The organism is Devosia ginsengisoli (assembly GCF_024707105.1).
Lineage (GTDB): Bacteria > Pseudomonadota > Alphaproteobacteria > Rhizobiales > Devosiaceae > Devosia > Devosia ginsengisoli_A.
The window spans coordinates 509,600-567,011 of sequence record NZ_JANQAJ010000011.1 but is presented as its reverse complement, the minus strand read 5'-3'; the positions used below and the strand labels follow the sequence as shown (position 1 = coordinate 567,011).

Genomic DNA, 57,412 nt, shown 5'->3' with positions numbered 1-57,412 from the left:
CGGGTTTCGCTCGAAGTTTCACAGCCACCGGACAGGCTTCCCTCCCCCTTGATGGGGAGGGAATGAGGGTGGGGGTGTTTGACTCCGATCTTACCCCCTGTCCAGCCAGGCCACCTGTTCCGGCGTCAGCTTGATCTCGAACGCCTTGAGGCTGTCATCCAGCTCGCCCAGCGTGCGCGGGCCGATGAGCGGGATGCTCGGAAAATCCTGCGTCAGCACGAAAGCCAAAGCCACATGGATCGGGTTGTGGCCGAGCTGCCTGGCCAGTTCGATGGCGCGGTCGCGGCGGGCGAAGTTCTTGTCATTGTACCAGCAGCGCACCAGTTCCTCATTGTCGGTCTTGTCGCGGCCGGCCCGGTCGGTAAAGAAGCCGCGGCCCTGGCTTGACCAGGAGAAATTGGTGACCTGCTTGTCCCTGAGCCACGCCTTCCATGCGTCGGTGGAGGAGGTAACGCAGCCATCCCAGATCGGCACCAGCATTTCGCTGAGGGCGAAGTTGTTGGAAAGCGCCATCGGCTTGGTCTTGCCCGTGCGTTCGGCATAGGCCACGGCTTCGTCGAACCGCTCCATGGTCCAGTTGGAGCCACCGAACGGCCCGCGAATGCGGCCCTTTTTCACCTCCGCATCCATGGCATCGACGAATTCGCCCACGGGCACATCGAGATTGTCGCGATGCATGAAATAGACGTCGACATAGTCGGTCTGCAGCCGGTCGAGCGACTGGGTGAGCTGTTTGGCGATGACATCGGGATAGCAGAGCGGGCTGTGCGCGCCCTTGCCGATCAGCACCGCGCTTTCGCGCGTGCCGCGATTGCGGTGCCATTCGCCGAACAGCTTTTCCGTATAGCCGGCGCCATAGACGAAGGCGGTGTCGAAGATATTGCCGCCTTTTTCCCAGAAGGCATCGAGCAGGATGGCGCCCGATGCAAAGGTGCGGAAGTCCTCGAAGCCCAGGGCCACAGCCGACGCGTGCTTGTCGAGGCCCGGAATGCTCCGCTTGGGAATGACGCCCTCGTTCGGACCGAGCTTGCGATTGGCGAGCGTATTGACCCGGTTCGCGGACTTTTCGACCGAGTATTCCACGCCCGCATCCTTGCGCCAGGCGTCGAGCACGCGGGCATTGCCCAGGCTGTCGGCCCAGCTCATGCCCGGCGCCGCCAGTTCCTGCCGCTTGGCGAAGATGGCTTCGGCCGCGGCATCGACCTCGAAGGAATAGACGTGGCGGGTCTCGTTGACGCTGACCGTCTCGGTCTTCCCGCCCTTGATGATGTCGATGCGACCCAGGCCCTGGTCGCGGTTGCCATTGGCGAACCAGAAGTCGGGCACTTCGATCCGGCCTTCTGAGCCGTGGATGCGCAGCACATTGTCGAGATTGGCCATGACGGCGCAGGACACCTGCGCGACAATGCCATTCTCGAAGGTCAGGATGGCGGCCGCCCAGTCGTCGGTGCCTTCGGCATTGAGCTTGGCCGTGCCGCGTACCTTGACCGGGTCGGCAAAGGGCTTGCCCATGGCCTGGCCGGCGATGAAGCGGACCATCGAGACCGGATAGCCGCCTACATCGAGAATGCCGCCACCGGCCAGCTTGGAAGCAAACAACCGATGCTCGGGCTGGAACTTGCCCATGGAGAAGCCGAAGCTCGACTGGATCATGCGCACCTCGCCGATAGCGCCGGAGCGGATCAGCTCGGCCAATTGGGCGGCCTGCGGATGCAGCCGGTACATGAAGGCCTCGCCGGCAAAGGTGCCGGCCTTGCGATGGGCATGGAATACCGCGTCGATCTCGAAGGCCGAGAGTGCGAAGGGCTTTTCCACCAGCACATGCTTGCCGGCTTCCGCCGCCTTGATGGCCCATTCGGCATGGCCGGTATGGGGCACGGCGATATAGACGGCGTCGATTTCCGGATCGGCCAGCAGGGCGTCGTAGCCATGGACCACCCGCACACCGGGAAAGTCCTCGGCCAGACCAGGCCTATTGGGATCGCGCGTGGCGATGGCGGCCAGCACGCCATGCTGGCTGCCGGCGACGCCGCCCCGGAAGGCCTTGGCGATGCTGCCCGGCCCGATAATGCCCCAGCGGATTTTGGAAGTCATTTTATGTCCTATCAGTAGACCTCATCCTGAGCTTGTCGAAGGACGAGGTCGTGGCACGATCTGTGATGGCGACCTCGTGGTTCGCCCTTCGGCAAGCTCAGGAGGCTCACCACGAGGTCTTCTTATGGTCTGGTTGGTTCGTCAGCGCAGGCGGTGGCCCTTGTCGTCGAAGATGTAGGTCCTGTCCGCGCTGATCGAGACGGTGATGCGTTCATTGCCGTTTTCGTGGCGCGATTCCTCGCGCTCGACCACCAGCGCCTCGCCGCCGGCGCTGGCATAGACATAGCTGGTCGAGCCCAGATGCTCGGCCACGTCCACATCGAGCGTGATGTCGATATCGCCCGCGCCACCCATGCCGAAATGCTCGGCGCGTATGCCGACCGTCACCGGATCGCCCACCACGCCGCTGGTGACCGGCAGGGTGAGGCGGGCCTTGTCGTGGTTGGTCAGTTCCACCGTGATCCTGCCGGTGGCCTTGTCCACGATGGTGGCGGGCAAAAAGTTCATCTTGGGCGAGCCGATGAAGCCGGCGACGAACTGGTTGGCGGGATCGTCATAAAGATCGAGCGGCCGCCCGGCCTGCTCGATAATGCCGTCGCGCAGCACCACGATCGTATCGGCCAGCGTCATCGCCTCGACCTGGTCATGGGTCACGTAGATGATGGTGGTCTGCAATTCCTTGTGCAGCCGCGCGATCTCGATGCGCATATGCACGCGCAATTCGGCATCGAGATTGCTGAGCGGCTCGTCGAACAGGAAGACCTGTGGATTGCGCACGATGGCGCGGCCGATGGCGACGCGCTGGCGTTGCCCGCCCGAAAGCTCCTTGGGGAAGCGGTCGAGCAGCGGCTCCATCGCCAGGATGCGCGCCGCATCCCCCACCTGCCGGGCGATCTGGTCCTTGGCGACGCCGGCAAAGCGCAGGGCGAAGCCCATATTCTCCCGCACCGTCATGTGCGGATACAGCGCATAGGTCTGGAACACCATGGCGATCCCGCGCTTGGAGGGCTCGACATCGTTCATGCGCGTGCCGCCGATGTCGAGCTCGCCTGATGTGATGTGCTCCAGCCCGGCGATCATCCGCAGCAGGGTGGATTTCCCGCAACCGGAGGGACCGACAAAGACCACGAATTCCTTGGACTTGATGTCCAGGTCCACCCCCTTGATGACTTCCAGCGATCCGTAGGACTTGCGAATACCCTTGAGGCTGAGGCTGCTCATTTCATGTCCCTCATTTGACGGCCCCCAGCATGCCCTGCACGAACTGGCGCTGCAGGACGAAGAAAATGACGAGGGTTGGAAGCGTTGCGAGCACGGTCGTCAGCAGGATGACGCCGTAATCGGGTGTGTAGGCGGCCGTGAGCGCCGAGATCACCAGCGTGATGGTCTTGTTTTCCGGCGTCTGCAGCACGATGAGCGGCCAGAGATAGTTGTTCCAGGCGTTCATGAACACGATGATCGTGGCGGCTGCATAGGTGGAGCGCATGGTCGGCATGTAGACGAAGAGAAAGATCTGCCATTCCTTGAGTCCGTCGACCCGCGCCGCATCGCGCAGCTCGCTCGGAAAGGCCTTCGTCGCCTGGCGGAAGTAGAACAGGATGAAGATCGAGGCGATGGTGGGCAGGATGACCGCGGTGAAGGTGTTGGTCAGTTGTGCCCGCGAGATCATGACGAAAAGCGGCACCATCAGCGCGGCAAACGGGATCGACAGGAACAGCAGCAGGAGCTGGAAGATTCTTTCGCGCACCCGCGAGCGGAAAATCTCGAAGCCGTAGCCGGCCAGCGATGAGACGGCGAGTGTCAGGATGGTCGACACGATGGCGATCAGGAACGAGTTCCCGAAGACGCGCCAGAGATCGACCTGCGACAGCAGGGTCTGGAAATTGACCACAAGATTGCTGCCCGGAGTCATCTTGCCGGTGATGATTTCGGTCGATTTGTTGGTGGCGCCGACCGCCATCCAGAAGAAGGGGAAAACCGACAGGAACGCGGCCAGCGACAGGAACAGATAGACCCCCGTCCGCCGCAGCATGTAAAGGCTCATGCCCCCCTCCTGCGGTCGCGGGCGATCATGAACTGGATGATGCTGAGCACGGCGACAATGGCGACGATGACCCAGGAGACCGTGGCCGAATAGCCGAAGCTGGGCATCATGCGGAAGGTGAGGTTGTAGATATACATCGACAGGGTCATCGTGCCGTTGCCCGGCCCGCCCTGCGTGATGTTGTTGATCTCGTCGAACAGTTGCAGCGTGCCGATGGTCGACAGGATCGTGGTGAACAGGATCACCGGCTTCAGCATCGGCACGGTGATGTTCCAGAACCGCGCCCAGCCGGGAATGCCGTCGATGCGGGCGGCTTCATAGATCGACTTGTCGACGTTCTGCAGCGCCGCCAGGTAGAAGATCATGTTGTAGCCGGTCCACCGCCAGGTGATGGCGGAGATGATGACCACCTTGGCCCAGAACGGATCGGTGAGCCACGGAATGGGTGCGCTGACCAGATGCAGCGACATGAGGGCCTGGTTGATGATGCCGTCGTTGGAAAACATCGACTTGAACAGGCTGGAATAGGCGATCAGCGAGGTCACGCAGGGCAGGAACAGGATGGTCCGGAACAGGCCGCGGAAGCGCAGTGTCGCATCGTTGAGCGCCACTGCGAACAGCAGCGCCAGAACGATCATGATCGGCACCTGGATGATGAAGAAGATGATGGTGTTGGTCAGCGCCTGCACCAGCAGGGCGTCATTGGCCAGCCGCTGGATATTGGCCAGGCCCCCGAAGGAGAAATTGTTGCCGCGCCCGACCTGAAAGCTCATCCAGAGCGACCACAGGATGGGATAGATCATGAAGATGCCCAGCAGTACCAGTGCCGGCATCACGAATGCCCAGCCGTTGATCTGCTCGTTACGGTCCAAACGGGTCTGCGCCATGCCCCCTCCGATCAAATGCAATGGTTCCAGCGGATCGGGGCGGGCCGGAGCCCGCCCCATTGTTGGAAATTACTGCATCTGCTGGCGCAACTGGGCGTCGATGGCCTGCAGGGCCTGGTCGATATCGCCGCCATTGGCGATATTGGGCAGTTGTGCCCGCACGGCCAGGCGTGCTTCGGGCGTGAAGGTGCCGTAGTCGACCGCTGGCACCTGGGCCAGCCAGTCCGAGAAGTTCTGCCAGACCGGCTCGTCGTTGAAGAACGGGTCGCTGGCCTTGTAGGCATCGCCGTCACGAGCGGCCAGGAGCGAGCCTACGGCGCCCTGGTTCACCAGGATGCCCTGGTAGAAATCGACATCCTCGGCCCAGACGGTCTTGAGGAAGTCGATGGCTTCGTCCTGATGCTCGGAGGAGGCCAGCACGTACCAGCTCGAGCCGCCATTGTTGGAATAGTGGGTCGCGCCATCGACGCCGTCGAGCGCGGGAAGTGGCGCCACACGCCACTTGCCGGCCTGGTCGGGCATGGACTTGATGGTGCCGGTGATCCAGACGCCCTGTGGCACCATGGCCACCTCGCCCGAGGTGAAGGCGCCGGTATAGCCCGTCCAGTCCGAAACCGGCTTGATGAGGCCCGACTGGGCCATTGCCTGGAAGGTTTCCAGCGAAGCCTTGAGCGCCGGATTGTCGATGATGTTCGGCTCGTTGCCGTCCTTGAGGTACCACTGGCCGGTGGACTGCATCATCATGATGATCTGGCCGTCATCATTGTAGTCCATGTCGATGAGCTGGTGCCCGGTCTTTTCCAGTACGTCCTTGCCGATCTCGATCAGGCGGTTCCAGGTGATGTCCTGGACGTCTTCGGGCTTGTAGCCGGCTTCTTCCAGATAGTCGGAGCGGTAGAACAGTCCGGTCACGCCGGAGTCGAAGGGCAGGGAATAGGATTTCCCCTCATAGGTCGCGGCCGCCACCTTGTAGTCGGCGAATTTCGACATGTCGATGGAATCGGAAAGCGGCACGAAGGAGCCGGGAAAGGACTGCAGGAAGCGCTGGATATTGTCGTCCTGGATCAGCACGATATCGGGCAGGCCATCGGAAACGCCGGCAAGCAGTTGGGTCTGCAGCTTCTGGTTGATCTCGTCCTGGCTGACATTGTTGATGTTGAAGGTCGTGTCCGGGTGCGCTGCGGTGTAGCGCGCGCCGGCATCTGCCATGGCCGGAATGTTGAAATTGGGGTCCCAGCACCAGACCGTCAGTTCGGCGGCGGCAGCGGCGACGCTGGCCATGCTGATACCGGTGAGGGCGATAGCGAGCGTGCGGGTCCACCGCATGACATTGCGAGTCATAGTCTTAGTCCTCCCTTTTCGTTTGCTCTTCCTCTGAGCGCTACCTAAGCTATCTGTCTGGCACGTGGCGTCCCTCACAATGGGCATGCGGAGTTGGCGGAAAGTAAGATGACTGAAAGGGCTTATTACGAACCGGGGACCAATGGCGTAGAGCGCCTGCCGACGGAAATGAACATGTTCCATACCTCGCCGCTCCTGATGCGGTCGGCGCATTGGCATGCTCAGGTCGAGGTCAACTACATCGTGCGCGGCTGGGCGCATTACCGCATGAGCGGCCATCAGGTTCGCTTCAATGCCGGAGACATGGCCCTGTTCTGGGGGGTCTGCCGCATTGCCTGGACGACGCTTCCGACGACCTCATCTATGCCGGCGGGCACCTGCCGCTGGTGCATTTCTTCCGCCTGCGCCTGCCGCAGAACGTGCAATCGCGGCTGATGCAGGGGGCGACGCTGATCACCCAGGCGACCGATGCTGCCGACCCCTACAATTTCGCCCGCTGGAACGAATATGCCCGCTCGGGCGACCCGATGAAGGCAGGCATGGCGGTGGACGAACTGCTGCTGCGCATCGAGCGCGTCCGTTTCGAGCCCTATGCGCTGCTGCCCGGCCCGGAAGCCGTGGTGAAGGCGGTGGACGGGCTGGACCACCATTCCTCGCCCATCGTGGTGCGCATCTGCGATTTCATCGCCGACAATTTCCGCGAGGAAATCGATTCGACCGACATTGCTCTGGCCGCCGACATCCATCCGAAATACGCGATGAACGTGTTCAAGAAGTCGACCGGCATGACGCTGAACGATTATGTGAACCTCATGCGGCTCAGTTACGCCCAGGCCTTGCTAATGCAAGACGATGCGAATGTGCTGCAGGTAGCGATGGATAGCGGCTTTGGTTCACTCAGTGCATTCAACAAGTCGTTCCGCAAGATCGCCGGCATGTCGCCGTCCGATTTCCGCCGCGACCTGCGCTGCCGGCCCAGCGTGCCCCTGGCCCGCGCCCTGTCCTCTGCACCGATGAACTGAGCCATGCTGACGCGGCGGCTGGCGGCACTGTTGTTTGGCGCCGCGGTCGTCATTGCGCTGATCCTGCTGCGCGCCGCCGATCCCTATGCCGTGCGCGTGGCGCGCGAAACCACCTTCGATGCCTTCCAGCAGATCAGGCCGCGCCCCGCGCCGGTGGACCTGCCGGTCCGCATCATCGATATCGATGAAGCCTCGCTGGCCGCCATCGGCCAATGGCCCTGGTCGCGGAACGACATGGCCACGATTGCCAGCCGGCTGACCGAGCTGGGCGCCGCCGCCATCGCCTTTGATATCCTGTTTTCCGAACCCGATCGGCTGTCGCCCTCGTCCATTACCGGCAGTGGCGAGGACTACGATGCCCAATTCGCCGATGCCTTGACGACAGGCCCCTCGATCCTGGTGATGAGCCGGGCCGTGGCCGGAAGCGCGGCGCCGGCGCCTAAGGCCGGCTTTGCCATGACTGGCGCGGATATACTGCCCAGCCTGCCGACGCTTGACGGCGTCGCCGCACCGCTGCCGGTCCTGGCCGAGGCGGCCACGGGACTGGGCGTAGCGAGCCTCGACCGCGAAGGGGCAGGGGTGGCGCGGCGCCTGCCGTTGCTCTGGTCCAACGGCACGGCGCCAGTGCCGACGCTGGCGGTGGAGGCTCTGCGCGTGGCGCAGGGTGCTTCGACCCTGGTCGTGCTGGGGGATTCCGCCGGGGCCGGGACGGTCACCGGCCTGCGCGTCGGCCAGTTCGAGGTGCCGACCGGCCCGAGCGGCGATATGTGGCTTTACTATCGGGACCTGCCGGCTTCGACCTATGTCCCGGCCGCGCAACTGCTGGGCGCGGATTATGCCGGACTGGCCCCACTGCTGTCGGGCCATATCGTGCTGGTCGGCGCCTCGGCGGCCGGTCTGCTCGATATACGCGCCGGTGCCTTGGGCGAAGCCGTGCCGGGGGTTTCCATCCACTTGCAGGCGCTGGAGCAGATGCTGACCGGCACTTTCCTGCACCGGGCCGACTGGGTCGGCGGGTTGGAACTGCTGATCATCGCTGTGAGCGGGCTGGCGGTGGTGCTGGTCCTGCTGCTGACCGGGCCTCTGGTGGGGCTGCTGTTTTCGCTGGCGATCGCGGCCGTGGCGACGGCCGGAAGCTGGCTGGCTTTCAGCCAGTTCGGCCTCCTGCTCGACCCGAGCTTTGCCTTGTTCGCCGCGCTGGTGACCTATGCCGCCATGGCCTTTTTCCGCTTCGCCGTGACCGACGCCGACAAGCGCCGCATCCGCCGGGCCTTCGCCCACTATGTCGAGCCGGCTTTGCTGACCCAGATCGAAGCCAATGCGGGCCTGCTCAAGCTGGGTGGCGACGTGCGTGAAATGACGGTGATGTTTTCCGATGTGCGCAATTTCACCGCGCTCAGCGAACGCACCGCGCCGGCCGAACTGGTCGCCATGCTGAACCGGCTGTTCGCCGGGCTCGGCGCGGCCATCGTGGCCCATCACGGCACGATCGACAAATTCATGGGCGACGCCATCATGGCCTTCTGGAACGCCCCAGTCGACGTGCCGCGCCATGCCCGCCATGCCTGCGAGGCAGCTTTGGACATGCGGACGGCCCTGCGCGTGCTCAACGCGCAGCAGGCCGAGCCCGTCGCCATCGGCATCGGCATTTCCACCGGCCCTGCTCTGGTGGGCAATATGGGTTTCGAAGCCCGCTTCGACTATTCCTGCATCGGCGATACGGTGAATGTGGCCAGCCGGCTGGAAGGCGCCTGCCGGCGTGTTGGCTACGACATTCTGGTCACCGCGGAAACCCGCGCCGCTGCGTCCGAACTGGCTTTTCTCGCCGCCGGTTCCGTCGTGCTCAAGGGCATCAGCCAGCCCGAGCCGATCCACCTGCTGGTGGGTGATGCGGATCTGGCGAATTCCGAAGCATTCCAGTCGCTCGCCGCCGCGCATGACGCCCTGTTGGCCGCCTGGGCCGATGGCGCGGATGCGGAGGCGCTGCTGACGCGCTGCCAGGACATGGCAGGGACCATCGATATCAGGCTTGTCGAATTCTACGAAGCCGGCCTCACACGCAGCGAAGACTTCCGCATAGCGCAGCCCGCCAACGCCTGACGCGTCGCAGTTCGGGAACTGCCATCGCCGATGGCCCGTTACTGTGGCGTCGCCCGTTCTCGGGCCCCAAGGCAAAAGCGTCCAATGACTTACACCCCGTCGCATATCTCGCCGAGCGCCAGTGATCTCACTGCCGCGATCGACAGAAACGCCCTCTGGTCCGTCGACCGGGCGGCCTCGCCGCTGATCGGTACCGCCATCCACAATGGCCATGCCCTGCGCGACGAAGTGGCCGCCATCATGGGCCTCGATGCCGCCGGACGCCTGCGTGAGGAAGACCCTTTCACCGCCTACGCCGTGCGCGACGTCCCCAACCGCATCATCTTTCATCGCTCGCGCTTCGAGATCGACCTCAACCGCGATGCCGAAGGCGCTGTCTATCTGCGCCCGGAGCAGGCCTGGGGCCTCGATATCTGGGCGCAGCGGCCCGAAGACGCGCTGGTCAAGCGCTCGCTGGACGTTCACGCGGCCTATTACGCGATGCTGCACCAGATGCTGTCCGCCATAGCGGCGGAGCACGGCCAATTCGTGCTGCTCGACATCCACAGCTACAACCATCGCCGCAATGGTCCCGACGGCGATCCGACGCCGGAAGCCGACGCGCCGCAGATCAATATCGGTACGATCTCCATGGATCGCGCCCGCTGGGCCCATGTCGTCGATCCCTTCATGGAAAGCCTGCGCGGCTTCTCCTTCCGCGGCCAACCGATGGATGTGCGCGAAAACATCGCCTTTGAGGGCAGGGGCGAGCAGACTCGCTTCGTCCATGCCAATTTCCCCGATAGCGGCTGCGCCATCGCCATCGAGTTCAAGAAATTCTTCATGGACGAGTGGACCGGCGAGCCGGATATCGAGGCGCTGGAAGCCATGCGCGCCATGATCACCGCGTCGCTGCCCGTGCTGCTGGACAGTCTCAAGGCGTCCGCATGACGACGGCCGATGACAAGCTGCTGGCCGAGTTCGCCAAGGCGCTGGAGGCTGGCGAGCCCATTCGCCGCGATTTCGGTCGGGGCGAGCGGCTGCATATCGACCGGCCTCTGCCATTCCTCGCCGTGCATGTCGGGCGCCGTCGCGAACCGGCCGCGCTGGATGTCGTCACTGCCAATTCGTCCTACCTGCTGGTCCGCAATCTCGGCACGGCCACTGATATCATCAAGCTGGTCGCCGAGGCGATGACGGCGCGGTTCGGCGCCTTTATCCTGCTCGATATCGGCGAGCTGGCGCGCGACCTGTTGGCCAGCGACGCCGACTATCTGCCGCCCTTCGAAATGAGCGTGTCGGCCTCGGGCAATGGCCCGATCAAGCAGGCATTGCTGGCCTTTTCGGCCGCGGCCGAACAGGCCGAGGCAAAATATCGGGCGCCCCAGATCGCCCGGCCAAAAATCGCCGACGATCCGGCCGCGAAGCTGGCCCGTCAATTGCCCGGCCTGGCCTCGTTGACGGTGCGTTTTGCGCCCATCTACCGGGTGCCGGAATCGGACGCGGTCTATCCCGAGCTGCTCGAGCGGCTGGTCGCCAATATCGTCGATGCCGGCCTGCGCGCGGTCGCCACCTTTGTCGATGCTACCGGGAGCCTGGCCCTCTCGTCCCACCGCGCCCTCGGGCGCCGGGCCTTCGTCGATGCGGTGACCCGCGCCGACCGTTCCATCGACGATGTAGCGCAATCCTTCGATTTCCTGCTCGCCGTGACGCCGATCAATGCCTTGGCGGTCCGGGCTGAATTCGCCGAAAATGGCGGCGAGCGCGCGCCCCGCTTTCTCTACCGCCCGCTCACCATCGATATATCTAGGCAGAAAAAGGCGCTGTTCTCCATCGCACTGGATCATTTCGAAGACCCGGTGCTGACCACACTCTATCGCGAGAAGCAACAGGAGCTCGACCTGCAATTGTCGCTGCTCGCCGCCCGCGAAACGCCGCGCTATGTCGAATTCGGCCGGGCGCTCTATGGGCCGGTCGAGGCCAGCCTGCTCAAGGCCGCGACCGACATTCTCGCCGAAACGAAACCCGGCCGCGGCAAGCGCCGGGGCGATGGCGACGATGCCGACGTGGCCTTCGTGGAGCGCCGCGCCCGCGCGATGATCAAGACCTATGCCGGCGATTATGGCGGCTTTTCCGCCAGTGTCGAACTGCGCGACGACCTGCCCTCGGGCCTGATGGTATCAGGCGGGCGGCTGCTGATTTCGCGCAATACGACCATGGCGCGCCAGCGCGTCGAAGCCCTGCTGAGCCACGAAGTCGGCGTGCATCTGCTGACCTATTTCAATGGCTCCGCCCAGGGTCTGCGCCTCTTCCGCTCGGGCCTCGCCGGTTATGAGGGCGTGCAGGAGGGGCTGGCCGTGCTGGCCGAATATCTCGTCGGCGGCATGACCATTGCCCGGCTGCGGCTCATCGGGGCGCGCGTCGTCGCCTGCGCCGACATGCTCGACGGCGCCAGCTTCGTCGAATGCTATCGCCGACTGGTGCGTGAGTTCGGCTTTTCGGATGCCACGGCGTTCAACCTGGCCCTGCGCGTCTATCGCGGCGGCGGCCTGCCCAAGGACGCGGTTTATCTCCGCGGCCTGCTCGAAGTGCTCGCCCATCTGCGGGCCGGCGGCTCGCTCGATCCATTCTGGATGGGCAAGATATCAGCCACCCATTTCGGCGTCATGCAGGAGCTCAATACCCGCGGCCTGCTCAAGGCGCCGCGCCTGCTGCCCCAGTTTCTCTCTCATCCCCAGGCCGATAAGCGGCTCAAGGCGGCTTATGCCGGCATTACCCCCCTGGAAATGTCGGCCAATTAGGAGCGTCACCCCATGCGCATTGCATTTCTCGTCAATTCGATCGACGGCGAAACAGCCAACTACTCCACCACCCACCTGGCCCTGGCCGCGCTCACCCGCGGCCATGACATCTGCTACCTGACCCCCGGCGACTTCGTGCTGCGGCCCGACGACAGCCTGTCGGTGCGCGCCCTGACCTTGCCGGCGAGCAATTACAAGAAGGCCGAAACCCTGTTCAAGGATTTGCAGGGCAAGGAAACCAAGGTCGAGACGCTTGATGTCTCCGAGATCGACATCCTGCTGCTGCGCAACGACCCCTCAGAGGATTCGGCCGACCGCCCCTGGGCAGCCCATGTCGGCGCCGTCTTCGGACGCCTGGCCGCCGCGCGCGGCGTCATCGTGCTCAACGATCCCGATGGTCTCGCCCGGGCGCAGAACAAGCTCTATTTCCAGGATTTTCCGGCCTCGGTGCGTCCCGAAACGCTGATCGCGAAAAGTCTCGATGAAATCCGCAGCTTCATCGAACAGCAGAAAAAGGGCGTCATCCTCAAGCCTCTGCAGGGTTCGGGCGGCAAGAATGTCTTCAAGATCGCCTCGCCCAAGGAATCCAACATCAAGCAGATTTTCGAGGCGGTGAGCGAGGAGGGCTATCTGATCGCCCAGAGCTTCATGCCCGAGGCATCGGAAGGCGACGTGCGCTTCTTCCTGATGAATGGCCAGCCCCTGCAGCGCGAGGGTAAATTCGCGGCCTTCCGCCGCGCGCCCGCCAAGGGCGAAATCCGCTCCAACATCCATGCCGGCGGCAGCGCCGAGGCCATCGAGGTCACAGACACCATGCTGACCATCGCCGAAACCGTGCGACCCAAGCTGATCCAGGACGGCATGTTCCTCGTCGGCCTAGACATCGTTGGCGACAAGCTGCTGGAGATCAACGTCTTCACCCCGGGCGGACTCAACAATCTCAGCCAGATGTACGAAGTCGATTTCCCCATGAGCGTCATCGAAGCGCTCGAGCGGAAACTGGAGATCAGGAACGGCTATCGCGGCGCCCTGAGCAACCGCGAACTGGCCACGCTGTAGCTATCGATTTCTTCCTCAGCGCCCGGGCTTCTTCCCCTTCTCCCCTTGAGGGAGAAGGTGCCCGAAGGGCGGATGAGGGGTGTCGAGCCATCCACGAGCACTGAAGCATGAGCGAGCGCGGCACCCCTCACCCGGTTCTTCCGCTGAACGCGGAAGAACCACCCTCTCCCTCAAGGGGAGAGGGGCGACGAAGCGAAATGACCTACTGCCGCGGCATGGTGGCGGGCGGCAGGCTGCGCTTCTGTGCGGCGATGCGGAAGGGCGCATTGACCGCGCCATAGCCGCGGTAGTCGCCCGCCCGCTGCACCACTTCGAAGAAAAAGCCTTCGCCCACATTGGTCGAATAGAGCTGGAAGAATTCCCCGCCGGCATCGCGGTCGTAGAGGATATTGGCCGCCCGCAGCCGCTCGATCAGCTCGGTCGCGAGGCCGTGACGCGCCTGTAGGTCGCTGTAGTAATTGGGCGAAATCTCCAGCGTCTTCATGCCATTGCTCCGCAAGGCATCGGCAGTGGCGAAAATATCGTCGCTGGCGAAAGCCAGGTGCTGGATGCTGGAACCGAAGGTTTCAGCGATGAAATGCCCCGCCAGCGTGCGGTGGCTCTCCGCGCCATTGAGCGTCAGCCGCAGCGAGCCCGCTGCGTTCTCGATGATCTGGCTGCGCACCAGCCCCGATGGGTCCACCACATCGACCATTGGGCTTTTCTCGGCCACGAAGATGGACCGATAGAATAGGATCCAGGTCAGCATCTCCTCGTAATTCATGGTCTGCGCCACATGATCGACTCGTCGCAATCCGGCCTCCCGGCCCGGATCGGGGTCGCTCACAGGCTCGAATTCGATATCCCAGACCCGCCCCAGCGGACTCTTCTCATCGAGAAAATAGATCACTCCGCCACCAATGCCGCGAATGGCCGGGATACTGAGCTGGTCCGGCCCGACGCGCTGGCTGAATAGCTGCGCCCCCAAAGCCCGCGCGCGATCCACCGTGGCCGCTGCGTCATCCACCATCAGCCCCAACGCATAGGCCGATGTGCCATGCATAAGATAGGCCGAATGGGCCAGCCCCTCGCGTTCGGTATTGACGACGATATTGATCTCGCCCTGCGTGAACCGTTCCACCGCCTTGCTCTTGTGCCGCCCGGTCAGCCGGAAGCCGAGCCGGCGCAGATGGCCCGCCAGCGCCTGCGCCTCGGCCTCGTCGGCCGCGAATTCGACAAAGGCCACGCCATGCACATCGACGCGCGGCGGCAGCACGGGCACATTGATGGCGATGTCCGGTTCGCTGTTGCGCACCTGATCCATCAGGTAGACCAGCGAGCGATGCCCGTCCGCCGCAATGGTGCGGGGCGAGCCGGAGCGGAACTGGTCGTTGAAGATTTCCAGCGAAATCGGGCCACTATAGCCCGTAGCGGCCACCGCCCGCATGAAGCCAGTCACATCGAGGTCCCCTTCGCCCGGCATATTGCGGAAATGGCGGCTCCAATAGAGCAGGTCCATGTCGATGCGCGGCGCATCGGCCAGTTGCACGATGAAAATCCTGTCGCCGGGGATGGAACGGATCGAATCGGCATCGATCCCGCGCGCCAGCGTGTGAAAACTGTCGAGGATGATGCCGATACTAGGATGATCCGCCCGCCGCACGATCTCCCAGGCGTCGCGATGGTCATTCACATGCCGCCCCCAGGCCAGCGCCTCATAGCCGACCCGCAGCTTGCGTCGGGCTGCGCGCTCGCCCAGTTCGCGCAGGTCGGCCGCCGCCCGATCGATGCCGCCCAAAGCCAGCGGCGACACGCTGGAACAGACCAGCATGAGCTCGGTCCCCAGTTCGCCCATCAGGTCGAACTTGCGCTCCGCCCGCTCGAAGGCCTGGCTCCGCTGCGGCTCAGGCAAGCCCTCGAAATCGCGGAACGGCTGGAACAGGGTGATATCAAGCCCGAGGTCCGCCACCATCGCTGCCACGTCGCGCGGCGAGCGGTCATAGGCCAGGAAGTCGTTCTCGAAAATCTCCACCCCATCGAAGCCTGCCGCCGCAATGGCCTCCAGCTTCTCCCGCAGATCGCCGCTGATCGACACGGTCGCAATCGAGGTTTTCAAGGCGCAGCCTCCCGTTTGCGACAAAGAGTACGAACTAGTTAGTACATTTGCAAGGGGGGTGACGGCTGGTGGAAGTGGCACTATCCCACCCCCCGATGTCACCCCGGCCTTGAGCCGGACCCATCCTGAGATCGCGCCACAGCCGCAAGGTGGATCGCATGTCCACCGAGTGCGCGTCAGTATCTCAGGATGGATCCCCGCTTTCGCGGGGATGACATGGTGGTTGGGGCACCATCCCACCCGCCCACCAGCCGGATTCCTCCCCCTTTCAGGGGGAGGTTAGGGAGGGGGTACTCTTCCCTTCCTTCCGGGGAGGCAAGCGCCTCGCCACCATCGCTCTATCCACGAGCGGCACCGAACCAACGAAAACCGCACCGCAGGCAGCGCTTCGGCGCGCCTCACACCCCGCCCAGCTTCTCCGCCTTCACCACGAACCGCAGCACCATCTCCACCGTCTGCCGGCGCAGCGATTCCTGATAGGCCGGGCTCCCCACATCCTTGCCAAAGATCTTGGAGAACGTCGCCCGGTTGGAGACGTTGAAGAAGCACAGCGCGCTGATCTGCCAGTGGATTTCCAGCGGATCGAGCCCGGCACGGAACAGGCCGTCCGCCAGCCCTTTGGCATAGATCGCCTCGATATTGCCGATGGCCGTGACATTGAGGTCGCGGATCACCCCGCTTCGCTCGAGGAATTCCCCATGGTGGATATTCTCGATCATCACCATGCGGATGAATTCCTCATGCTGGTGATGGTGGTCGAAGGTGAATTCCACCAGGCGCTTCAGCGCATCCAGCGGCGGCAGGCCCTCGATATCGAGCTTGGCCTCGCCCTCGCGCACCTGGCGGTAGGCGTTTTCGAGGGCGCTCACATAGAGCCCCTCCTTGCTGCCGAAATAATAGTAGATCATCCGCTTGCTGGAGCGAGTCTTGGCGGCAATTTCGTCGATACGGGCGCCTGAAAGGCCGTTGAGCGCAAATTCCTGCGCCGCCACTTCGATGATGTTCTGCCGCGTCCCTTCCGGGTCCTGAACGCGCGAAACTCCGTCCCGGGATTTGGTGCGGGATGTCGAAACTGGAGTGCTCATGCCGTCGTCGCCTTCCTCGGCGGCAATTGACTAAACTAACCAGTTCGTACATTTTGCCGCAAATCGCCTTGCAGCATTTATCCTTGTGCCGCGAGGGAAAGACAAGGCCGCCGCCGCTTTTCGCCGGCAGGCGGTCGCCAGGGAGACGCGTTTTGCCCATCGTCAGCAGCCAGTCCGCGCAGCCGCTTCGCGTCTCGGTCCTGCACAACCGTCTGCCGCGACCCACTGGCATCACGATCGGCCTGGTCGGAAGGGGCATCGCCGCCTCGCTCTCTCCGCTGATGCACGAACGGGAAGGCGCGCGGCAGGGGCTCGACTACCGCTACCACCTGATCGACTTCGATCGCCTTGGGCTGGACGATACCAGTCTGCCGGATATTCTGGCCGAAGCGCGCGACCTCGGCTTTGCCGGGCTCAACGTCACCTATCCCTTCAAGCAGGCGGTCCTGCTGCTGCTCGATGACCTGGCGCCTGACGCAGCCGCCATCGGCGCGGTCAATACCGTCGTGCTCGGCGGCGCGCGGACCGTAGGCCACAATACCGATTGCTGGGGTTTTGCCGAAAGCTTCCGGCGGGACTTGCCCGCTGTGGCGCGGGGCAGGGTGCTGCAACTCGGCTCCGGTGGCGCCGGCGCTGCCGTGTCCCAGGCCCTGTTGCAATGCGGTGTCAAACGGCTCGATATCTATGACACCGACGCACCGCGCGCCGAGGCCCTGGCCGAACGGCTGCGGCGCCTGCGCGGTGCCGACGTCCAGGCGGTGACGGAGGTGGCCGGTGCGGCAAAACAGGCCGACGGCATCGTCAACACCACCCCGGTCGGCATGATCCGGCATCCGGGCCTGCCCATTGATGACGCATTGATCGAAGCCCGGCACTGGGTGGCCGACGTGGTCTATTTCCCGCTGGAAACAGCCCTGATCCGTCACGCCCGCGCCCTCGGCTGCCCGGTACTGCCCGGCGGCGGCATGGCCGTCTATCAGGCGGTCCGGGCCTTCGAACTGTTCACCGGCCTCGCGCCGGACGCGGCGGCCATGGCCGAGACCTTCCGCGCGGCGGTGGCGGACTAGATCCGTCCCGTACTCAGCACGTAATCGACGCCGCTCCGGATATGGCTGGTCAGCTTGCCGACAATGCCCTCGGCATCGCGCCGCATGGCCAGGTCGAACAACGCGCGATGATCGTCCATCACTGCCGAGCCGCGGAAGCTGGCCGCCAGCATGTGGTAGCGGATGAAGCGGTCGAACACCGAGGCATGCAGGTCGAGCAGGGTGCGCGAGCCGCAGGCCGAGATCAGTGCATTGTGGAAGGCGAAGTCATAGTACACCCACTGCGCCGTGCGATCGATCTCGCCGGCCAGCAACTGCGCCTCGACCACCGACAGTTTGTGATGCGCCGCCACCACGCGCCCCTCCCAGTCGAGGTCGCCCGTTTCCAGCGACAGTCTTATGGCATGGCTTTCCAGCAGCAGGCGCAGGTCCGCCACCTCCCGCAGGTTCTCCGCCGTTGCCGGCGCCACCTCGAAACCACGCTGGCCCTCCGCCACGACGAAATTCTCGCTGGCCAGCCGGTTGAGGATTTCGCGCAGCGTGCTGACGCTGGCGCCATATTGCGTCTTGAGGGCGTCCAGCTTGAGTTTTATCCCCGGCCGCAAAACGCCCGCTACAATGTCGTCCCGAATGCGCCGGAAGGCGATATCGCCGATGCCTTCTTCCGCGAGCTGCTTGTCGTCTGCCAATGCCGCCTCCATTTCGGCCTTTCTACCCGGGAAGGCCGACAACGTCAAAGCGATGATAAAATCTCATATAAATTAAAAAACGCATGACAAATGAGGAAGGCGCAGCTAGTTTTCCACCGATCGGAAACGGCCATTGACTTGAACGAACTATTTCGTACATTGTGCATCGGGACGGAAACGACGGCGAAACAGCCGAGCGTCCGGTGAGGATGCCTGGATCACAGGCGACAAATGGGAGGATGACAATGCGTTTTGGATTCACGCGCCGCGCGGTGCTGCTTGGTGGCCTGATGCTGGCGGCCGCAATGCCCGCCATGGCTCAGGACAAGCCGGTGCTGCGGTTTTCGGCGGTGTTCTCGGCCGAGGATATCCGCGCCGAGATGATGGACCTGTTCGCCAGCCAGATCATCGAGGATTTCACCCTCGAGCCCTATTATGGCGGCAACCTGTTCAAGCAGGGCACCGAGCTGGTGGCCTTGCAGCGCGGGAACCTGGAAATGGGCAATATCGCCCCGCAGGACGTGTCCAACCAGATTCCGGCCTGGTCGGTGCTGACCTCGGCCTATCTGTTCCGTGACGCGGCCCACCTGCGCACCTTCTTCGACAGCGATGTCGGCGCCGAGTTCAAGCAGATGGCCGAAGACCAGCTCGGCATCCACATTCTGGGTCCGACCTATTTCGGCGCCCGCCAGGTTGGCCTGCGCGGCGACAAGAAGATCATGACGCCCGACGACATGACCGGCATCAAGCTGCGCATGCCCGGTGGCGATGCCTGGCAGTTCCTGGGCGAGGCGCTGGGCGCCAATCCCACGCCGATGGCCTATGCCGAGGTCTATACGGGCCTGCAGACGGGCGCCATCGATGGCCAGGACAATCCGCTGCCCAACGTCGAGAACATGAAGTTCTACGAAGTGATGAACCAGATCGTGCTGACCTCGCATCTGGTGGGCTATGACCTCCTGGTCATCTCGGGCGATGCCTGGAATGCCATGACGCCCGAACAGCAGGGCAAGGTACAGGCGGCCGCCACGGCAGCCATCGATTTCAGCCAGCAGGCTCACCTCGACCGCGAAGCCGAACTGCTCGAGCAATTCAAGACCGTGGGCCTCAACATCTATGAGCCGGACCTGGATGCCTTCCGCACTCATGCCCAGCAGATGTATCTGGAATCCGACCTAGCCAAGGACTGGCCGGAAGGCGTGATCGACCGCATCAACGCCCTCTAGACTTCCTCCGGACGGCGGCGGTAGCGGTTTTGCCGGTACCGCCGCATCCGGCGAGACCTCCGCCTCGGAGACTGCTGATGAATTCCCGACTTGCCGGCCTCGGCGCGTGGCTCTATGCGCGCGCTGAAAACATCCTCGCAGCCATGCTCGCCGTCATGTTTTCGGTGTTCATCCTGCAGATCGTCTTCCGCTACATCCTCAACCTGCCCATCGGTTGGACGCACGAAATCAGCGTCATCATGTGGCTGTGGATGGTCCTGTTCGGCACCGCCTTCGTGGTGCGCGACAGCGAGGAAATCCGCTTCGACATCGTCTATTCGGCGGTCAGCGACCGCTGGCGGCGGGCCATGGTGGTGGCGACGGCCATCACCCTCATCTTCTTCTTCGCCATCTCGCTGCCCGCGGTCATCGACTACGTGTTGTTTATGAAGGTCGAGAAGACCGCCTATCTCAAGATCCGGTTCGACTGGCTCTATTCCATCTACGCCATCTTCGCGGTGGCCACCATCGTCCGCCAGTTCTGGCTCGGTTGCCAGGCCATCTGGGGCAAGGGCCCCGAAGCGTTCGATCCGACCAAGGCGAGCTCCGGCATATGATCCTCTCCACCGCTTTCACCCTCGCCCTCGGGCTGATCATCGCGCTGTCGGTGTTCGGCCTGCCCATGGGCCTCTCCATGATCTGCGCTTCCGTGCTCTACCTGCTGATGCGCGGGCAGGACATGGGCATCGTCGCCGAGCAGTTCCTCAACGGCATGTATTCCAACTACATCATGCTGGCCGTGCCGCTCTTCATCCTCGCTGCCGAGATCATGAATTCGGGCACCCTGTCCGAGCGCCTGCTGCGCTGGTGCGACGCCGTTGTCGGCCGCTTCCGGGGCGGGCTGGCCCAGGTCAATATCCTGCAATCCATCGTCTTCGCCGGCATGTCCGGCTCGGCCATCGCCGATGCCGCCGGCTCGGGCAAGATGATGCAGCACATGATGACGCAGGATAACAAGTATACGCCCAGCTTCGCCGCCGCGCTGACCGCCGTCACCGCCGTCATCGGGCCGATCATCCCGCCCTCCATTCCCATGGTGCTCTATGCGCTGATAGCCGATGCCTCCATCGGCTACCTGTTCCTGGCCGGCGTCGTGCCGGGCCTGCTGATGGCCGGCGTCATGATGGTCCAGGTCGCGGTCACTGCCCGCACGCGCAACTTCCCCGTCGAAAAGCCGGTGCCGCTGCGCCAACTGCCGAAGATGACCTGGCATGCTTTGCCGGTGCTCTTCATGCCCATCGTCTTGATGTACGGCATCTATGGCGGCATCACCACGCCGACCGAGGCTGCTGCCGTCGCCGCCTTCTATGCGCTGGTCGTCTCCATCGTCGTCTATCGCAGCGTCAAGCTGCCCGATCTCTACGCGGCGCTGCTGACATCAGCCAAGACCACCGCCTCCATCGGCATGCTGATCGCCGGCGCGCTGGTGTTCAACTATGTCGTCACCATAGAGAACATCCCGCACAGCCTCAGCGCCATTCTGCTCTCCTGGGACCTCAACCCGATCACCTTCCTGATCGCGGTCAATATCCTGCTGCTGATCCTGGGCTGCGTGCTCGAAGGCACCACCATCCTGCTGGTCATCGTGCCGGTGCTGATCCCCACCGCCTCGGCGCTGGGCATCGACATGGTGCATTTCGGCGTGGTCGTGGTTGTCAATATCATGCTGGGCCTGGTGACGCCGCCCTATGGCCTGCTGCTCTTCATCATGACGCGCATATCCGGCGCGCCGATGAAGGCCATTGTCGGCGATGTCCTGCCCTTCCTCGGCGGGTTGGTGCTGGCGCTGATCCTCTTCACCTTCGTGCCCGAAACGGTGCTCTGGCTGCCCCGAATGTTCGGCTATGGCGGGGCAGGGCTGTGAAACCGATCTATGTCCTCAACGGCCCCAACCTCAATCGGTTGGGCAAGCGCGAACCGTCCATCTACGGCACCACCACATTGGCCGAGGTCGAGCAGATCTGCCGCGCCACCGCCGGCGACCGGCCTATCACCTTCCACCAGACCAACAGCGAGGAAAAGCTGATCGATCTTGTGCACGAGGCCATCGACGAGGGCGCCGGCATCATCATCAATCCCGCCGCCTTCACCTTCACCTCGCTGGCGCTCCTGGACGCCCTCAAGATGTTCGAGGGCCCCGTCATCGAGTTCCACATCTCCAACATCCACAAGCGCGAGCCGATCTACCACCGCTCCTACGTCTCCATGCGCGCCGATGCCGTCATGGCCGGCCTGGGCGCCCGCGGCTACGCCACCGCCGTCACGGCCATGCTGGCAATGTTGGCCGAGCGCATCTAGGGTGCGTTCGGCGTTGAATTTTCCGTTTGTGCCATTTCGGGCAAAATCGCCTCTTGCCTCTGATGCCCAGCTTGTCTATGTCACGGGCCAGTCGGGGCGTAGCGCAGCCTGGTAGCGCATTTGTCTGGGGGACAAAGGGTCGTCGGTTCAAATCCGGCCGCTCCGACCATTCTCACTTTCGCAGAGCTTGCGCCGCCCGGCATCGGCGCGGCGCTGCCGGTCTGGAGCCTTGCAGATGCCGCTGACGGCGCGCGAAATAGAGCCCGTACTGGCATGCTGGGATGAAGTCGAAGGCGCGGCAGCCCGACTCATCAACCACTCCGAAAACCACACCTTTCAGCTCGATACCCCGGCACGCGGCAGTTTCACCCTGCGCATCCATCGCGCCGGCTACCAGTCCCGCGGCTCGATCGAGAGCGAACTGGCCTGGCTGCAGGCCCTGCGGCAGGATACCTCGCTCCCCATTCCCGAGCCGGTTCCCGGCCGCGACGGCCAGGCGCTGCAGCTTTTCGACACGGGTGATGGCGAACGCCTGGCCGTGCTGTTCCGCCATATCCCCGGCAGCGAGCCGCAGCCCGAGGGCAAGCTGGACGACCTGTTCGTCACGCTCGGCACCTATGCCGCCACCATGCACAACCACGTCACGACCTGGCAGCGTCCGCCGGGCTTCGAGCGCCAGGTCTGGCAGGCCGCCACCATTCTGGATTCGGATGGCCTGTGGGGCGACTGGCGCATTGCGCCCGGCGTCAATCGCGACAACAGGCCCGTGCTCGACCGGCTGGATTCGGCGCTCTGGCTGCGCCTGGCCGCCTATGGCACCAGCCCCGACCGCTACGGGCTGATCCATGCCGATATGCGCCTGGGCAACCTGCTGGTCGACGGCGACAAGGTCACGCTGATCGATTTCGACGATTGCGGCTTCTGCTGGTTCGCCTACGACTTTGCCGCCGCCATCTCGTTCCACGAGACCAGCCCGGCCATTCCTGTCCTCAAGGCCGCCTGGCTCAATGGCTACCAGTCCGTGCGCCAGCTCGCTGCCGAAGACATTGCCGCCATCGACGCCATGGTCATGCTGCGTCGCATGGCGCTCCTGGCCTGGATCGGCTCGCATGCCGAAACGAACCTCGCCCAGCAGCATATGGAAGGCTTCGCCGACGGCACGGCGCGGCTCGCCGAACGCTACCTGCGCGGCGCCCTCTGGCCCTGAGCAACCCGTGGTCGCACAGTCGCCACGCTCGCCCGCTGTTTGGGGCGTGGGGCTGTTTCGCTCTGCTTTGCGTAAAAGCCGGGGTTGAACACGTTCAGGCCCCATACCAGACCATAGAACAGCCATGAGTGCCGCCAATGCTCGCCCTCATGCAGTGTCGAACAGAAGACGATGCCGACAAGTGAGATCAGCAGCGCGATGGTGATTTCGTTTTTCGTCCGCCGGTAGTTTCGGAACGACACGACAATGCTGCCGATGGCGAGCGTGACATAGCTCAGGCCGCCGCCCCAGCCATAGTTGACGAACGAACTCAGCCAGATGTTGTGGATCGGCTCGGGGAAGATTTTCTCCAACTGCAACACCCCCACGCCGATGGGGTTCTGCATGATCATCGGCAGCACCAGCAGATAGCGGTGATATCGCCCTTCCTCGCCAAGGTCGTAGGACTTGGCGAAGGTAAGCCGGTCCAGCAGCTTTTCGGTGAATTCAGCCGAGGTGAGGCTGGCAAAGGCGAACAGCAGGATGCCGGTCACCAGCAGGCCGCCGATGATCATCATCAGTCGGCGCGGGCTCCTGCGATTGTGGAAGAAGATATAGGCAAACATGCAGAACATCGACGCGACCACGGCGATGCGCGAGAACGACAGCAGGATGCCAAGCAGGACAATGGCCAGCGCGCCGCTGAGCAGTATCCGGCTGCCCTGGCCGCGGGACAGGAAATAGGCGCAGAACACCACGGCCGGAATCAGGAACGAGCCATACATGTTGGGATCGTCGATCAGGCCCTTGGCCCGCCCGTCCCATGTCAGCAGTTCCATCTGGGTCAGGAAGCCGATCGTGCCGAGGATCGAGGCGATGACGCAGGAGAAGATGTAGACCCGCATGAAGGTCTCGAAATGCTGCCGGCTCCAGCTCATCGACACGAAGGCGGCGATGATGCCGATCGAGATGGCGAAGGTCTTGGCCAGCAGCTCGAAGGTGACGAATTCCTCGTCCAGATGCGGCAGCGAAGCGATGAAATAGGACAGCGCCCATCCACCCAGCAGCAGCGCCAGGAACAGCGCCCGGCGCGTCACCTCCATCTTGGGAAAGAGTGTCATATAGACGAAGGTGATCAGGAAGGACGCGATATAGAGCATATCGACCGGCGAGGGCCGCATCAGCGTATAGTTCATGGCCACCACGGCGACCAGGAACATCAGGTTGCGCGTCGAAAACAGGGCAAATCTCAGGCCGGAGAGACTGACTCCCGTACTCTGCATGCCGCTGCCGGTGTTCACATCCGTGCTCATGGCGTCAGTCCGTATCCAAGCAGGAATTCCCTGGAGCCAAGGCCTTCGCAATCGTCCGCGCTCGAAGCGAAATGCGTTTGCGCCGCCTCATCGACGCAGCGATAGACCGGCACCGTTCCCGGTTGCGCCCCCGCATAGAGCCAGCCGGCGGTGCGCTCCCGCGCATAGCCCGCGGCCTGGCAGGTTCCGTCTTCGGCAAGCAGGTGGTCCAGGTGGCCGGGCAGGGTGCTGGCGCATTCGGCAAATTTGACGCTCGCCGCGCCTTCGGGCGCGCGGGTCAGCATATAGGCCACGATTTTGTCGCGGCGGTAGGACTGCCGGTCGCCGGTCAGCGGACCGCTGGAGGTCACATAGAGCCCCCGGTCCGGATCGGACCATCGGGTCAGCGCCATTCCGGCCTGGACCGCCACCGGTTCATCCTGCACCGTCAGCGACACGTCCTGAAAAACCAGGTAGCGGCTTTCGAAGCCCCGGCCTTGCGGCACATAGATATAGGTCAGCAGAAAGTGCGAATCGACGACATTGCTGCCGTCTTCGGGATTCATGATCGTCGCATAGGCAACGAGGTCGGTGTCCGCCGGACGGTTCCAGTCGGAGCCGTCAATGGTGAGCAGCGGCTCGGCCAGATCGGTGAATGTCAGCTTGTCCCGCGATAGCGACAGCCGCACCCCGCCGAACCACGGATCGGTTGCCACGGCCGCAACCAGGCCCTGTTCCCTGAGGTAACCCGCCCCGGTCCCGACGAAGCCGATATCGGTGGCCCTGCCGCCCAGGCCCGGTTCGCTCCAGCCGCCCTCGTAATATTTATGCCAGTCCGTCGGGGCGCTTGCCGGCGCCCGGGTCACGATGGTCTGCCAGTCGGAATTCCGCAGGCAATAGCCATAGAGATAGCCATCGAAGCCATCGACCATCGTGCAGTCGCCTTCGCCGGTAACGCCGTCCTGCCGGGCCAGGTCCGTCCCGGTGATGACGGTCCCCAGGTCCGTCCAGGTCAGGCCCTCGTCCGCAGAGCGCGCAATGGCCATCGACTTCTCGGTGCGTCCCTGGTCGTAGTCGCAGTCGCGTTCCTGGTGCACGAAGCCGAGAATGCTGCCTTCGGAACGCGTCAGCGAGGTCAGCCAGCGACCGCAGTCATTGACGCTTCCGGGTCCGCCCGCCTGCAGCACATCGCGCCGCTGGCCCCCCATATCCTGCAGCGTCGGACCATCCACGGCATAGGTCGATCCATTGGCGCTGAAGCCGCGAAATGTGCCGTCGGGCAGTTTCAGCGCCGTGAAGGTGGCGTCCAGCTCGTCGGGGAAGGGGCCTCGGATGACGATGGGCGTTCCGACCCGCACCTCGACGCAGTCGATGCAGATATCATCCATGGCGCGTGCCGGCCCACTGGCCGACATCCCCAGGACGGTCAGGGCGATGACGCCTGTAACACCGAGCGTGGCAGGTCCGGTCATGCGATCAATACGCGTTTTCAGTAGAGAACAGCCGGATCGGCGTCATGAACAGGATGTAGATATCGAACAGGATCGACCAGTGTTCGATATAGTAGAGGTCGTGGTTCACGCGCTGCATGATCTTGTCGATCGTGTCGGTTTCCCCGCGCCAGCCATTGATCTGGGCCCAGCCTGTCATGCCCGGTTTGACGCGATGGCGGGCGAAATAGCCTTCCACCGCCTCGTAATAGAGCAGGTTGTCGGCCTTGGCCTGCAGCGCATGCGGGCGCGGTCCGACAACGGAGAGCTCGCCCCTGAATACGTTGAACAGTTGCGGCAGCTCGTCGATCGAGGTCTTGCGGATAAAGCGTCCGACGCGAGTGACGCGCGGGTCACCCTTGGTGACCTGCTTGACCGCATCGTGGTCCAGCGTCTCGATCCGCATCGAGCGGAACTTGTAGATCTTGATCAGCTCATTGTTGAAGCCGTGCCGGGTCTGCATGAAGAACACCGGACCCTTGCTTTCGAGCTTGATGGCGATCGCCGTCGCGATCATCACCGGCGACAGCAGGATCAGCGCCGTCAGTGCCACCACCTTGTCGAACACCCATTTGAAGACGAGGTTCCAGTCCGAGATCGGCCGGTCGGCCATGTCGAACACGGCGATGTCGCCGACATAGGAATAGGCCTTGTTGGTGAATTTGAGCTTGCTCATATGCGCCGACAGGCGAATATCGACAGGCAGCACCCAGAGCTGGGTCAGCATGTCCAGCACGCGCTTTTCCGCCGACAGCGGCATCGACACCAGCACTAGGTCGACCGGTGTGCGCCGGGCGAATTCGATGAGGTCGGCCACCTTGCCCAGCTTGGCATAGCCCGCGACCACATCGGGCGAGCGGTCGTCGATCCGGTCGTCGAACAGCCCCAGCAGCAATATGTCATTGCTGGCACTGGCCCGGATCTGCTCGATCAACACTTCGGCATCCTTGCCGCCGCCGACGATCACGGTGCGGCGGCGCAGCCGTCCGGCCGCCGTCCAGTGCTGCACTAGCGCCCGCAGGCCCAGGCGGAACGCAATCAGCAGCGCCGCCCCGCCGACATACCAACTGATCAGCCAGACCCGCGAGAACAGGTCTCCCGCCTTGAAAAAGAAGATGCCGACCGTCAGCAGCGTCATTACCAGCGTCCAGCCGATCAGCATGCGGCCGATCTGGTTGAACACGGTGCGGTAAGCCGCGATGCGATGGGTACGCGCCGCGTTGAACAGCACATTGGCCAGCAGGCACGAGGCCAGGATCACCGGGACATAGAAGGTCGGCTGCCCCGGCTCCACGTAATATTCGTAGATGCCATAGCCCAGCACTGCCAGCAGCACGGCTTCCACGACCTGCGCCACCCCGACGACAACAGCACCGGAAATGCCGCGCTCTACCGGGGCCGCGATAATGGCCTCGGCCTGATCCGAAAGCCGGTGCCGCGCTTCGCCTGCGGCACTCTGTTTGGACACGTGCTCCAGCACAGCCTGCTTGGGATCAACTCGATACATGGGACGCTACCGGAACAGAACTCTCCCGGTATTGTCGGTCCAAGGGGTTTATATCAGGTGAAGTTGAAGCCTCAACCTCGCGCCAATACGGTCCGGTAGAGCGCCTCGATAGCGTCGGTCATCGTGGCCAGCGAAAACCGGCTTTCGATATGGGCGAGCCGCGTCAGCATCTCCACCTCCGCCGCGCCGGGATCGTCCAGCACCCGTTGCATCGCCGCACCCAGGGCAGCGGCATCGCCGGCCGGCACCAGGCTGGCCGCTGTCGGCCCGAAAATCTCGGGAATGCCGCCGACATTGGTGGTGATGACAGGCAGTCGCGCCGCCGCCGCTTCCAGCACCACATAGGGCAGGGATTCGGCCAGCGACGGCACCACGGCGATGCGCCCTTTGGCAAAGGTCGGCCGCGCCGGCTGCGCGCCCAGCAGCGAGATGCGCTCGCTCAGCCCCAGCCGGGCGATTTGTGCTTCGAACTCGCTCCGGCTAGGCCCGTCGCCCGCCATCACCAGATTGGCCGGCGTTCCGTCGGCCCGTTTCACATCGACCAGTGCTTCGGCCAGCACGTGAATGCCCTTGAGTTCCCGCAATTCGCCGACAAACACGAAATCCGCCGCATCCGGCTCCGGTGTCACCGGAACGAACTCGTCCGGCGCCAACCCGTTATGGATGACCTCGGTGGGGCAGGTGGGGGCGCCGATCAATGCCGAATACGTGGTCTGCGCATAAACGCTCTCGAACACGATCGCCCCGGTCCGCGCCATCAGCCCGCGCTCCAGCCAGTGGAACGCCCGGCCGGACAGCGATGACCTGGAAAAATGCAGCACCCCGCCATGCGGCGTATAGAGCGCCACCGCCTTGCCGCCCCCCAGCAGCGCCAGCCTGGCGTAGAACCCGCCCTTGGCCCCGTGTCCATGCATCACGTCGATATCGAGCGTCCGGGCCAGTTGCCGCACCGCGAACGGCGTCTTGAGATCACCCCTGCCCAGCACGCGCGGCATGGCGAAGCGGTGGATGCCCAGGCTCGCATGCGGCAGCAATTCGGCCAGCTTGCCTTCGGTCTGCGCGTCATTGGCGAGGCTGTCGACCACCAGGCCCACAGCGTGGCCATTGGCCGCCAGCACCCGCGTCAGGTCCGCCACATGGCGGAAAAGTCCTCCCACCGGCGCCCGCATGACCTGCAGGATACGCAGCGGCGCGGCCATCAGAACCAGCGTTCGAGAATGACGATCGTGTCACCCGGCGAGATGGGGAAATCGAGATCGACATCGCCCTTGACCATCTCGTTGCCCTGCCGGCGGTAGACCACGGCGCGGTTGCGGTCCGCCGTATCGGAAAAACCGCCCGACGTGCTGATCGCGGCCCGCACGGTCATGCCGTAGACATATTGGAACTGCCCGGCATTCTGGATTTCGCCCTGGATGAAGAAGGGCCGGTATTCCGCCACTTCCACCGCCACGTCGGGGTTGCGCATATAGCCATTGGCCAGCGCCGCGGCCAGCCGGCCGGCCGCCGTGGCCGTGGTGACGCCGCGTACCTGCACAGACCCAACCAGCGGAAAGGCGATCGCCCCGCTGTCGTCGACCCGGTAGGTATCGCTCAGTTCCGCGTCGCCATAGACGGTCACCCGCACCGTATCGCCGGTATCGAGCTGATAGGGCCCCTTGGTCTCGACCAGATAGGTCGCCGGCCGCGTGGTGGCGCAGGCGCTCAATGGCAGCATCAAGGCGATCGTGAGAATGGGCAGCCAGCGCATGAGAATCTCGGACAGGTCGATATGCGAGGCTTATGTCGCGCCATCGTGGTTAATAAATCCCTTCCCGTGGGCGGTATTCTCAATTCCGACGGTCGAAGGGATTTGCGATCTGCGAGTGGGTTAACGGATTGATTACCACGTCGAAGTCATAACTTCCGCGCATGAAAGCGAGGGTGCAATGACGTTTGAGTCTCAGATGGCGCAGGACGCGCGGATCGATGTAGGCGCCATCCTTCGCGCCATTCTCAAGCGCTTGCCGCGCATTGCCATCGTGACCGTCGCGCTGCTTGCTGCGGCTTTCGTCATCGTCATGTTCATGCCACGCCTCTACGAATCCTCGGCCTCCATCCTGGTCGAGCCGCGCAGCAACATCTATTTCCGCTCGACCAACGAGCAGGCGCCGACCTCGTCTGCCGGTGATGCCGGTGTCGTTTCCAGCCAGATCGAGCTGATCAAGTCGCGCGACACGCTGCTGGGCGTCGTCGACAGGCTCGACCTGCGCTCGGTGCCTGAATTCAATGGCGCCGGAGGCGAGGGTTTCTCGCCCCTTGCCATCGTCTCGCAACTGCTCGGGCGCCGGGCGGCTCAGGTCAGCATCGACGAACTGGTGCTCAATGCGCTCTATGAGCGCCTGTCGGTGACCCAGGAACGCGACTCGCGCCTCATTTCGGTAACGGTGAGTTCCACCAGCCCGCAGCTCGCCGCCGACATTGCCAATGCCGTCGCCGCTGCGCATGTCGCTCGCCGCAACCAGCTCTCGCTGTCGGACACCGCCGAGGCGTCGGGCTGGCTCGCCGATGAAATCGCCAAGCTGCGTGTCACGGTCACGGCGGCCGAAACGGCCGTGGCCAATTTCAAGGTCGCGAACGACCTTTTCCTCGGCAGCAACAATACCAGTCTGGCCGATCAGCAATTGTCCACCGTCGCCGCGCAGGTCACTGCCGCGCAGGAACGCAAGAATACCGCCTTGTCGCGCGCCGCCCTCATCCGCGGCCTGATCGAGCAGGGCCAGCCCATCGATGGCGTGGCCGATGTCCGCGATTCCGTGATCATCCAGCAGCTCAGCCAGGAAAAGGCGCGTTTGCAGGGCGAGAAGGCCCAGCGCTCGGCCACGCTGCTCAGCAATCACCCCACCATTCAGGCACTGACGGCGCAGATCGCCGAACTGAACAACCAGATTGCCCTTGAGGGGCGGCGCGTGGCCGACGCCCTGGAGGCCGAAGCGCGCGTCCAGGCCGATCTCGAAGCCTCCTTGCAGGCCGACATGGTGCGCGCCAAGTCCTCCGCTTCCACTGCGACGCAGGACATCGTGACCCTCGACGGCCTGGAACGCGAAGCCAAGGCGCAGCGCGATCTGCTGGAAAGCTACCTGCTGCGCTACAGCGAAGCCATGTCGCGTACCGAATCCAATTCGGCCTTGCCCGACGTTCGTGTTGTCAGCGAGGCTGCCCCGTCGGTGTCGCCCGCCTCGCCGAAGACCCAGCTCATCCTGGTCGCGGTCGCCATCGTGGCGGTAATGGTGCAGCTCGGCATCATCATCTTCGGTGAATTGATGTCCGGCCGCGCCCTCGTGCCGGTCGAGGGACGCGTCCCGCCGCAGGATGAACTGGACGAGGCGCCTTTCGTCGAAGCCGAACTGGAGCCCGACCAGCGCTGGGAATATCCCCCCGAGCCTGACCCGGCAGACCCCGAGATGCCGCAGGACGCACTTGTGGCCGTTGCGCCTGAACCCGAAATCGAGCCGGCGATGAGCCTTCCGCCGGAGCCTGAGCAGGAACCCGCTGCCGCGACCTTGCCTGACGTGCTGGCATTCTCCGCGCTGTCGACCGACCTCGTGCTGGGCCGCACCCACCTGCTGATCCTCGCCGCCCACAGGGACAATGCCGATTGCGAGGCCCTGGCCGAGGAACTGGTGGCCGACGCCCTGGGCCGCGGCCTCAGCATCGCTCTCATCGATGCCGGCAGCGCCCGCAGGGGCGATGAACCCGGCCTGGCCGATCTCAGCACCGGCACCGCCCGATTTGGCGATGTCGTGCAGAAGTCCGCCGATAACAGCTTTGCCGAAGTGGCCTGGGGGCAGGGGCGTATCATCGACCGCGAATCCACCAAGCCGCTGACCCTGGTCGAGGCGCTTGGTGATATCTACGAAGTTGTGGTGCTGATGACCGGACGCGTCGGCGGCGCTTCCACCCTCCCGATGTTCCAGGGTCTTGATGGCCGCCTCGTGCTGGTCGCCGGCGATGAGGACGATCTGGCAGCGGTCGCTCGCACGCGAGAGAATCTGCTCGATGCCGGTTTCGAGCGCTGCGAGGTCGCTACCGCCCGGGCTCGCGTCGCCGCCTGATCTGGAGGCCCTTGTGTCAGCCAAATATGCGGCCATTCGCGCCATGTTCGAGGCTCTGTGGCTGTCACGGCTGCCGGGCCTTGTCCGGGCGCTCTCATCCTCCCGTGGGGTGATCTTCACCCTGCATCGCGTCCTGCCTGAAGAGCCGGCCGATTTCTCGCCCAATGCCATCCTGCAGGTGCAGCCCGATTTCCTCGATTATGTCATCGAGCGCGTCCGTGATCTCGATCTCGATATTGTCAGCCTCGATGAAGCTCTGGAGCGCCTCGCCGCGCCCCAACCCGGCCGCCGCTTTGTCGTCCTGACCTTCGATGATGCCTATAAGGACAACCTGCGCCACGCGCTTCCCGTCCTGCGCCGGCACGATGCGCCCTTCACCCTCTACGTGCCCACCGCTTTGGTCGATGGCGTTGGCCAGCTCTGGTGGCAGGCCATCGAAGATATCATCGCCCGCCAGGACGCCATCGCCATGACGTCGGACGGGCAGACCGACTATGTCGATACCCGGACCACCGCGCAGAAGAATGCCGCTTTCAACACGCTCTACTGGCAGATGCGCAAGATGCCTGAACCCGATCGGGTCGAGCTGGTGCGCAGCTTTGCCACGGCCTATGGCTACGATCTCGATCAGCAGTGCCGCGACCTGATCATGGATTGGCAGGAACTGCGCCTGTTTGCCGGCGATCCGCTCTGCACCATCGGTGCGCACACCGTCCACCACTACGAACTGGCCAAGCTGCCCATCGAGCAGGCTCGCAGCGAGATGGCGCAGTCGGTCGATATCCTGCTGGCCCAGTTCGGCCAGCGTCCGACCCATTTCTCCTATCCGCTCGGCGGCCCGCTTTCCGCCGGTCAGCGCGAATTCGACCTCGCGCGCGAACTCGGCTTTCGCTCGGCGGTAACGACCCGGCCCGGTGGCCTCTACGCCCGCCACGTGGCCTCACCACACGCTTTGCCGCGCGTGTCCCTGAACGGATACTTTCAATCTCGCCGCTATGTCGATGTTTTCGCTACCGGAGCCATCTTCTCCGCCATGGGTAAGCTGACGGGGTAGGCAGTAGCCCTCATGGTGAGGTGCGAGTTCTTCACGAGCCTCGAACCACCCTCATCCTGAGCCTGTCGAAGGAGGGCGTGGCATTATGCGTCCGGCTTGGCCATCCAGCGAATGATCCACATGGCCGGGAACAGCCAGCCCATTCCCGCCACGATGAAATACGGCATCAGGATCCAGATCGGCAGGCCGGGCGGAAATGCCAGGTAGATCGAGGTGAACACCGACAGCCACGCCACGATTGAGCCGAGGATCAGCAGGATTCCGAGTGCCTTGCGGCTGCGCTGGGTCATGTGCGGCATCGCGCCTGTTGCGGTAAGGTCCGCTCGGGCATACCACTCCGGCACGCCCATCGACACCGGGAATTTGCCGTGACCACCATCCAAAATGCCGCACTGAGCCAGATCACCATTGCCGGGGACCGGCTGCGTCCCGTGCGCATCTGGCTCTACGTCATGGCGCTCATGGTGCTGTGCATGGTCATGGTCGGCGGCATGACGCGGCTGACCGGCTCGGGCCTCTCCATCACCACCTGGCGCCCGATTTCCGGCATCATTCCGCCCCTCAACGAAGCCGATTGGCTGGCCGAATTCGCCGGCTACAAGCTGATCCCGCAATATGACGTCTACAACCACTGGATGACGCTTGAAGACTTCAAGGGCATTTTCTGGTGGGAGTGGATTCACCGCTTCCTCGGCCGCATGATCGGCTTTGCCTTCGCCATTCCCTTCGTGGTCTTCCTGGTGCAGAAGCGCCTGACTCGCGACATGGCGGTGCCGCTGGCCTGCCTGTTCCTGCTCGGCGGCTTCCAGGGTTTTCTGGGCTGGTGGATGGTCTCCTCGGGCCTCACCGAACTGACCTCGGTGTCGCAATACCGCCTCGCCACGCACTTGACCGCCGCCGCCTTGTTGCTGCTGGCTCTAATCTGGGTCGCGCGGCGCATGCGGCCGCAGCCGACCGAGGGAGTGGTCACCCGCTTCAACGTGGTCTCCATCGCCTTGCTGCTCGTCCTGCTGGTGATCCAGATCGCCGCCGGCGGCTTCGTGGCCGGCATCGACGCCGGCATGGGCTACAACACGTGGCCGCTGATGGAAGGCAAACTCATCCCCGACGGGCTTGGTGCCTATGAGCCAGGTTGGCGCAGCATGTTCGAGCATGGCCTGACCGTGCAGTTCAATCACCGCATGCTGGCCTATTTCATCGCCACCATGACCGCCGTGCTGCTGGTCCTGCAGGCCCGCAGGGCAGGTTTGGGGGGCGTGCATCGCTGGCTGGTGCTCATCGCCGTGTTGGTGCTGGCACAGGTGGGCCTGGGCATCGCTACGCTCCTCTCCATGGTGCAGATCGATCTGGCCGTCAGCCACCAGGGCCTGGCCTTCGTCCTCGCCTCTGCTGTCTGCGCCTATCTCGCCGACCTGACCAAGACGCGTTCATTGGGCACGACGCGGTAATATAATACCGCATCCTTAACCCATTGAAATACAACGATCTTTTAAAGGCGCTTGACCTGTATCAAATCCTGCCGTAGTGGAGCGCCCGAACGGGCTGCTTTCCTCTTCGGATGAAGGCTGCAAGCCCCAGGAAATCTAGGGAATTCTAGCATGAGCACTTACTCGGCAAAACCGAGCGAGATTGAAAAGAAGTGGATCCTGATCGACGCCAATGGCCTCGTCGTGGGCCGCGTCGCTTCGATCATCGCTTCGCGTCTGCGTGGCAAGCACAAGCCGACCTTCACCCCGCATATGGACATGGGCGACAACATCGTTGTCATCAATGCCGACAAGGTGAAGCTCACCGGCCGCAAGCTGGACCAGCACAAGTTCTACTGGCACACCGGCTTCCCCGGCGGCATCAAGGACCGGTCTGCACGCCAGATCCTGGAAGGCCGTTTCCCCGAGCGCGTGCTCGAAAACGCCGTCCGCCGCATGATGCCGGGTGGTCCGCTGACCCGCGCCCAGCTCAAGAACCTCCGCGTCTATTCCGGCGCCGAGCATCCCCATGAAGCGCAGAACCCGGCCAAGCTGGACGTTGCTGCGATGAACTCCAAGAATGCGCGGGTGAAGTAATATGGCTGATACCATCAACTCCCTCGAAGACCTCGGCACCTCAGCCGCCGCTCCGGTCGTCAACACCGCTCCGGTGCACGAGCAGAAGCTCGACGCCCAGGGCCGTGCCTATGCCACCGGCAAGCGCAAGAACGCCGTGGCCCGCGTCTGGATCAAGCCGGGCAAGGGCAATGTCGTGATCAACGGTCGCGAATTCGCCACCTATTTCGCCCGTCCGGTGCTCCAGCTCATCGTCAAGCAGCCGATCGTCGCCACCGAGCGCACCGACCAGTACGACGTTGTCGTCACTGTCGCCGGTGGTGGTCTTTCCGGCCAGGCCGGTGCCGTTCGTCACGGCATCTCCAAGGCTCTGAACTATTTCGAGCCGGCCCTGCGCCCCATCCTCAAGAAGGGCGGCTTCCTGACTCGCGACAGCCGCGTCGTCGAACGCAAGAAGTACGGCAAGGCCAAGGCCCGTCGTTCGTTCCAGTTCTCCAAGCGCTAAGCTTCGGATATCAATGCAAAGGGCCGGGAAACCGGCCCTTTCTTTTTAGCCGGGTTTTCCTACATTCACGGCGCCATGCAAATCCTCGTCACCCGTTTCCATCTCCTGCTGCTGACCGTCACGCTGGCCATGACCGGCGTCGGTGTCCTGCGGATTCCGGATGACTTCGTCTTTCTCGCCCATTGGTCCGGCAATAGTGCCGACTGGCTCTGGCCGCGCCTGGTCATCTTCGTGGCGCCAGCAATCCAGTTTCTGCTCATGGTCATTTTCTTCCTGCTCGGGCGCCTGCTGACGAAAAACCAGTATGCCAAGGCCCAGCACATCCTCCAGCCAGCCCTCACCGCGCTGATGGGCGTCGTCGCCGCCACTCAGCTCGGCCTGCTGCTATCGGGCATCGGCTCCGATCTCGATTTCGTCCGTGTCACCGGCTTTGCCCTGGGCGCGGCGCTGCTCCTGCTCGGCGTCGTTCTCTACGAGGCCGAGCGCCACACCTATGCCGGCCTGCGCATGCCCTGGCCGGTGCGCTCCGATCTGGCCTGGCGCATCGTCCATCGCGCCACCGGCATGAGCTACGGTCTCGGCGGCGTCTGCGTGCTCGGCCTGGCCTGGCTCGATGCCGGCATGGGCATGCTGATTCTGTCCTTCGCCGCCGCGATTCTGGTGCCTGCCGTCGTGGCCGGGCTGGCCACCGTGCTGTTTCTCAACCGCTGAGCGGCCCGCATTCCCATTGCCGGGAATGGTCCGGTGCCGGCAGGAAATTTCCCTGCAAGCCCCCGAAACGCAAAGGTTTGCGCTGAGATTTTTCCGTTAACGGCGTAGAATCGTGCTTAATTTCGAGGCGTGCCGCTCAATTGTTGGGCGAGCCCTCGGCTCATTGCAGGTCAACACATGTCTCCAACCATTGTTTCCGCTGCTCGGGCGCCGCGCGCGCCCAAGCCGTTTTACGCATCCTTTGGCTTCCAGGTCCTGGCCGCCATGGTCATCGGCCTGATCCTGGGCTACATCGCCCGCCAGATGGGTCCCGACGCCGCCGGCGGCGCCAACTGGCTGGTCCAGACGCTCTCCACTGTCGGCTCCGCCTTCGTGTCGCTGCTGCGCGCGCTGGTGCCGGTACTGGTCTTCACTGCCATCGTGGCGTCGATCGCCAATCTGCGCGAACTGCAGAACGCGGCCAAGCTGGTCTGGCAGACCCTGCTGTGGTTTGCCATCACCGCGCTGATCGCCGTGGCCATCGGTATCGCCCTCGGCCTCATCATCCAGCCGGGCCTCAACACCGCCGTCGCCGAAACCGCGGCCCGTGCCCCGTCGTCGTCGGGCTCGTGGCTCGATTTCCTCAAGGGCCTGATCCCCGCCAATATCCTGGGCTTGCAGGCTTCGACCTCGGTTCGTGAATCGGGCGCCACCACCAGCCTCAACTTCAACGTGCTGCAGATCCTGGTGGTCTCCATCGTGGTCGGCATCGCTGCCCTCAAGGTCGGCCCCGCGGCCGATCCCTTCCTGGCCTTCAACCGCTCCTTCCTCAAGATCGTCCACAAGATCCTGTGGTGGGTCATCCGCCTGACGCCCATCGGCACTATCGGCCTGCTCGGCAATGCCGTTGCCGTCTACGGTTGGGATGCCCTGGCCCAGCTCGGCTGGTACTCGGCGGCCATCTATATCGGCCTGGCCCTGGTGCTTTTCGTGGTCTATCCGGTGCTGCTGCAGGCCCACGGCCTCAATCCTATCCGCTACTTCCAGAGCGCCTGGCCGGCCATCCAGCTCGCCTTCGTGTCGCGGAGCTCCATCGGCACCCTGCCGGTCACCGAGCGCATCACGGAAAAGAACCTGGGCGTGCCGCGTGAATATGCCGCCTTCGCGGTGCCGCTCGGCGCCACCACCAAGATGGACGGCTGCGCCGCCATCTACCCGGCGATCTCGGCCATCTTCGTGGCCCAGTTCTTCGGCGTGCCGCTCGGCATCGAGCATTACCTGCTGATCGTCTTCGTCTCGGTCATCGGTTCGTCGGCCACCGCGGGTCTCACCGGCGCCACCGTCATGCTGACGCTGACCCTGTCCACCCTCGGCCTGCCGCTCGAAGGCGTCGGCCTGCTGCTCGCCGTCGATCCGATCCTCGACATGGGCCGCACCGCCGTCAACGTCGCCGGTCAGGCCCTGGTGCCGACCATCGTCGCCAAGCGCCAGGGTATTCTCGACCAGTCCGTCTACGACGCGGGCGAAAGCATCGAGTCCCTCGACACTTCGGACGCCGTTCCGGCCGAATAGGGCAGGGCGCATAGTCAAGACGACAAGGGGAGGCGAAAGCCTCCCCTTTTTGTTTGTCTCCCCACCCACCACGTCATTCCCGCGAAGGCGGGAATCCACTCTTCGGCGGGCGCCAAGGAAATGACCCGGTGGACTGCACGGACTTCTATTTCGTCTTGACTCTAATTAGTCATTTCGCTAATTAGCGTACAAACGAAATAAGGATTGCTCCGTGGGCATCAACACCGTCTTCGAAGCCCTGTCCCATCCGGTCCGCCGCAAGGTCCTCGCTTTGCTCAAGGCCGGTCCGCTGAGTGCCGGAGACCTCGCGACCCATTTCGACATCAGCCGGCCCACGCTCTCGGTCCACTTCGCCAAGCTGCGCGAGGCCGATCTCGTCGTGGTCGAGCGTCAGGGCACCAGCCTCATCTACCACCTCAATGCCAGCATTCTGGAAGCGGCCTTGGCCAGCCTCCTCTCGCTCAAGGATGATGAAGAATGACCGCTTTGCGCGTTTTCACCCGCCTCAACCATCTCCTGCTGTCGCTGATCGCGGTCGCCACCATTGCCGGCGTGGTCAGCATCCCCGCCGATGCCCGGCTGCCCATCCACTGGGATATATTCGGCCAGCCAGACCGCTTCGCCGGCCGCGACGATGCGCTGATCCTCATGCCCGCGCTGGGCCTTGCCATGCTGGCGCTGTTCTGGGCCATCGGGCGCTTCGCCAGCCCGGAACGGCTGGCCGGCGGCCGCCATGTCATGGAGGCGGTGTTGCCCGTCATCCTCGCCATGTTCCTGGCCTTCCAACTCGTCCTGGTCTTCCAGTTCGATTTCGCGCTTCCCCGCGTCGTCGCCTGGAGCGTTGCCGCCCTGCTGATCGTGCTCGGCAATATCATGCCCAAGTCCCAGCCCAACCGCTATGGCGGCATAAGGCTTCGGGCCACTTTGGCCGATCCGGCCAACTGGGCCGCCACTCACCGCTTCGCCGGCCTCGCCATGATGATATCGGGAGCCCTGCTGGTCATCCTCACCCTGTTCACCGGCGCCGCCCCGATCCTGATCATCGGATCACTGATCGCGGTATTGCTGCCGCTGCTGCTGGGCGTGCTTTACAGCTATCGGATGGCGCGACGGGGCAGGGAATAGGAAGAGTCCTCGAAGAGAGCCGGGAACGCTCGATCCAACGCTCATGCCACACCCTGTCAGCAGGTCATGGCACGACATGCGGGCAACTGAACCGGAGCTATTCCATGCTGGACCATATCGGCCTTCGCACCACGCAATTCGACAATCTGATGGCCTTCTACAAGGCGACACTGGCGCCCCTGGGCTATGCCGTGATGATGGAATATCCCGGCGCGGCCGGCCTGGGTCGCACCTATCCCGACTTCTGGATCGGCGCCGACGACAAGGGCAGCTCCAACATCCACCTGGCCTTCAAGACCGATAAACGCGAGGCCGTGGACGCCTTCCACGCCGCCGCCCTCGCCAATGGCGGCAAGGACAACGGCGCGCCGGGCCTGCGTGACTACACGCCGACCTATTACGCGGCCTTCGTCATCGATCCTGACGGCAACAATCTCGAAGTCGTCTGCAACGAGTAATAGGGACAGGGGGGTGCGGGCTCTGTGGCTCCCGTCACCCCACCCTCATTCCTTCCCCATCAAGGGGAGGGAGGCGCCAGCTCTGATGTCGGTGTTCATCGTCTCCCTCCCCCTTGTGGGGAGGGACCAAGGGTGGGGGTGGTCACACGCGCCGGACTACGGGAAGCCGAAGCAGGCGTCCGCGCTCACCCCACCAGCTTCAGCGCCGGCTTCTTCGCCTTCCGCACTTTCTTCGCCTTGGGCATGCGGGGCACGTAATTCGTCATCACCCGCTCGATCACCTTGATCGCCTTTTCCGTTCCGTCCTCGCCTTGCAGCTTCTCGGCGATATCGGCGGCGTTGCGGCGATAATCCTCGTTGGTGGAAAGGTCCGCCAGCGCCCCCGCCAGGATTTCCGAGGTCAGCTTGCGCAGCCGCACCGGCTTGGGCCCGCAGCCCAGCTCATAGACGCGGCGGCCCCAATAGGGCTGGTCCACCGTCTGCGGCACGACGAAGGTCGGCCTGCCCAGATGCAGCCCCGCCGAAGTCGTGCCCGCGCCGCCATGATGCACCACGGCCGAGACATATTTGAACAGCTTGTCGTGCGGCGCCTTCTCTATGGCGAAGATCGTATCGGGCAGGTCCTGCGGATTGATGCCGCCCCAGCCGCGCGCCACCACGGCCCGGCCGCCCCACATGGCCACCGCTTCCTTGAGAATCTTGGTATTGCGCTCCGCCCCGAACGGCATCGAGCCGAAGCCGATATAAACAGGCGCCTCGCCCTCGGAGAGAAATTGTTGAAACTCGGCTGACGGCTGCCAGTCGGTCCGGTCATGCAATTGCCAATAGCCGGTCACCAGCGCGCTTTTCGGCCAGTCGCGCGGTCGCGGCGACACCACGGGCGAATAGGCATAAAGCGTGGTCAGCGATGTACCGTCCGTATTGCGGAAAAAACCGCCCTTCTTGCGTGCATCCAGCCCCATCAGCTCCCGGCGCAGCTTGTTGCGCGGCAGGTTGTAATAGATCTGCTGCACGGTCATGGCCGTATAGGTCAGCTTGTTGAAGGCTGGGCCGAAATCGGCGCCGTAATAGATGCAGAGCGGGAATTCGCTGGTCGAGTTCAGCGGTTGCAGCGCCACCATGATGGCCGGGATATGCAGCGCCTCGGCAATGTCGATGCCGAAGCTCGTATTCATGTTGAGGATCAGCATGTCGGCGCCCTGGCACATATGCCAGGCATGGCGCGCCGCGGTATCGACGATCTGCTGGCCCTGCCGCAACAGGGAAGGGCCGTTGATGAGCATGGATTGGCTCATCGCATTTTCGAATCGCTGCTGCGTCAGGAAAGACTGGATCGATGGTCCCAGCGTGTGGAACTCGATTCCATAGCCTTCCACCATGCCCTGGAACTCTTCCGAAGCCCCCAGGACAACCGAGTATCCGCGCTCCTTGAGCGCAATCGCAAGGGCCAGATAGGGTTGAACGTCGCCTTGCGTGCCGATCGTGACAAGGGCAATACGCTTCAAAGTCTTACCTCACCATACACCGCTCTGGAGCCGAAGGTTGGCACCCCTCGGACCATTTACAATACCCTGTGGAGGATTTATGAACGGCCTGTCGATAGCTGATTTCCTTACAAAAATCGCATCTGAAGGGCAAGGGACATGCGGTCTCTCTACACTGTTGCCAAGGTTGGAGCCTCGCTCGCCGCACGTGCAGTAGTTGCGGCCGCCCTCATGGCGGCGGCAAACGCCCGCTAGCTCTTCCCCTATGGCCTAGCCGGGCCGGGAAGAGCCGAACACGAGACCGGCCCCTGTCAGGGGCCACTTAACCCGTTCACAACCACAATTCCGCGATAATATCCGCCTCTAACATCAGAGGCGTGGCGCCCCAGGGCGCGTCGCGGCCAGTTTTAGGTCCCAGCGGGGCCGCCGAGGAAATCATGAGCGCCGACTTCCACAAAATCCGCCGTCTTCCCCCTTACGTGTTTGCCCATATCGATCCGCTCAAGGCCAAGGCCCGCGCCGAAGGCGTCGACGTGATCGATCTGGGCATGGGCAATCCCGATATGCCCACCCCGCAGCACATCGTCGAAAAGCTGCAGGAAACGGTCAAGGACGGCCGCACCCACCGCTATTCCACCTCGCGCGGCATTCCCGGTCTGCGCAAGGCCCAGGCCAGCTATTACGGCCGCCGCTTCGGCGTGAAGCTCAATCCCGATACCCAGGTCGTGGCAACTTTGGGCTCCAAGGAAGGCTTCGCCAACATGGCTTCGGCCATCACGGCGCCCGGCGATGTGGTGCTGGTGCCTAATCCGACCTATCCCATCCATTCCTTCGGTTTCATCATGTCTGGCGGCGTCGTCCGCTCCATGCCGGCCGATCCGAATGAAGATTTCATGCGCTCGCTCGATCGTGCCGTGCGGCACTCGATCCCCAAGCCCATCGCGCTGGTGCTGAACTACCCGGCCAATCCCACCGCCTATACGGCGAGCCTCGATTTCTACACCGAGGTCGTCAAATACTGCCGCGAGCACGACATCTTCATCCTCTCCGATCTGGCCTATTCCGAGATCTATTTCGACGAGAACGATCCGCCGCCTTCCGTGCTGCAGGTGCCCGGCGCCATCGACATTTCGGTGGAATTCACCTCCATGTCCAAGACCTATTCCATGCCCGGCTGGCGCGTCGGCTTCGCCGTCGGCAACGAGCGCCTGATCGCCGCCCTGGCGCGCGTAAAGTCCTACCTCGATTACGGCGCCTTCACCCCCATCCAGGTCGCCGCCACCGCCGCCCTCAATGGCAGCGATGACGTGATCGACGAGGTCCGCAAGATCTACAGACACCGCCGCGACGTCATGGTCGAGAGCTTCGCCCGCGCCGGCTGGGAGATTCCCGTACCCAAGGCCACCATGTTCGCCTGGGCGCCCATTCCGGCCCAGTTTGCCCATCTCGGCTCGCTCGAATTCGCCAAGCTCCTCATCAAGGAAACCGGCGTCGGCGTCGCCCCCGGCGTCGGCTTCGGTGAATATGGCGACCAGTATATCCGCCTCGCCTTCGTCGAAAACGAACAGCGCATCCGCCAGGCCGCCCGCAATATCAAGAAGCTGCTGGGCTCCAAGGCCGGAGCAGGCAACGTCGTGCCGCTGGTGGGGTAGGGATACCCAAAACCGCGATCGTCACCCTCGGGCTTGACCAGAGGGTGACGGCTGGTGGCGTACCAGCGTCTCATCTCCTGAAATAAATACATGACAGAATAACTCATCTTTTATATGGAGAGCCATCTCCATCCATTGAGCGCCGTCATGATCACCCGCCTGCTTGCCCTCGTCCTCCCCGTGGCCTTCACCGCCACTGCCGCTTTCGCCCAGGCCTTCCCCGTCAGCGTGGGCCATGCCTATGGCACCACCACCATCGAGGCGGCGCCGCAGCGGGTCGTCACCTGGGGCTGGGGCACGCAGGATGCGGTGCTGGCCCTGGGCGTCGTGCCCGTCGGCATCCCCTCGATGACCTATGGCGGCGACGGCGAGGGCCTCCTGGCCTGGACCCGCGCGGCGATCGAACAAACCGGCCAGCCCATGCCGGAAATTCTCGGCGACGGGGCCGGTGCCCCCAATTTCGAAGCCATTGCCGCGCTCGATCCCGACGTCATCATCGCCATCTATTCGGGTGTCTCCGAAGAGGAATATGCGCGGCTGAGCCAGATCGCGCCCACCGTCGTCTTCCCCGAAATCCGCTGGACCGCGAGCTGGCAGGACGTGGTCCGCATGACCGGCGAGGCACTGGGCAAATCCGGCGAAGCCACGCAACTCATTGCCGATACCGAGCGCTTCATCGCCGACGAGGTCGCCAAATATCCCGCCATTGCCGGCAAGACCGTCATCAACTTCGTCGATAGCGGCGAAGGCTCCATCTCCATCCGCAAGGCCATCGACCCGCGCACCAAGCTCCTGCTGTCCTTCGGCCTGCTGCCGGCGCCCGAGCTCGACAACAGCGACTCCGGTGCATTCAACTACCTGCTGAGCTACGAAAACCTGGCCTCGCTCGACGCCGATATTCTCGTCGCCTTCATGGATAGTCCCGAAGCTGCCGAGGCCTTTTTCGCCCAGCCCTATGCTGCCCGCGCACCGCAGGTCGAAAAGGGTGCCCTTGTTCTGATCGACGGCGCCTCCACCACCATGGCCGTGGGTGGCGCGGTCACGCCGCTTTCCCTGCGCTGGGCCTTGCCCGATCTGGTCGCTGCCGTCGGCGCCGCTGCCGAAGCCGCCGAAAAGCCCTGATATGCCAAGTCCCCGGAGGACAATCATGAATCATTTCGTCAGATCCGCCATGGCCGCAGCCATCCTCGCGGCAGCGGCCTTGAGCTCCGCCGCTCACGCGCAGGATTTTCCGGTCACCATCGCCCACGCCTTCGGCACCACTACCATCCCCGCCAGGCCGCAGCGCATCGTCACCTGGGGCTGGGCCAGCCAGGATGCCGTGCTGGCTCTGGGCGAGGTCCCGGTCGGCATTCCCCATTTCGCCTATGGCGGCGACGAGAATGGCGCCCTGGGCTGGGACAAGGACGCCGTTTCGGCCCTCGGCGGCACCTTCCCCACCATTCTTCCCGCAGGCAATGACGTGCCGATCGAAGCTGTCGCCGCCCTCCAGCCCGATCTCATTATCGCCGTCTATTCCGGCCTGACCGAGGATGAATACAATATTCTCAGCGGCATCGCCCCCGTCGTCGCCTATCCCGAACTGCCCTGGAGCACCGCCTGGCAGGAGGTCATCACCACCTCGGGCAAGGCCATCGGCAAGCCTGCCGAAGCCGAGGCCCTCGTCGCCGAACTCGAACAGTTCATGGCCGCCGAAACCGCGAAATATCCCGAAGTCCAGGGCACCAGCTTCGCCGGTATCGCCGAATATAATGGCGAAGTCGCCGTCTATGCCGGGCTCGACCCGCGCATGAGCTTCCTCGAAGACCTCGGCATGGTCCTCGCCCCCAGCGTCACCGAACTGGCCCAGGGCGAAAGTTTCTTCTATTCGCTGAGCTACGAAACCTTCGACCGGCTCACCAGCGACATCCTGATTTCCTATTTCGAGACGCCGGAAACCGATGCGGCCTTCTTCGCCAATTCGCTGGTCGCCCTGCAGCCGCAGGTCAAGGCTGGCGCCGTGGCCCATATCGTGGGTGCCGAACTGATCAATTCAGTTTCCCCGCCCACCGCCCTCTCGATCAAATGGGGCTTCCCCCAATACATCAAGCTGATCGCCGACGCCGCCAGGGCGGCCGGGAAGTAGGCAAGGGCAGGGCACTCTCGCCCCACACGCACGGTGTCACCCCGGCCCTGAGCCGGGGCCCATCCCGAGATTTGGCCACAGCCGCAAGGTGGTAGTGACTGGCACGACCATCTGGCGGCTGTTCTGACATCTCAGGATGGATCCCGGCTCAAGGCCGGGATGACATCGCGGTGGCGAAGAATGACGGGCAGCCAAGGCAACTCTTCGCTCTGCGTCCACCAAACTCCTATTGACGACTAGGCATATTCCTATGCACATGGCGCCACCATGAGTGATATTGCTTCCTTCCGCCAAGCCGTCGAAACCTTCATCTCCGCCCGTGGCTGGACGCCGACACGGTTCGGCCGCACCGTCGCGGGCGATCCGCTGTTCGTCTTCGACCTGCGCGAAGGCCGCGAGCCGCGCTCCGATACCCGCACGCGCATCCTCAAGGCCATGCAGGATTTTGGCGATGGCGAAACCCAGACACCCCTGCGTGTCGGCGTCGCGGGTCTCGGCAATGTCGGCGCCACCCTGGTCCGCATCCTGCAGAAGGACGCCGCCGACCTCACGCGAAAACTGGGGCGCCAGCTCGTCGTGACGGCCGTTGCCGCGCGCTCGCGTTCCCGCGACCGCGGCATTGATATTTCCGGGCTCGACTGGTTCGACGATCCGGTCGCCCTCGCCAAGTCCGACGGCATCGATCTGTTCGTCGAACTCATCGGCGGCGAAGACGGTCCGGCTTTCGCCGCGGTCAAAGCCGCCCTCGAAATCGGCCGCCCCGTCGTCACCGCCAACAAGGCCCTGCTCGCCAAGCATGGCGTGACCCTCGCCCGTCTGGCCGAAGAATCCGGCGCCCAGCTCGGCTTCGAGGCCGCCGTCGCCGGCGGCATCCCCGTCATCAAGACCCTGCGCGAGGGCCTGGGCTCGGCCCGCATCGCCAAGGTCTTCGGCATCATGAACGGCACCTGCAACTACATCCTCACCCGCATGGGCAATGAGGACATCAGTTTCGCCGATTGCCTCAAGGACGCGCAGGCCCTCGGCTATGCCGAAGCCGACCCCACTTTCGACGTCGAAGGCTTCGACACCGCCCACAAGCTTTCCATTCTCGCCACGCTCTGCTTCGGCTACGAGATCGCGCCCAACGAGATCCGCGTCGAAGGCATTTCCCGCATCACCCAACACGATATCAAGGTCGCCGCCGAGCTCGGCTACAAGATCAAGCTGCTCGGCATCGCCCAGCGCACCGATCAGGGCATCGAGCAGCGCGTGCATCCCACTTTCGTGCCCAAGGGCTCGGCCATTGCCGGCGTCGATGGCGTCATGAATGCCGTGGCGCTGGAAACCGACCACGTCCACGAACTGCTGCTGGCCGGCCCCGGGGCCGGCGGCCCACCCACGGCCTCTTCGGTGCTGTCTGATATTCTCGACATCGCCCGCGGCACCCGCGTGCCGCCGCTCGGCGTGCCCAGCCACGAGCTGCTGCCCTACAAGCAGGCCCCCAACCGCGCGCATGATGGCGGCTATTATATCCGCCTCAATGCCAAGGATGTGCCCGGCGCTCTGGCCGCCATTTCCACCCGCATGGGCGAGCGCGGCATTTCCATCGATTCCGTCATCCAGCGGTCCGATTTGGGCGCTAAAGCCGTCGCGCCGGATGGCTCGCCCACCCGCACCGTGGTGATGATCACCCAGCAGACTTTGGAATCGTCCGTGCGTGAATCGCTTGCGCAGATCGCCGCTGACGGGTTTATCGTCGGTGAACCGCAATTGATCCGGATCGAAACGCTCTGATATCCCCACCCGGGGCGCTGTGAGAGAACGTCAGGGCGAGTCGAAAAGGCTGGTTTTCGAGAACCGGAGCGCAGCGTACGTTTAAGTACGTGAGCACCGGAAGCGCAGAGAACCGGGCTTTGCAGGCCGCCATCGCGTTCTCGCGCAGCGCCCCGGGGCAAGTCAGGCCCGGGAGGAAATATGAGATTATCGAAGGTCGAGGGCGAGAGAAGCCCCGCCAACCTGCATCGCAGCCTGGCGCTGGAACTGGTGCGTGTCACCGAACGCGCCGCCATCGCCGCCGCCGAATGGCGCGGCAAGGGCAATGAGCAGGCCGCCGACGAAGCTGCTGTGCTCGCCATGAAGGCCGAGCTAGACCGCGTCGCCATTTCCGGCCGCATCGTCATCGGCGAGGGCGAAGCCGGCGAGGTCGACAATCTCTATATCGGCCAGTCGGTCGGGGCCGGGCAGGGGCCTGAGGTCGATATCGCCGTCGACCCGCTCGAAGGCGTCACCCTCTGTGCCAAGAACCAGCCCGATTCCATCGTCGTGCTGGCCATGGCCGAACGTGGTGGCCTGCTCAACGTCGCCCGCAACGTCTACATGCACAAGATCGCCATCGGCGCCGAATACGCCCCCGGCACGGTGCATATCGACTGGACCGCCACCGAAAACGTCAAGGCCCTGGCCAGGGCCAAGGGCGTGCCGCTCAGCGAAATCACCGCCATCGTGCTCGATCGCCCTCGCCACGCCGCCCTTATCGAGGAACTGCGCACCACCGGCGTCGCCGTCAAGCTCATCAGCGATGGCGACATTGCCGGCGTCATCCACGCGGTCAACACCGAGGATACGGGCATCGATATCTATCTCGGCTCCGGCGGTGCCCCCGAAGGCGTCCTCGCCGCCGCGGCTTTGCGCTGCATCGGTGGCCAGATGCAGGGCAAGCTCATCCTCGATACCCCGCCCAAGCGCGAGCGCGCTGTCGCCATGGGCATCACCGATCCCAACCGCATCTACGATGTCACCGACCTGGCTGCCGGCGACGTCCTTGTCGCAGCCACCGGCGTCACCGATGGCACCTTGCTCGAAGGCATCCGCCTACGCCGCCGGTCCGTCGAAACCAGCACCATCGTCATGCGAAGCTGGAGCCAGACCGTCCGCTGGATCAAGGCCCAGCACGCAAGGTAGCCGCTAAACGCCAAGCAGCCCTCATGGTGAGCTTGTCGAACCACGAGGGCGTGGCAACCACTCCCAAGAGTGGAGCCACCCCTCGCCCCTTGTGGGAGAGGGGGTAATTTCTTCGTCCAGAAGAAATTACGGGTGAGAGGTCCTGCGCCCTTAGCGCCATAACCACCGCGCAGATTCCTCCCCTTTTCAGGGGGAGGCTAGGAGGGGGTACTCTTCCTCTTCCCACCATCCCCCAAATCGCCTACCTCTGCCCCATGCTCGACGCGCCGCGCCCTTTCCTTGACGTCACCCGCTCGGTCACCGGCCGCGCCTGGATCGATCGGCTCGATGCCACCACTACCCGCACCGCCACCGCCATCGCCCAGCGATCGGGCATTTCCGAAATCCTCGCCCGCATCATCGCCGCCCGCGGCGTGAGCCTCGATGACGCCGCTACCTGGCTCGAACCCACCATTCGTGGCCTCATGCCCGATCCCTCGACCCTGACCGCCATGGATGCCCTGGCTGAGCGCCTCGCCAAGGCCATCACCGATAACGAGGCCATTGCCCTGTTTGGTGATTACGATGTCGACGGCGCCTGCTCCTGCGCCCTCATGGCCCGCTACCTCGGGCATTTCGGCATCGAGCCGCAGGTGCATATCCCCGACCGCATCTTCGAGGGCTACGGTCCCAATATCGCGGCCATGGACAAGTTGATCGATTCCGGCGCCAGCCTCGTCATCACCCTCGATTGCGGCACCACCAGCGACGGCCCCATCGCCCATGCACGGGGCAGGAGCGCCGATGTACTGGTCATCGATCACCACCTCAGCGACCACGAACTCCCCGACGCCACCGCCCTGGTCAATCCCAACCGCCCCGACGATATTTCCGGCCTCGGCTACCTCTGCGCTGCCGGCGTCACCTTCATGGTCCTGGTTGCCGTCAACCGCGCCTTGCGTAACCGCGGCGATGCCGGTCTGCCGGATCTGCTGAAACTGCTCGATCTCGTCGCCCTCGCCACCATTTGCGATGTCGTCCCGCTCACCGGGCTAAATCGCGCCTTCGTCGTGCGGGGTCTCGAAGTCGCCCGCCGTGGCGACAACAAGGGCATCGCGGCCCTGGCACTGGCCGCCCGCCTCAGCGGCCCGCTTAATCCCTATCACCTGGGCTTTCTCATCGGCCCGCGCATCAATGCCGGCGGCCGCATCGGCAATGCCGCCATGGGCACCGAATTGCTGACCGTGGACGACGAACACCACGCCCTTGCCCTCGCCGCCCGGCTCGACGAACTCAATTCGGAACGCCAGCGCATCGAGGTCGAGGCGGTGGAAGAAGCTGCCGCCGTGGCCGAAATGGAGATCGGCAGCGGGGAGGGGCCTCCGGTCCTCGTGCTCGCTTCCGCCAATTGGCATCCCGGCGTCGCCGGCCTCATCGCCGCCCGCCTGCGCGAGCGCTTCGAGCGCCCTACCTTCGCCATTGCCCTCGGGCCTGACGGCACCGGCACCGGCTCGGGCCGCTCCATGCCCGGCGTCGATCTGGGCCGCGCCGTCATCGAAGCGGTGGAACTTGGCCTCGTCGCCAAGGGCGGCGGCCACGCCATGGCGGCTGGCGTCACCATCAAGCCCGGCCAGCTCGGCCCCTTCCGCTCCTTCCTCGCCGGGGCGCTCTCTGTCGATGTCACCGCCGCCCGCGCCGCCACGGCCCTCTCGGTCGATGCGGCGCTCACCGCGCGCGGCGCCAGCCTCGATCTGGTGCATGATCTCGAGCGGGCAGGGCCTTATGGCTCAGGCAATCCAAGCCCGGTCTTCGCCTTTCCCGCCCACCGCGCTCGCTTCGCCCAGGTCGTCGGCAAGGGCGGCCATGTCAGCTTTACCCTGGCCTCCGAGGATGGCGCCCGCCTCAAGGCCATCGCCTTCCGCGCCGCCAGCACCGCCATTGGCGATGCCCTGCTGCGCGATGCCGATTCGGCGTTCCATTTCGCCGGCGCACTCTCCATCGATCACTACCAGGGCCGCGAGCAGGTGCAGTTCCGCCTCACCGATCTGGCCCGCCCCAAGGGCTGACGAACCGGTTCGTCCAGCCGAAAACTGCTGCTTGCATATCCTCTTATGGCGGATAAACTGGTTTCAGGCAGACCTTGGAAGCGCCGTTTTTCGCTCAGGGGTGTGCCGCCGACACTCGCATTGAGGCGGCAGCTCAGATGCCGTCGCCAGGTTTAGTAATTTGGATCAAGCGGCCCGATGACGAAGTCCCTAGCAGAAAATTCCACCGATACCGGCGTAACCCTGTGGACCCGGTTTGCCTCCTGGGCCGTCGAGCGCATCGGCGTCGCCATGGTCGGCAAGCCCAGCCACGGCGCGCTGACCGTCATTTTCCCCAATGGCCGCACCCGCACCGTCGGCAATCCGGCGACCGGCGAACACGCCACCCTGCGCCTCAACAATTTCCGCGTGCTGACCGAGGCCATGCAGCGCGGCACGGTGGGCTTTGCCGCCGCCTATATGGCGGGCGACATCGAAGTGGACGACCTCACGGCCCTGTTCCGCTTCTTCCTGCAGAACCGCGACATGTTCGAAAACGCCAATCCCGGCTTTTTCCGCAAGGCCGCCGGCGACCTGCATTACCACCTCGCGCGCCGCAACACGCTCGAGGGCTCCAAGAAGAACATCGCCGAGCACTACGACCTCGGCAACGACTTCTACGGCCAGTGGCTCGATCCATCCATGACCTATTCCTCGGCGGTCTTCACCTCCGGCGACCAGAGCCTCGAGGAAGCCCAGCTCGCCAAATACCGCCGCGTCGCCGACATGGCCGGCATCACCGAAGGCTCATCCGTGCTCGAAATCGGCTGCGGCTGGGGCGGCTTCGCCGAAACCGTCGCTCGCGACTACAAGGCCCATCTGCGCGGCATCACCCTCTCGGCCGAACAGCTCAAATTCGGTCTCGAACGCCTGGCCCGCCAGGGCCTCGACAAGTTCGCCACCCTGGTCTTCGAGGATTATCGCCACACCGAAGGCCAGTTCGACCATATCGGCTCCATCGAGATGATCGAGGCCGTGGGCGAGGATAACTGGCCCAGCTATTTCCAGACCATCCACGATCGCCTCAAGCCCGGCGGCACCGCCGCCATCCAGGCCATCACCATCAACGAGGCCGATTTCGAGGGCTACAAGAGCGGCCCCGATTTCATCCAGCGCTACATCTTCCCCGGCGGCATGCTGCTCACCAAGACGGTGATGAAGGATTTCGGCGAGAAGTATAATCTCGTGCTCGAAAACGTCGAAACCTTTCGCCTGTCCTACGCCCGGACCCTCAAACTCTGGCGCGAGCGTTTCCTCGAACGGTGGCCCATGATCGCCCCCCTTGGCTACGACGAGGAATTCCGGCGCAAGTGGGTCTATTACCTCTCCTATTGCGAAGCCGGCTTCACCGAAGGCTCCATCGACGTCGGCATCTATCAATACCGCAAGCCGGTATAGCGGCGCTCGCCTCATCCTCCATCGTCACCCTCGGGCCTGACCCGAGGGCTCTGCACTGCTGGACGCTCGGCAGAGGTGGTGCTCTCGCTCACGCGCTAAACATGACTTGACCAATCAACTTACCTCCCGTAGGGAACGGCCGAGTTTCATCCACCAGCGCATGAGCCGAAAATGCTGTCCAGGACCCTGCTTTCCCTCTCCGTCGCCGCCTTCGCCCTGACCCCGGTCATGGCCCAGGCCGAACCCTGGTTCTACACCGACAGCCTCGGCAACACCGTCACCCTCGACGAAGTCCCCACCCGCATCATCGCCAGCCAGGACGCTGCGGCCGGCCTCATTCCGCTTGGTATCCGCCCGGTCGGCATCTATGCCGATGGCCCGCTGGCCGAGGCCAAGGCCCTGCAGGGTCTCGACCTCACAGGCATCGAGCTGATCGGCCAGGCCTGGGGCGAGGTCGATATCGAAAAGGCCGCCGCCCTCCAGCCCGATCTGGTCATTGCCGAATACTGGCCCCTCGACAATGCCTGGAGCGGCGGCGAAAACGTCGTCAATGCGCTGACCCCGCTCGCCCCCATTACCGGCCCCACCAATGGCGATTCCATCCTCGCCCTCATCGAGGATTACGAAACCATCGCCGCCAGCCTCGGCGCCGATCTCGACGAGCCGTCAATCGCCGCCGACAAGGCCGCTTTCGAAACCGCCAAGGCCGCCTTCGAAGCCGCCACGGCAGCCAAGCCTGATCTCACCGCGCTCGCTATCTGGGCCGGCACCGACGCGCTCTATGTCGCCGCCACCGCCGGCGCCGCCGAACTGATGGATTTCCACGCCTGGGGCCTCAACCTCATCGATCCCGAAGTGGCCGACGATCGCGGCTATTGGGAAACCCTCTCCTGGGAAAACACCGACAAGTACGAGCCCGACCTGATCCTGGTCGACAACCGCTCGCCCGCCACCATGGAAACCGCCCTGGCCCAGCCGACCTGGACACTGATGAAGGCCGCCGCTGCCGGCGCCGTCACCGATTGGCCGGCCTTCTGGCTGCGCAATTACGGCGCCTATGCCCGCGAGCTCGACAAGATCACCGCTGCCATCAACGCCGCCGACGAGAACCTGGGCGACTGATGCCCGACGCGCCGGCCGGCATAGCCAGAACCAGGGGGCCGCGCTCGCGCTCGGCCTCCTTTGCCTTGCCGTGGCATTGCTGCTGGTCGCCTTCTTCTCCGTCACCGTCGGCGCCCGCCCCATCACGCTTGAAACCGTCTGGACGGCGCTGACCGCCTTCGACCCTGACTCCACCGATCACCGCATCATCTGGGACCTGCGCCTGCCGCGTACCGCCATCGGCCTCGCCGTCGGCGCCGCCCTGGGCCTCTCCGGCGCGGTTTTGCAGGGCGCCACGCGCAATCCCCTGGCCGATCCCTCCATTCTCGGCATCCATTCCGGCGCCGCCGTCTTCGTCGTGCTCGGCGTCGCTGTTTTCGGCATCACCCAGCTCAGCGCCTATGTCTGGCTGGCCTTTATCGGTGCCGGAGTCGCCATGCTGGTGGTCTATGCCGTGGCCTCGCTCGGTCGTGAAGGCGCCACCCCCATCAAGCTGGCTCTGGCCGGCGCCGCCATGACTGCCGCCATGCAGTCGGTCACCAATGCCATCCTGCTCACCAGCCCGCGCACGCTCGATGAAATCCGCTTCTGGCAGGTCGGTTCGCTCGTGGGCCGCGATATGGATATCTTCATCCAGGTCGCTCCCTTCCTCGCCGTCGGCATCGTCCTGGCCCTCGCCACCGGCCGCATGCTCGATGGTCTCTCCATGGGCGAGGATGTGGCCCGTTCGCTCGGGCAGAATGTCGACCGCTCCCGCGCCATTGCCGGGCTGGCCGCCGTCATCCTGGCCGGTGGCGCCACTGCCGCGGCCGGACCCATCGCCTTTGTCGGCCTCACCGTGCCCCATGTCGCCCGCGCCATTACCGGCCCCAACTATCGCTGGATTTTGCCCTATTCCATGCTGCTGGCGCCCATCCTGCTGCTCGGCGCCGATGTCATCGGCCGCGTCATCGCTCCGCCGGGCGAGGTGCAGGTGGGCATCGTCACGGCCTTTCTCGGCGCGCCGTTCTTCATCGCGCTGGTCCGCCGCCGCAAGCTGGCTTCCCTCTGATGGCCATGCTCGAAGCCGCCGGCACCGTCCGCCACATTCGCCACCGCCTGGCCACCCGCCGCCGCGCGATCACGCTGGCGCTGCTTGTCCTCCTGGCGCTGACTTTCGCCGCCGCCCTCTATCTCGGCGATTACTATGTGCCGCCCGGCGAGGTGCTGCGCTCGCTGCTCTCGCCCCTGACCGGCCTGACCGACAGGGGCGTCGATTTCATCGTGCTCAATGTCCGTCTGCCCCGCGCCACGCTGGCCGTGCTGACCGGCATATCCTTCGCCCTCAGCGGAATCATTTTCCAAACGCTTCTGCGTAACCCTTTGGCCAGTCCGGATATTATCGGCATCTCCCACGGCGCCAGTGCTTCGGCAGTGTTCTGCATCATCATCCTGGGCTTCTCCGGCATCTGGGTCTCGCTGGGCGCCCTGGTAGGCGCCATCCTCACGGCGCTCATCATCTATGCCCTGTCCTGGCGCGGCGGCGTCACCGCCTATCGCGTCGTGCTGATCGGCATCGGCATGGCCGCCATGATGTCGGCCGTCATGTCCTATCTGTTCACCCGCGCCCGTCTCTTCGAGGTGCAGAAGGCCCTGGGCTGGCTCATCGGCAGCCTCAACGCCTCCAATAGCGGCGACATTATCGGCCTCGCCATCGCCCTGGCGCTGCTGCTTCCCGTCACCATACTGCTGGTCCGCACGCTCGACGCCATGCAATTGGGCGACGATACGGCCACGGCGCTCGGCGCCCGCGTCGAAGCCGTGCGGCTGGGCCTCATGCTGGTCGCCGTGGCCTATGCCGCCTTCGCCACCGCAGCCGTCGGCCCGGTTACCTTCGTCGCCTTCGTCGCCGGCCCCATCGCCCGCAACCTGCTATCAGGCGCGGGCAAGGGCTTTGTGCAGGCCGCCCTGGTCGGCGCTCTGGTCATGCTCGGCTCCGACCTGGTGGCCCAGCACGCCTTGCCCATGGTGCAATTGCCCGTCGGCGTCGTCACCGGCGTCTTCGGCGCCGGCTTCCTGCTCTGGCTGCTGGTCGTGTCCAACCGGGCCGGGAAGGTGAACTGATGGTACTGACCATACTGGGGCTATCTATCAGTAGACCTCATGGTGAGCTTGTCGAACCACGAGGGCGTGGCACTGGCGGCGTGCCCGCCCGCATGGTTCGGCAAGCTCACCATGAGGACTTCGAGAGGACTGTGAAATGACCATTGATCACCAGCTTCTCGCTGCCGGCATCGACCTGGCCTATGGCGAGCGCAAGGTCGTGGACGACCTCAGCCTCACCATTCCGCCCGGCAAGCTCACGGTCATCGTCGGCGCCAATGCCTGCGGCAAGTCCACCGTCCTGCGTGGCCTCGCCCGTCTCCTCGCACCCAGTCGCGGTGCCGTCTATCTCGATGGCAAGCCCATCCACCAGATGCCGACCCGCGAAGTCGCCACCATCCTCGGCGTGCTGCCGCAATCCCCCATCGCGCCCGATGCCATCGTCGTCGCCGATCTCGTCGGCCGCGGCCGCTATCCGCATCAGGGCTGGTTCCGCCGCTGGACGCCAGAGGACGATGCCGCCGTCGCCGAAGCCCTTACCGCCACCAACACGCTCGACCTGGCCGACCGCCCAGTCGACGAACTCTCCGGCGGCCAGCGCCAGCGCGTCTGGATCGCCATGGCTCTGGCGCAACAGACCGACGTCCTGCTGCTCGACGAGCCCACCACCTTCCTCGACATCAACCACCAGGTCGAAGTCCTCGACCTGCTCACCGACCTGGTCAAGCATGCCGGCCGCACCGTCGTCGTCGTCCTGCACGACCTCAACCTCGCCTGCCGCTACGCCGACCACATCGTGGCGATGAAGGCCGGGAAACTGGTGGCCGAGGGAAGGCCGGCCGAAGTCATGACCGAAGCAGTGGTCGCCGATGTGTTTGGGATGGCATCAAGGGTGGTCATCGATCCGGTCTCCGACACACCGATGATCGTGCCGATCGGCCGACACCACATCGGGGCAGGGTTGATCGCCTGACTTGGCGCTGACGCCGCGAGCCGCTTTTGAGGGAGAGCGCGGAAAGTCCGCACCGCCGGATCAGGCGGATACGTCCAAGGGCAGCATCCGCCTGGTCCGGGTTCGTCAGTCGGGTACGCAATCGTACTGTTCAGTTCCCTCGACCCGGTCACCGTTTTCATCTTCATCATAGATGACAAGCCAGGCGCCCTCTCCACACATCAGATCCCATTCAAGCTCATCCATATCGGAACCAGATCTGTCACCCGCACCGGGTTTCTGCTGGAAGGTGAGGCCCGCTCCCGGGCTGACAAAAAAACCGACACTGGCTGCCAGGGACGGCCCGATCGCCGCAAAACCTAGCGCAACCGCCAGCGCACTCGTCACTACCAACTTGCTTCGCATTGTCTTTCTCCTTTTTGCCATTAGGGCAGGGTGGAGAATGGACCGGCGACCCGGAACGCCGCATGAACCCGGCCTTCACATGGAATTCAGCCTCGTGCGACGACATTTCACGGAAGGTTGGGGCCACATGGTGGTCCCCGAGTGGAGCCACCCCTCGCCCCTTGTGGGAGAGGGTGATTTTGCGGCGTCCAGCCGGAAAATCGGGTGAGGGGCTGCGCTCGCCCATGCTTCAATGCCCACAGACAACATCCGCCCTTCGGGCCTCTTGTCCCGCGAGGGGAGAAGGGAGGTTGTGCCTGAGTTTTACCCACCTACGCCTCACGCGCAGGAATCGTAAAGCCCACATGGCGTCTCCCGGCCTCGAACTGGGTGTTCACCCGGAGAACTCATCGCCTTTCGGGACCGATGCTCATCGTCATCACCCGGCTTGTCCGGACACAAGCCGGGCAAGCCGACAGGGATCGGCTTCGCCGGTGACATTGTCGGAATAAAGGGGAATATGACCTAAGTCATTGCAGTCCCTGGTACGCCCAAGGGGAATCGAACCCCTGTTCCCGCCGTGAGAGGGCGGTGTCCTGACCGCTAGACGATGGGCGCGGAGCAAGGAACTCGATGCTAGCTGTCAGCTTCCCCGCCAGCAAGGGGGAATGGTACGCCCTAGGGGAGTCGAACCCCTCTCTGCACCGTGAAAGGGTGCCGTCCTAACCGATAGACGAAGGGCGCTTAAGCGCTGGTCGACCGTATAGTTGGGGGATTTGTTAAGTGCAAGCCCCTGTGGATGTTTTTAACACCCCGAGAATGTCACCGGCCTGTTATAGCCGCGCGGACGGTCGCGCACATCCACATGGATGAAGCTCTTGCCCGGATAGCAGCCCAGTCCGCCCACGCTGCCGGTCTGCATGGCAAAGGCGATGAGCTGCCGCTTGTCGACACCAGGAATGTAGAAATCGGCCGCCATGCATTTGGTGTGGTAGGAATTATCCGCGCCGCCCGCCGCACTGTTATGCTGGCCGTCGCGATAGCCGGAATTCATGATGACCTTCTTGCCGAAATGCCCCTCGAACTCCCAGATGAGGAATCTGAGCTTGGGCGAGATGCAGAGCGCATTGACCTCGCGGCTGGAGACGAATGTGCCCCAGTCGCTGCGTTTGCCGGCATAGCCCGAGCCGCTGGAGCTGGCGAACATCGCCATGGGGGCACAGGCTGCTAACGCGAGGGCCGTGACCACAAGGGCGGCAATGGAGCGGGTTTTGGTCTGCATGGCGGCTTCCGAAAGACCCCTGTTGCGCTTGCGCAACAGGCAACGGTCCGTTCTGTGAAGTCGCTAAAATACGACCGGTTTCGCTAACCGTCGGCTAAGCGAAACGGTTAACGAATTTCACCGCTCGCGCATGTCGATGCTAACAGTACGCTAACCAATTCCTACCATTTGCCAGTGTTCGGCATCGACAGCCACGGCTCCTGCGGCGGCAGCGATCCGTCCTGGATCAGCTCCACCGAAATGCCGTCGGGGGAGCGCACGAAAGCCATGTGCCCGTCGCGCGGCGGCCGGTTGATGGTGATTCCCATATCGCTAAGATGCTGGCAGAGCTTGTAGATATCCTGGGTACGATAGGCCAGGTGCCCGAAATTGCGCCCGCCGGTATATTCCTCGGGATCCCAGTTATAGGTCAGCTCCACCTCGCCACCCGAATCGCCGGGTGCAGCCAGGAAAATCAGCGTATAGCGACCCTTCTCATTCTCGCTTCGCCGCACCTCTTCCAGCCCCAGGCCCTCGCAATAAAAGCGCAGGCTGGCTTCGACATCGGTCACCCGGACCATGGTGTGCAGGTATTTCATGGCGCTGTCTCCTTGGCGAAATCGTTGTCGCTGGCCTATCAAGCCCGGGCCCGCGCCGCAATTCCAAACAGAGTCTTAACAATTGCTTTTGAATCGGACACAGTGTCCTCCTGTCTTGTGGAGTACCTCGCGGCGGCGAGGCGAGTAAAAGGGCTTTGGGGAGCATGGGGGCCAAGTTCACTGGCGAAGGCGAAGAAGGCACGGGCCTGTCGGGGGAGACAGGCTCGACCAGCCGCGATGACATGATGTCATCGGATGCCGGGCATGATGCGACGATCGAGGTTTCCGGCGCCATCAAGTGGTTCGACGCCGGCAAGGGCTTCGGTTTCATCGTCCCCGACAACGGCATGCCCGATGTGCTGCTGCATGTGACCTGCCTGCGCCGTGACGGCTACCAGACCGCCTATGAAGGCGCCCGCATCGTCGTCGAGGCGCTCAACCGCCCCGGTGGCCTGCAGGCCTTCCGCATCGTCTCCATGGACGAATCGACCGCCCGCCACCCCGCCCAAATGCCCGCACCGCGCACCCATGTCGTGGTCGAGCCGACC

At 63.9% G+C, this 57,412-nt stretch carries 50 protein-coding genes, 3 tRNA genes and 1 pseudogene (1 of these 54 only partly in view); 34 read left to right on the top strand and 20 right to left on the bottom strand.

Translation table 11 applies throughout. The features are described from left to right. Positions 1 to 90 precede the first annotated feature (90 nt). From NVV79_RS16790 to NVV79_RS16770, 5 genes are all read right to left on the bottom strand, one after another. Positions 91 to 2,094, bottom strand: a complete 2,004-nt coding sequence (locus NVV79_RS16790; RefSeq protein ID WP_303991545.1) for an aldo/keto reductase — start codon at positions 2,092 to 2,094, stop codon at positions 91 to 93. A gap of 141 nt (positions 2,095 to 2,235) precedes the next feature. Then, entirely contained in the window at positions 2,236 to 3,315 is a 1,080-nt protein-coding gene (locus tag NVV79_RS16785) for an ABC transporter ATP-binding protein (RefSeq protein WP_303991543.1), read from the bottom strand. 10 nt (positions 3,316 to 3,325) lie between these two features. Next, complete coding sequence (locus NVV79_RS16780; RefSeq protein WP_303991541.1) at positions 3,326 to 4,138, bottom strand: carbohydrate ABC transporter permease; 813 nt, start codon at positions 4,136 to 4,138, stop codon at positions 3,326 to 3,328. Beyond that, positions 4,135 to 5,025, bottom strand: coding sequence for a carbohydrate ABC transporter permease (locus tag NVV79_RS16775; protein ID WP_303991539.1), 891 nt, complete (start codon positions 5,023 to 5,025; stop codon positions 4,135 to 4,137). Before NVV79_RS16775 ends, NVV79_RS16780 begins: the two co-directional genes overlap by 4 nt. Positions 5,026 to 5,094: 69 nt before the next feature. Continuing rightward, positions 5,095 to 6,366 carry an ABC transporter substrate-binding protein gene (locus tag NVV79_RS16770; RefSeq protein ID WP_303991537.1) on the bottom strand — a complete coding sequence of 424 codons (1,272 nt, stop codon included), beginning with the start codon at positions 6,364 to 6,366 and terminating at the stop codon, positions 5,095 to 5,097. 108 nt (positions 6,367 to 6,474) lie between these two features. Between NVV79_RS16770 and NVV79_RS16765 the strand changes: the two are divergent. From NVV79_RS16765 to NVV79_RS16745, 5 genes and pseudogenes are all read left to right on the top strand, one after another. After that, positions 6,475 to 7,388, top strand: a pseudogene (locus NVV79_RS16765) (helix-turn-helix domain-containing protein). A 3-nt stretch (positions 7,389 to 7,391) separates the two neighbouring features. Continuing rightward, entirely contained in the window at positions 7,392 to 9,488 is a 2,097-nt protein-coding gene (locus NVV79_RS16760; protein WP_303991536.1) for a CHASE2 domain-containing protein, read from the top strand. An 84-nt stretch (positions 9,489 to 9,572) separates the two neighbouring features. Continuing rightward, positions 9,573 to 10,418 carry an N-formylglutamate amidohydrolase gene (locus NVV79_RS16755; RefSeq protein ID WP_303991535.1) on the top strand — a complete coding sequence of 282 codons (846 nt, stop codon included), beginning with the start codon at positions 9,573 to 9,575 and terminating at the stop codon, positions 10,416 to 10,418. Further along, entirely contained in the window at positions 10,415 to 12,268 is a 1,854-nt protein-coding gene (locus tag NVV79_RS16750; RefSeq protein WP_303991534.1) for a flavohemoglobin expression-modulating QEGLA motif protein, read from the top strand. The genes NVV79_RS16755 and NVV79_RS16750 overlap by 4 nt, the downstream gene beginning before the upstream one ends. 12 nt (positions 12,269 to 12,280) lie before the next feature. Further along, positions 12,281 to 13,327, top strand: a complete 1,047-nt coding sequence (locus NVV79_RS16745) for a glutathione synthetase (protein ID WP_303991533.1) — start codon at positions 12,281 to 12,283, stop codon at positions 13,325 to 13,327. A gap of 202 nt (positions 13,328 to 13,529) precedes the next feature. Here the strand turns inward: NVV79_RS16745 and NVV79_RS16740 are convergent, their stop codons facing one another. After that, a complete protein-coding gene (locus tag NVV79_RS16740) occupies positions 13,530 to 15,422 on the bottom strand; it encodes a bifunctional sugar phosphate isomerase/epimerase/4-hydroxyphenylpyruvate dioxygenase family protein (protein ID WP_303991531.1) in 1,893 nt (630 codons plus the stop codon). A 398-nt stretch (positions 15,423 to 15,820) separates the two neighbouring features. Beyond that, a complete protein-coding gene (locus tag NVV79_RS16735) occupies positions 15,821 to 16,507 on the bottom strand; it encodes a TetR/AcrR family transcriptional regulator (protein ID WP_303991529.1) in 687 nt (228 codons plus the stop codon). Positions 16,508 to 16,707: 200 nt separating this feature from the next. On the opposite strand from NVV79_RS16735, the gene NVV79_RS16730 reads away from it, so the two are divergent. Further along, a complete protein-coding gene (locus NVV79_RS16730; protein ID WP_303992735.1) occupies positions 16,708 to 17,574 on the top strand; it encodes a shikimate dehydrogenase in 867 nt (288 codons plus the stop codon). Here NVV79_RS16730 and NVV79_RS16725 read toward each other — a convergent pair. Then, complete coding sequence (locus tag NVV79_RS16725) at positions 17,571 to 18,242, bottom strand: GntR family transcriptional regulator (protein WP_303991528.1); 672 nt, start codon at positions 18,240 to 18,242, stop codon at positions 17,571 to 17,573. The genes NVV79_RS16730 and NVV79_RS16725 overlap by 4 nt on opposite strands. 245 nt (positions 18,243 to 18,487) lie before the next feature. On the opposite strand from NVV79_RS16725, the gene NVV79_RS16720 reads away from it, so the two are divergent. From NVV79_RS16720 to NVV79_RS16695, 6 genes are all read left to right on the top strand, one after another. After that, positions 18,488 to 19,468, top strand: coding sequence for a sialic acid TRAP transporter substrate-binding protein SiaP (locus tag NVV79_RS16720; RefSeq protein ID WP_303991527.1), 981 nt, complete (start codon positions 18,488 to 18,490; stop codon positions 19,466 to 19,468). Between the two features lie 77 nt (positions 19,469 to 19,545). Next, a complete protein-coding gene (locus tag NVV79_RS16715) occupies positions 19,546 to 20,064 on the top strand; it encodes a TRAP transporter small permease (protein WP_303991525.1) in 519 nt (172 codons plus the stop codon). Further along, a complete protein-coding gene (locus NVV79_RS16710) occupies positions 20,061 to 21,371 on the top strand; it encodes a TRAP transporter large permease (protein WP_303991523.1) in 1,311 nt (436 codons plus the stop codon). The genes NVV79_RS16715 and NVV79_RS16710 overlap by 4 nt, the downstream gene beginning before the upstream one ends. Continuing rightward, positions 21,368 to 21,805, top strand: coding sequence for a type II 3-dehydroquinate dehydratase (locus tag NVV79_RS16705; protein ID WP_303991522.1), 438 nt, complete (start codon positions 21,368 to 21,370; stop codon positions 21,803 to 21,805). The genes NVV79_RS16710 and NVV79_RS16705 overlap by 4 nt, the downstream gene beginning before the upstream one ends. A 92-nt stretch (positions 21,806 to 21,897) precedes the next feature. Continuing rightward, a tRNA-Pro gene (locus NVV79_RS16700) sits at positions 21,898 to 21,974 on the top strand. Between the two features lie 66 nt (positions 21,975 to 22,040). Continuing rightward, the gene (locus NVV79_RS16695; protein ID WP_303991521.1) at positions 22,041 to 23,012 is read left to right on the top strand and encodes a phosphotransferase enzyme family protein; all 972 of its coding nucleotides are present in this window, start codon (positions 22,041 to 22,043) and stop codon (positions 23,010 to 23,012) included. On the opposite strand, the gene NVV79_RS16690 is transcribed toward NVV79_RS16695, so the two are convergent. The 5 genes from NVV79_RS16690 to NVV79_RS16670 form a co-directional block, all read right to left on the bottom strand. After that, entirely contained in the window at positions 22,985 to 24,304 is a 1,320-nt protein-coding gene (locus NVV79_RS16690; protein ID WP_303991520.1) for an O-antigen ligase, read from the bottom strand. The genes NVV79_RS16695 and NVV79_RS16690 overlap by 28 nt on opposite strands. Next, positions 24,301 to 25,755, bottom strand: coding sequence for a hypothetical protein (locus NVV79_RS16685; protein ID WP_303991519.1), 1,455 nt, complete (start codon positions 25,753 to 25,755; stop codon positions 24,301 to 24,303). The genes NVV79_RS16690 and NVV79_RS16685 overlap by 4 nt, the downstream gene beginning before the upstream one ends. Positions 25,756 to 25,759: 4 nt before the next feature. Further along, the gene (locus tag NVV79_RS16680; protein ID WP_303991518.1) at positions 25,760 to 27,241 is read right to left on the bottom strand and encodes an undecaprenyl-phosphate glucose phosphotransferase; all 1,482 of its coding nucleotides are present in this window, start codon (positions 27,239 to 27,241) and stop codon (positions 25,760 to 25,762) included. Between the two features lie 110 nt (positions 27,242 to 27,351). Continuing rightward, positions 27,352 to 28,479, bottom strand: coding sequence for a glycosyltransferase family 4 protein (locus tag NVV79_RS16675; RefSeq protein WP_303991516.1), 1,128 nt, complete (start codon positions 28,477 to 28,479; stop codon positions 27,352 to 27,354). Continuing rightward, positions 28,479 to 29,030 (bottom strand): polysaccharide biosynthesis/export family protein, encoded by a 552-nt coding sequence (locus NVV79_RS16670; protein WP_303991515.1) that lies wholly within the window; start codon positions 29,028 to 29,030, stop codon positions 28,479 to 28,481. Before NVV79_RS16670 ends, NVV79_RS16675 begins: the two co-directional genes overlap by 1 nt. Positions 29,031 to 29,208: 178 nt before the next feature. On the opposite strand from NVV79_RS16670, the gene NVV79_RS16665 reads away from it, so the two are divergent. Both NVV79_RS16665 and NVV79_RS16660 read left to right on the top strand, forming a co-directional pair. Beyond that, the gene (locus NVV79_RS16665) at positions 29,209 to 31,374 is read left to right on the top strand and encodes a GumC family protein (RefSeq protein WP_303991513.1); all 2,166 of its coding nucleotides are present in this window, start codon (positions 29,209 to 29,211) and stop codon (positions 31,372 to 31,374) included. Between the two features lie 13 nt (positions 31,375 to 31,387). Continuing rightward, a complete protein-coding gene (locus NVV79_RS16660) occupies positions 31,388 to 32,428 on the top strand; it encodes a polysaccharide deacetylase family protein (RefSeq protein ID WP_303991511.1) in 1,041 nt (346 codons plus the stop codon). A gap of 83 nt (positions 32,429 to 32,511) precedes the next feature. On the opposite strand, the gene NVV79_RS16655 is transcribed toward NVV79_RS16660, so the two are convergent. Beyond that, entirely contained in the window at positions 32,512 to 32,718 is a 207-nt protein-coding gene (locus NVV79_RS16655) for a DUF2842 domain-containing protein (RefSeq protein ID WP_186767200.1), read from the bottom strand. Between the two features lie 78 nt (positions 32,719 to 32,796). On the opposite strand from NVV79_RS16655, the gene NVV79_RS16650 reads away from it, so the two are divergent. From NVV79_RS16650 to NVV79_RS16615, 8 genes are all read left to right on the top strand, one after another. Next, positions 32,797 to 33,876: a COX15/CtaA family protein gene (locus tag NVV79_RS16650; protein ID WP_303991506.1), complete on the top strand. Its 1,080-nt coding sequence runs from the start codon at positions 32,797 to 32,799 to the stop codon at positions 33,874 to 33,876. A gap of 150 nt (positions 33,877 to 34,026) precedes the next feature. Then, a complete protein-coding gene (gene rplM / locus NVV79_RS16645) occupies positions 34,027 to 34,491 on the top strand; it encodes a 50S ribosomal protein L13 (RefSeq protein WP_146288805.1) in 465 nt (154 codons plus the stop codon). Position 34,492: 1 nt separating this feature from the next. Further along, positions 34,493 to 34,975 (top strand): 30S ribosomal protein S9, encoded by a 483-nt coding sequence (rpsI, locus tag NVV79_RS16640; protein WP_303991503.1) that lies wholly within the window; start codon positions 34,493 to 34,495, stop codon positions 34,973 to 34,975. A gap of 75 nt (positions 34,976 to 35,050) precedes the next feature. Continuing rightward, positions 35,051 to 35,686, top strand: coding sequence for an SdpI family protein (locus NVV79_RS16635; RefSeq protein ID WP_303991501.1), 636 nt, complete (start codon positions 35,051 to 35,053; stop codon positions 35,684 to 35,686). Between the two features lie 177 nt (positions 35,687 to 35,863). Then, complete coding sequence (locus NVV79_RS16630; protein ID WP_303991499.1) at positions 35,864 to 37,237, top strand: dicarboxylate/amino acid:cation symporter; 1,374 nt, start codon at positions 35,864 to 35,866, stop codon at positions 37,235 to 37,237. 211 nt (positions 37,238 to 37,448) lie between these two features. Beyond that, the gene (locus NVV79_RS16625; protein WP_303991497.1) at positions 37,449 to 37,718 is read left to right on the top strand and encodes a metalloregulator ArsR/SmtB family transcription factor; all 270 of its coding nucleotides are present in this window, start codon (positions 37,449 to 37,451) and stop codon (positions 37,716 to 37,718) included. Continuing rightward, positions 37,715 to 38,362, top strand: coding sequence for an SdpI family protein (locus NVV79_RS16620; protein WP_303991494.1), 648 nt, complete (start codon positions 37,715 to 37,717; stop codon positions 38,360 to 38,362). Before NVV79_RS16625 ends, NVV79_RS16620 begins: the two co-directional genes overlap by 4 nt. 104 nt (positions 38,363 to 38,466) lie before the next feature. Then, complete coding sequence (locus NVV79_RS16615; RefSeq protein ID WP_303991492.1) at positions 38,467 to 38,820, top strand: VOC family protein; 354 nt, start codon at positions 38,467 to 38,469, stop codon at positions 38,818 to 38,820. Between the two features lie 185 nt (positions 38,821 to 39,005). Here the strand turns inward: NVV79_RS16615 and NVV79_RS16610 are convergent, their stop codons facing one another. Further along, positions 39,006 to 40,325 (bottom strand): glycosyltransferase, encoded by a 1,320-nt coding sequence (locus NVV79_RS16610; protein WP_303991491.1) that lies wholly within the window; start codon positions 40,323 to 40,325, stop codon positions 39,006 to 39,008. Positions 40,326 to 40,741: 416 nt separating this feature from the next. Here NVV79_RS16610 and NVV79_RS16605 point away from each other — a divergent pair, with 416 nt between their 5' ends. From NVV79_RS16605 to NVV79_RS16555, 11 genes are all read left to right on the top strand, one after another. Continuing rightward, the gene (locus tag NVV79_RS16605; protein WP_303991489.1) at positions 40,742 to 41,956 is read left to right on the top strand and encodes an LL-diaminopimelate aminotransferase; all 1,215 of its coding nucleotides are present in this window, start codon (positions 40,742 to 40,744) and stop codon (positions 41,954 to 41,956) included. 147 nt (positions 41,957 to 42,103) lie between these two features. Continuing rightward, complete coding sequence (locus NVV79_RS16600; protein ID WP_303991487.1) at positions 42,104 to 43,078, top strand: iron-siderophore ABC transporter substrate-binding protein; 975 nt, start codon at positions 42,104 to 42,106, stop codon at positions 43,076 to 43,078. A 25-nt stretch (positions 43,079 to 43,103) separates the two neighbouring features. Then, complete coding sequence (locus NVV79_RS16595) at positions 43,104 to 44,081, top strand: ABC transporter substrate-binding protein (RefSeq protein WP_303991485.1); 978 nt, start codon at positions 43,104 to 43,106, stop codon at positions 44,079 to 44,081. A 435-nt stretch (positions 44,082 to 44,516) separates the two neighbouring features. After that, positions 44,517 to 45,857, top strand: coding sequence for a homoserine dehydrogenase (locus NVV79_RS16590; RefSeq protein ID WP_246132869.1), 1,341 nt, complete (start codon positions 44,517 to 44,519; stop codon positions 45,855 to 45,857). Between the two features lie 180 nt (positions 45,858 to 46,037). Further along, positions 46,038 to 47,024, top strand: a complete 987-nt coding sequence (gene glpX / locus NVV79_RS16585; protein WP_303991483.1) for a class II fructose-bisphosphatase — start codon at positions 46,038 to 46,040, stop codon at positions 47,022 to 47,024. Between the two features lie 254 nt (positions 47,025 to 47,278). After that, positions 47,279 to 49,069, top strand: coding sequence for a single-stranded-DNA-specific exonuclease RecJ (gene recJ / locus NVV79_RS16580; protein ID WP_303991482.1), 1,791 nt, complete (start codon positions 47,279 to 47,281; stop codon positions 49,067 to 49,069). 177 nt (positions 49,070 to 49,246) lie between these two features. Next, positions 49,247 to 50,485, top strand: coding sequence for a cyclopropane-fatty-acyl-phospholipid synthase family protein (locus NVV79_RS16575; RefSeq protein WP_303991480.1), 1,239 nt, complete (start codon positions 49,247 to 49,249; stop codon positions 50,483 to 50,485). A gap of 171 nt (positions 50,486 to 50,656) precedes the next feature. Further along, positions 50,657 to 51,607 (top strand): ABC transporter substrate-binding protein, encoded by a 951-nt coding sequence (locus NVV79_RS16570; RefSeq protein WP_303991479.1) that lies wholly within the window; start codon positions 50,657 to 50,659, stop codon positions 51,605 to 51,607. Positions 51,608 to 51,677: 70 nt separating this feature from the next. Next, positions 51,678 to 52,637 (top strand): iron ABC transporter permease, encoded by a 960-nt coding sequence (locus tag NVV79_RS16565; protein ID WP_303991477.1) that lies wholly within the window; start codon positions 51,678 to 51,680, stop codon positions 52,635 to 52,637. Further along, positions 52,637 to 53,689: an iron chelate uptake ABC transporter family permease subunit gene (locus NVV79_RS16560; RefSeq protein WP_303991475.1), complete on the top strand. Its 1,053-nt coding sequence runs from the start codon at positions 52,637 to 52,639 to the stop codon at positions 53,687 to 53,689. Before NVV79_RS16565 ends, NVV79_RS16560 begins: the two co-directional genes overlap by 1 nt. 136 nt (positions 53,690 to 53,825) lie before the next feature. Then, positions 53,826 to 54,641, top strand: coding sequence for an ABC transporter ATP-binding protein (locus NVV79_RS16555; protein WP_303991473.1), 816 nt, complete (start codon positions 53,826 to 53,828; stop codon positions 54,639 to 54,641). A 105-nt stretch (positions 54,642 to 54,746) separates the two neighbouring features. Here NVV79_RS16555 and NVV79_RS16550 read toward each other — a convergent pair whose 3' ends face one another. From NVV79_RS16550 to NVV79_RS16530, 5 genes are all read right to left on the bottom strand, one after another. Continuing rightward, on the bottom strand, positions 54,747 to 55,025 hold the full coding sequence (locus NVV79_RS16550) for a hypothetical protein (protein WP_303991471.1): 279 nt from the start codon (positions 55,023 to 55,025) through the stop codon (positions 54,747 to 54,749). 522 nt (positions 55,026 to 55,547) lie between these two features. Beyond that, positions 55,548 to 55,622 (bottom strand) — tRNA-Glu (locus NVV79_RS16545). Between the two features lie 51 nt (positions 55,623 to 55,673). Further along, positions 55,674 to 55,748, bottom strand: a tRNA-Glu gene (locus NVV79_RS16540). Between the two features lie 61 nt (positions 55,749 to 55,809). Next, the gene (locus NVV79_RS16535) at positions 55,810 to 56,286 is read right to left on the bottom strand and encodes a D-Ala-D-Ala carboxypeptidase family metallohydrolase (protein ID WP_303991469.1); all 477 of its coding nucleotides are present in this window, start codon (positions 56,284 to 56,286) and stop codon (positions 55,810 to 55,812) included. Positions 56,287 to 56,447: 161 nt separating this feature from the next. Further along, positions 56,448 to 56,864 (bottom strand): VOC family protein, encoded by a 417-nt coding sequence (locus NVV79_RS16530; RefSeq protein WP_303991468.1) that lies wholly within the window; start codon positions 56,862 to 56,864, stop codon positions 56,448 to 56,450. Between the two features lie 242 nt (positions 56,865 to 57,106). On the opposite strand from NVV79_RS16530, the gene NVV79_RS16525 reads away from it, so the two are divergent. Next, on the top strand, positions 57,107 to 57,412 hold the 5' portion of the coding sequence (locus NVV79_RS16525; protein ID WP_303992731.1) for a cold-shock protein. It continues 237 nt past the right edge of the window; the window shows 306 of its 543 coding nt (coding positions 1-306); it begins with the start codon at positions 57,107 to 57,109; its stop codon lies beyond the right edge, outside the window.

What these genes read in the sequence shown, in the direction of transcription:
- NVV79_RS16790 (WP_303991545.1), bottom strand. Translation starts at nt 2,094, where the DNA reads ATGACTTCCAAAATCCGCTGGGGCATTATCGGGCCGGGCAGCATCGCC.
- NVV79_RS16785 (WP_303991543.1), bottom strand. Translation starts at nt 3,315, where the DNA reads ATGAGCAGCCTCAGCCTCAAGGGTATTCGCAAGTCCTACGGATCGCTG.
- NVV79_RS16780 (WP_303991541.1), bottom strand. Translation starts at nt 4,138, where the DNA reads ATGAGCCTTTACATGCTGCGGCGGACGGGGGTCTATCTGTTCCTGTCG.
- NVV79_RS16775 (WP_303991539.1), bottom strand. Translation starts at nt 5,025, where the DNA reads ATGGCGCAGACCCGTTTGGACCGTAACGAGCAGATCAACGGCTGGGCA.
- NVV79_RS16770 (WP_303991537.1), bottom strand. Translation starts at nt 6,366, where the DNA reads ATGACTCGCAATGTCATGCGGTGGACCCGCACGCTCGCTATCGCCCTC.
- NVV79_RS16760 (WP_303991536.1), top strand. Translation starts at nt 7,392, where the DNA reads ATGCTGACGCGGCGGCTGGCGGCACTGTTGTTTGGCGCCGCGGTCGTC.
- NVV79_RS16755 (WP_303991535.1), top strand. Translation starts at nt 9,573, where the DNA reads ATGACTTACACCCCGTCGCATATCTCGCCGAGCGCCAGTGATCTCACT.
- NVV79_RS16750 (WP_303991534.1), top strand. Translation starts at nt 10,415, where the DNA reads ATGACGACGGCCGATGACAAGCTGCTGGCCGAGTTCGCCAAGGCGCTG.
- NVV79_RS16745 (WP_303991533.1), top strand. Translation starts at nt 12,281, where the DNA reads ATGCGCATTGCATTTCTCGTCAATTCGATCGACGGCGAAACAGCCAAC.
- NVV79_RS16735 (WP_303991529.1), bottom strand. Translation starts at nt 16,507, where the DNA reads ATGAGCACTCCAGTTTCGACATCCCGCACCAAATCCCGGGACGGAGTT.
- NVV79_RS16720 (WP_303991527.1), top strand. Translation starts at nt 18,488, where the DNA reads ATGCGTTTTGGATTCACGCGCCGCGCGGTGCTGCTTGGTGGCCTGATG.
- NVV79_RS16715 (WP_303991525.1), top strand. Translation starts at nt 19,546, where the DNA reads ATGAATTCCCGACTTGCCGGCCTCGGCGCGTGGCTCTATGCGCGCGCT.
- NVV79_RS16710 (WP_303991523.1), top strand. Translation starts at nt 20,061, where the DNA reads ATGATCCTCTCCACCGCTTTCACCCTCGCCCTCGGGCTGATCATCGCG.
- NVV79_RS16695 (WP_303991521.1), top strand. Translation starts at nt 22,041, where the DNA reads ATGCCGCTGACGGCGCGCGAAATAGAGCCCGTACTGGCATGCTGGGAT.
- NVV79_RS16690 (WP_303991520.1), bottom strand. Translation starts at nt 24,304, where the DNA reads ATGAGCACGGATGTGAACACCGGCAGCGGCATGCAGAGTACGGGAGTC.
- NVV79_RS16685 (WP_303991519.1), bottom strand. Translation starts at nt 25,755, where the DNA reads ATGACCGGACCTGCCACGCTCGGTGTTACAGGCGTCATCGCCCTGACC.
- NVV79_RS16675 (WP_303991516.1), bottom strand. Translation starts at nt 28,479, where the DNA reads ATGGCCGCGCCGCTGCGTATCCTGCAGGTCATGCGGGCGCCGGTGGGA.
- NVV79_RS16670 (WP_303991515.1), bottom strand. Translation starts at nt 29,030, where the DNA reads ATGCGCTGGCTGCCCATTCTCACGATCGCCTTGATGCTGCCATTGAGC.
- NVV79_RS16665 (WP_303991513.1), top strand. Translation starts at nt 29,209, where the DNA reads ATGACGTTTGAGTCTCAGATGGCGCAGGACGCGCGGATCGATGTAGGC.
- NVV79_RS16655 (WP_186767200.1), bottom strand. Translation starts at nt 32,718, where the DNA reads ATGACCCAGCGCAGCCGCAAGGCACTCGGAATCCTGCTGATCCTCGGC.
- rplM (WP_146288805.1), top strand. Translation starts at nt 34,027, where the DNA reads ATGAGCACTTACTCGGCAAAACCGAGCGAGATTGAAAAGAAGTGGATC.
- rpsI (WP_303991503.1), top strand. Translation starts at nt 34,493, where the DNA reads ATGGCTGATACCATCAACTCCCTCGAAGACCTCGGCACCTCAGCCGCC.
- NVV79_RS16635 (WP_303991501.1), top strand. Translation starts at nt 35,051, where the DNA reads ATGCAAATCCTCGTCACCCGTTTCCATCTCCTGCTGCTGACCGTCACG.
- NVV79_RS16630 (WP_303991499.1), top strand. Translation starts at nt 35,864, where the DNA reads ATGTCTCCAACCATTGTTTCCGCTGCTCGGGCGCCGCGCGCGCCCAAG.
- NVV79_RS16620 (WP_303991494.1), top strand. Translation starts at nt 37,715, where the DNA reads ATGACCGCTTTGCGCGTTTTCACCCGCCTCAACCATCTCCTGCTGTCG.
- NVV79_RS16615 (WP_303991492.1), top strand. Translation starts at nt 38,467, where the DNA reads ATGCTGGACCATATCGGCCTTCGCACCACGCAATTCGACAATCTGATG.
- NVV79_RS16605 (WP_303991489.1), top strand. Translation starts at nt 40,742, where the DNA reads ATGAGCGCCGACTTCCACAAAATCCGCCGTCTTCCCCCTTACGTGTTT.
- NVV79_RS16600 (WP_303991487.1), top strand. Translation starts at nt 42,104, where the DNA reads ATGATCACCCGCCTGCTTGCCCTCGTCCTCCCCGTGGCCTTCACCGCC.
- NVV79_RS16595 (WP_303991485.1), top strand. Translation starts at nt 43,104, where the DNA reads ATGAATCATTTCGTCAGATCCGCCATGGCCGCAGCCATCCTCGCGGCA.
- NVV79_RS16590 (WP_246132869.1), top strand. Translation starts at nt 44,517, where the DNA reads ATGCAGGATTTTGGCGATGGCGAAACCCAGACACCCCTGCGTGTCGGC.
- glpX (WP_303991483.1), top strand. Translation starts at nt 46,038, where the DNA reads ATGAGATTATCGAAGGTCGAGGGCGAGAGAAGCCCCGCCAACCTGCAT.
- recJ (WP_303991482.1), top strand. Translation starts at nt 47,279, where the DNA reads ATGCTCGACGCGCCGCGCCCTTTCCTTGACGTCACCCGCTCGGTCACC.
- NVV79_RS16575 (WP_303991480.1), top strand. Translation starts at nt 49,247, where the DNA reads ATGACGAAGTCCCTAGCAGAAAATTCCACCGATACCGGCGTAACCCTG.
- NVV79_RS16570 (WP_303991479.1), top strand. Translation starts at nt 50,657, where the DNA reads ATGCTGTCCAGGACCCTGCTTTCCCTCTCCGTCGCCGCCTTCGCCCTG.
- NVV79_RS16560 (WP_303991475.1), top strand. Translation starts at nt 52,637, where the DNA reads ATGGCCATGCTCGAAGCCGCCGGCACCGTCCGCCACATTCGCCACCGC.
- NVV79_RS16555 (WP_303991473.1), top strand. Translation starts at nt 53,826, where the DNA reads ATGACCATTGATCACCAGCTTCTCGCTGCCGGCATCGACCTGGCCTAT.
- NVV79_RS16550 (WP_303991471.1), bottom strand. Translation starts at nt 55,025, where the DNA reads ATGCGAAGCAAGTTGGTAGTGACGAGTGCGCTGGCGGTTGCGCTAGGT.
- NVV79_RS16535 (WP_303991469.1), bottom strand. Translation starts at nt 56,286, where the DNA reads ATGCAGACCAAAACCCGCTCCATTGCCGCCCTTGTGGTCACGGCCCTC.
- NVV79_RS16530 (WP_303991468.1), bottom strand. Translation starts at nt 56,864, where the DNA reads ATGAAATACCTGCACACCATGGTCCGGGTGACCGATGTCGAAGCCAGC.